The sequence below is a fragment of the Pseudoalteromonas apostichopi genome (assembly GCF_030297135.1).
In the GTDB taxonomy this organism is placed as follows: Bacteria; Pseudomonadota; Gammaproteobacteria; order Enterobacterales; family Alteromonadaceae; genus Pseudoalteromonas; species Pseudoalteromonas apostichopi.
Window position 1 is genome coordinate 1782672 of record NZ_AP028065.1, and the last position, 56924, is coordinate 1839595.

Annotated in this window: 56 protein-coding genes, 4 tRNA genes and 3 rRNA genes (2 of these 63 cut by a window edge); 28 read left to right on the plus strand and 35 right to left on the minus strand. The window is 42.4% G+C overall.

The window, feature by feature from the left end:
* The 3 genes from QUE86_RS07900 to QUE86_RS07910 form a co-directional block, all read right to left on the minus strand.
* Positions 1 to 419, minus strand: partial view of a hypothetical protein gene (locus tag QUE86_RS07900; protein ID WP_130050104.1) — the 5' portion only. It extends 34 nt beyond the left edge of the window; 419 of the gene's 453 nt are visible here — the first part of the coding sequence; the start codon lies at positions 417 to 419; its stop codon lies off the left edge, out of view.
* Positions 420 to 485: 66 nt separating this feature from the next.
* Positions 486 to 2081, minus strand: coding sequence for a methyl-accepting chemotaxis protein (locus QUE86_RS07905; RefSeq protein WP_286256417.1), 1596 nt, complete (start codon positions 2079 to 2081; stop codon positions 486 to 488).
* A gap of 81 nt (positions 2082 to 2162) precedes the next feature.
* On the minus strand, positions 2163 to 2594 hold the full coding sequence (locus tag QUE86_RS07910) for a group II truncated hemoglobin (protein WP_130050102.1): 432 nt from the start codon (positions 2592 to 2594) through the stop codon (positions 2163 to 2165).
* A gap of 41 nt (positions 2595 to 2635) precedes the next feature.
* Between QUE86_RS07910 and aroE the strand changes: the two genes are divergently transcribed.
* Both aroE and QUE86_RS07920 read left to right on the plus strand, forming a co-directional pair.
* On the plus strand, positions 2636 to 3460 hold the full coding sequence (gene aroE, locus QUE86_RS07915) for a shikimate dehydrogenase (RefSeq protein WP_286256419.1): 825 nt from the start codon (positions 2636 to 2638) through the stop codon (positions 3458 to 3460).
* The gene (locus QUE86_RS07920) at positions 3457 to 3711 is read left to right on the plus strand and encodes a DUF1488 family protein (RefSeq protein ID WP_167659046.1); all 255 of its coding nucleotides are present in this window, start codon (positions 3457 to 3459) and stop codon (positions 3709 to 3711) included. The genes aroE and QUE86_RS07920 overlap by 4 nt, the downstream gene beginning before the upstream one ends.
* Here the strand turns inward: QUE86_RS07920 and QUE86_RS07925 are convergent.
* Entirely contained in the window at positions 3708 to 4241 is a 534-nt protein-coding gene (locus QUE86_RS07925; RefSeq protein WP_130050099.1) for a gamma carbonic anhydrase family protein, read from the minus strand. The genes QUE86_RS07920 and QUE86_RS07925 overlap by 4 nt on opposite strands.
* A gap of 577 nt (positions 4242 to 4818) precedes the next feature.
* On the opposite strand from QUE86_RS07925, the gene QUE86_RS07930 reads away from it, so the two are divergent.
* From QUE86_RS07930 to QUE86_RS07990, 13 genes are all read left to right on the plus strand, one after another.
* Positions 4819 to 6359, plus strand: a 16S ribosomal RNA gene (locus QUE86_RS07930).
* 76 nt (positions 6360 to 6435) lie between these two features.
* Positions 6436 to 6512 (plus strand) — tRNA-Ile (locus tag QUE86_RS07935).
* A gap of 42 nt (positions 6513 to 6554) precedes the next feature.
* A tRNA-Ala gene (locus QUE86_RS07940) sits at positions 6555 to 6630 on the plus strand.
* A gap of 283 nt (positions 6631 to 6913) precedes the next feature.
* A 23S ribosomal RNA gene (locus QUE86_RS07945) occupies positions 6914 to 9796 on the plus strand.
* 124 nt (positions 9797 to 9920) lie between these two features.
* Positions 9921 to 10035, plus strand: a 5S ribosomal RNA gene (gene rrf, locus QUE86_RS07950).
* The 16S, 23S and 5S rRNA genes sit together here with 2 tRNA genes alongside, the layout of an rRNA operon.
* Positions 10036 to 10471: 436 nt before the next feature.
* Positions 10472 to 11404, plus strand: coding sequence for a CHAD domain-containing protein (locus QUE86_RS07955; protein WP_130050098.1), 933 nt, complete (start codon positions 10472 to 10474; stop codon positions 11402 to 11404).
* A gap of 30 nt (positions 11405 to 11434) precedes the next feature.
* Positions 11435 to 12334: a DUF350 domain-containing protein gene (locus QUE86_RS07960; RefSeq protein WP_130050097.1), complete on the plus strand. Its 900-nt coding sequence runs from the start codon at positions 11435 to 11437 to the stop codon at positions 12332 to 12334.
* A 73-nt stretch (positions 12335 to 12407) separates the two neighbouring features.
* The gene (locus tag QUE86_RS07965; protein WP_434784477.1) at positions 12408 to 14060 is read left to right on the plus strand and encodes a polyamine aminopropyltransferase; all 1653 of its coding nucleotides are present in this window, start codon (positions 12408 to 12410) and stop codon (positions 14058 to 14060) included.
* A gap of 79 nt (positions 14061 to 14139) precedes the next feature.
* Entirely contained in the window at positions 14140 to 14553 is a 414-nt protein-coding gene (locus QUE86_RS07970; protein WP_054563728.1) for a YjfI family protein, read from the plus strand.
* Positions 14554 to 14577: 24 nt separating this feature from the next.
* Positions 14578 to 15270 carry a PspA/IM30 family protein gene (locus QUE86_RS07975; protein WP_130050095.1) on the plus strand — a complete coding sequence of 231 codons (693 nt, stop codon included), beginning with the start codon at positions 14578 to 14580 and terminating at the stop codon, positions 15268 to 15270.
* A gap of 71 nt (positions 15271 to 15341) precedes the next feature.
* On the plus strand, positions 15342 to 15980 hold the full coding sequence (locus tag QUE86_RS07980) for a hypothetical protein (RefSeq protein ID WP_130050094.1): 639 nt from the start codon (positions 15342 to 15344) through the stop codon (positions 15978 to 15980).
* The gene (locus QUE86_RS07985) at positions 15977 to 16294 is read left to right on the plus strand and encodes a hypothetical protein (RefSeq protein ID WP_054554605.1); all 318 of its coding nucleotides are present in this window, start codon (positions 15977 to 15979) and stop codon (positions 16292 to 16294) included. The genes QUE86_RS07980 and QUE86_RS07985 overlap by 4 nt, the downstream gene beginning before the upstream one ends.
* A 65-nt stretch (positions 16295 to 16359) precedes the next feature.
* A complete protein-coding gene (locus tag QUE86_RS07990; protein WP_130052220.1) occupies positions 16360 to 16545 on the plus strand; it encodes a hypothetical protein in 186 nt (61 codons plus the stop codon).
* Here the strand turns inward: QUE86_RS07990 and QUE86_RS07995 are convergent.
* The 5 genes from QUE86_RS07995 to QUE86_RS08015 all read right to left on the minus strand — a co-directional run bounded on the left by QUE86_RS07995 (position 16538) and on the right by QUE86_RS08015 (position 19613).
* The gene (locus QUE86_RS07995) at positions 16538 to 16939 is read right to left on the minus strand and encodes a hypothetical protein (protein WP_286256441.1); all 402 of its coding nucleotides are present in this window, start codon (positions 16937 to 16939) and stop codon (positions 16538 to 16540) included. The genes QUE86_RS07990 and QUE86_RS07995 overlap by 8 nt on opposite strands.
* 13 nt (positions 16940 to 16952) lie before the next feature.
* Positions 16953 to 17438 carry a hypothetical protein gene (locus QUE86_RS08000; RefSeq protein WP_167658782.1) on the minus strand — a complete coding sequence of 162 codons (486 nt, stop codon included), beginning with the start codon at positions 17436 to 17438 and terminating at the stop codon, positions 16953 to 16955.
* Positions 17439 to 17561: 123 nt separating this feature from the next.
* Positions 17562 to 18938: a class II fumarate hydratase gene (locus QUE86_RS08005; protein WP_130050091.1), complete on the minus strand. Its 1377-nt coding sequence runs from the start codon at positions 18936 to 18938 to the stop codon at positions 17562 to 17564.
* Positions 18939 to 18946: 8 nt separating this feature from the next.
* Positions 18947 to 19312 (minus strand): hypothetical protein, encoded by a 366-nt coding sequence (locus QUE86_RS08010; protein WP_167658784.1) that lies wholly within the window; start codon positions 19310 to 19312, stop codon positions 18947 to 18949.
* A gap of 106 nt (positions 19313 to 19418) precedes the next feature.
* Positions 19419 to 19613: a hypothetical protein gene (locus tag QUE86_RS08015; protein WP_130050090.1), complete on the minus strand. Its 195-nt coding sequence runs from the start codon at positions 19611 to 19613 to the stop codon at positions 19419 to 19421.
* Positions 19614 to 19796: 183 nt separating this feature from the next.
* On the opposite strand from QUE86_RS08015, the gene QUE86_RS08020 reads away from it, so the two are divergent.
* A complete protein-coding gene (locus tag QUE86_RS08020) occupies positions 19797 to 20387 on the plus strand; it encodes a DUF938 domain-containing protein (protein WP_130050089.1) in 591 nt (196 codons plus the stop codon).
* Here QUE86_RS08020 and QUE86_RS08025 read toward each other — a convergent pair.
* The 3 genes from QUE86_RS08025 to QUE86_RS08035 form a co-directional block, all read right to left on the minus strand.
* Positions 20364 to 21503, minus strand: coding sequence for a GNAT family N-acetyltransferase (locus tag QUE86_RS08025; RefSeq protein WP_178926450.1), 1140 nt, complete (start codon positions 21501 to 21503; stop codon positions 20364 to 20366). The genes QUE86_RS08020 and QUE86_RS08025 overlap by 24 nt on opposite strands.
* The gene (locus tag QUE86_RS08030) at positions 21500 to 22867 is read right to left on the minus strand and encodes an alpha/beta hydrolase (protein WP_286256454.1); all 1368 of its coding nucleotides are present in this window, start codon (positions 22865 to 22867) and stop codon (positions 21500 to 21502) included. The genes QUE86_RS08025 and QUE86_RS08030 overlap by 4 nt, the downstream gene beginning before the upstream one ends.
* Before the next feature lie 68 nt (positions 22868 to 22935).
* Positions 22936 to 23397 (minus strand): Lrp/AsnC family transcriptional regulator, encoded by a 462-nt coding sequence (locus QUE86_RS08035; protein ID WP_130050086.1) that lies wholly within the window; start codon positions 23395 to 23397, stop codon positions 22936 to 22938.
* A gap of 113 nt (positions 23398 to 23510) precedes the next feature.
* On the opposite strand from QUE86_RS08035, the gene QUE86_RS08040 reads away from it, so the two are divergent.
* Positions 23511 to 24680: a PrnB family protein gene (locus tag QUE86_RS08040; RefSeq protein WP_239976721.1), complete on the plus strand. Its 1170-nt coding sequence runs from the start codon at positions 23511 to 23513 to the stop codon at positions 24678 to 24680.
* Positions 24680 to 25798 carry an aminotransferase class V-fold PLP-dependent enzyme gene (locus QUE86_RS08045; protein WP_250661495.1) on the plus strand — a complete coding sequence of 373 codons (1119 nt, stop codon included), beginning with the start codon at positions 24680 to 24682 and terminating at the stop codon, positions 25796 to 25798. The genes QUE86_RS08040 and QUE86_RS08045 overlap by 1 nt, the downstream gene beginning before the upstream one ends.
* Here the strand turns inward: QUE86_RS08045 and QUE86_RS08050 are convergent.
* The 5 genes from QUE86_RS08050 to QUE86_RS08070 form a co-directional block, all read right to left on the minus strand.
* Positions 25770 to 26534, minus strand: a complete 765-nt coding sequence (locus QUE86_RS08050; protein WP_250661496.1) for an MBL fold metallo-hydrolase — start codon at positions 26532 to 26534, stop codon at positions 25770 to 25772. The genes QUE86_RS08045 and QUE86_RS08050 overlap by 29 nt on opposite strands.
* A 68-nt stretch (positions 26535 to 26602) precedes the next feature.
* A complete protein-coding gene (locus QUE86_RS08055; protein ID WP_167658791.1) occupies positions 26603 to 27103 on the minus strand; it encodes a DUF4124 domain-containing protein in 501 nt (166 codons plus the stop codon).
* A gap of 109 nt (positions 27104 to 27212) precedes the next feature.
* A tRNA-Ser gene (locus tag QUE86_RS08060) sits at positions 27213 to 27305 on the minus strand.
* A 53-nt stretch (positions 27306 to 27358) separates the two neighbouring features.
* Positions 27359 to 27449: transfer RNA gene (locus tag QUE86_RS08065), tRNA-Ser, on the minus strand.
* 226 nt (positions 27450 to 27675) lie between these two features.
* Positions 27676 to 27816 carry a hypothetical protein gene (locus QUE86_RS08070; RefSeq protein WP_166341396.1) on the minus strand — a complete coding sequence of 47 codons (141 nt, stop codon included), beginning with the start codon at positions 27814 to 27816 and terminating at the stop codon, positions 27676 to 27678.
* Between the two features lie 323 nt (positions 27817 to 28139).
* On the opposite strand from QUE86_RS08070, the gene QUE86_RS08075 reads away from it, so the two are divergent.
* Positions 28140 to 28988 (plus strand): diacylglycerol/lipid kinase family protein, encoded by an 849-nt coding sequence (locus QUE86_RS08075; RefSeq protein WP_239976717.1) that lies wholly within the window; start codon positions 28140 to 28142, stop codon positions 28986 to 28988.
* 54 nt (positions 28989 to 29042) lie between these two features.
* On the opposite strand, the gene QUE86_RS08080 is transcribed toward QUE86_RS08075, so the two are convergent.
* A complete protein-coding gene (locus tag QUE86_RS08080; protein WP_130050080.1) occupies positions 29043 to 29972 on the minus strand; it encodes a DMT family transporter in 930 nt (309 codons plus the stop codon).
* Between the two features lie 101 nt (positions 29973 to 30073).
* On the opposite strand from QUE86_RS08080, the gene QUE86_RS08085 reads away from it, so the two are divergent.
* Positions 30074 to 31516: an aminotransferase-like domain-containing protein gene (locus tag QUE86_RS08085; RefSeq protein WP_130050079.1), complete on the plus strand. Its 1443-nt coding sequence runs from the start codon at positions 30074 to 30076 to the stop codon at positions 31514 to 31516.
* A 74-nt stretch (positions 31517 to 31590) separates the two neighbouring features.
* Here the strand turns inward: QUE86_RS08085 and QUE86_RS08090 are convergent, their stop codons facing one another.
* On the minus strand, positions 31591 to 32391 hold the full coding sequence (locus tag QUE86_RS08090) for a YggN family protein (protein WP_167658793.1): 801 nt from the start codon (positions 32389 to 32391) through the stop codon (positions 31591 to 31593).
* Between the two features lie 391 nt (positions 32392 to 32782).
* On the opposite strand from QUE86_RS08090, the gene QUE86_RS08095 reads away from it, so the two are divergent.
* Positions 32783 to 32971 carry a PA3496 family putative envelope integrity protein gene (locus tag QUE86_RS08095; RefSeq protein ID WP_082389337.1) on the plus strand — a complete coding sequence of 63 codons (189 nt, stop codon included), beginning with the start codon at positions 32783 to 32785 and terminating at the stop codon, positions 32969 to 32971.
* A gap of 52 nt (positions 32972 to 33023) precedes the next feature.
* Here QUE86_RS08095 and QUE86_RS08100 read toward each other — a convergent pair whose 3' ends face one another.
* The gene (locus tag QUE86_RS08100; protein WP_167658794.1) at positions 33024 to 33506 is read right to left on the minus strand and encodes a glutathione peroxidase; all 483 of its coding nucleotides are present in this window, start codon (positions 33504 to 33506) and stop codon (positions 33024 to 33026) included.
* A 67-nt stretch (positions 33507 to 33573) separates the two neighbouring features.
* On the minus strand, positions 33574 to 34440 hold the full coding sequence (locus tag QUE86_RS08105; RefSeq protein WP_286256476.1) for a LysR family transcriptional regulator: 867 nt from the start codon (positions 34438 to 34440) through the stop codon (positions 33574 to 33576).
* Between the two features lie 160 nt (positions 34441 to 34600).
* Here QUE86_RS08105 and QUE86_RS08110 point away from each other — a divergent pair, with 160 nt between their 5' ends.
* Positions 34601 to 35755 carry an iron-containing alcohol dehydrogenase gene (locus QUE86_RS08110; protein WP_130050075.1) on the plus strand — a complete coding sequence of 385 codons (1155 nt, stop codon included), beginning with the start codon at positions 34601 to 34603 and terminating at the stop codon, positions 35753 to 35755.
* On the opposite strand, the gene QUE86_RS08115 is transcribed toward QUE86_RS08110, so the two are convergent.
* Positions 35752 to 36051, minus strand: a complete 300-nt coding sequence (locus tag QUE86_RS08115; protein WP_130050074.1) for an AzlD domain-containing protein — start codon at positions 36049 to 36051, stop codon at positions 35752 to 35754. The two genes, QUE86_RS08110 and QUE86_RS08115, sit on opposite strands and share 4 nt — an antisense overlap.
* The gene (locus QUE86_RS08120) at positions 36048 to 36755 is read right to left on the minus strand and encodes an AzlC family ABC transporter permease (protein WP_167658796.1); all 708 of its coding nucleotides are present in this window, start codon (positions 36753 to 36755) and stop codon (positions 36048 to 36050) included. Before QUE86_RS08120 ends, QUE86_RS08115 begins: the two co-directional genes overlap by 4 nt.
* A gap of 151 nt (positions 36756 to 36906) precedes the next feature.
* Here QUE86_RS08120 and QUE86_RS08125 point away from each other — a divergent pair, with 151 nt between their 5' ends.
* Positions 36907 to 37557, plus strand: a complete 651-nt coding sequence (locus QUE86_RS08125) for a cytochrome b/b6 domain-containing protein (protein WP_130050072.1) — start codon at positions 36907 to 36909, stop codon at positions 37555 to 37557.
* 61 nt (positions 37558 to 37618) lie between these two features.
* On the opposite strand, the gene QUE86_RS08130 is transcribed toward QUE86_RS08125, so the two are convergent.
* Complete coding sequence (locus tag QUE86_RS08130) at positions 37619 to 38071, minus strand: c-type cytochrome (protein ID WP_130050071.1); 453 nt, start codon at positions 38069 to 38071, stop codon at positions 37619 to 37621.
* Positions 38072 to 38229: 158 nt separating this feature from the next.
* Entirely contained in the window at positions 38230 to 38700 is a 471-nt protein-coding gene (locus QUE86_RS08135; protein WP_286256482.1) for a DUF2721 domain-containing protein, read from the minus strand.
* Positions 38701 to 38948: 248 nt separating this feature from the next.
* Here QUE86_RS08135 and QUE86_RS08140 point away from each other — a divergent pair, with 248 nt between their 5' ends.
* Positions 38949 to 42650, plus strand: coding sequence for a S8 family serine peptidase (locus tag QUE86_RS08140; RefSeq protein WP_286256484.1), 3702 nt, complete (start codon positions 38949 to 38951; stop codon positions 42648 to 42650).
* A 129-nt stretch (positions 42651 to 42779) separates the two neighbouring features.
* Positions 42780 to 44945 (plus strand): S9 family peptidase, encoded by a 2166-nt coding sequence (locus tag QUE86_RS08145; protein ID WP_130050069.1) that lies wholly within the window; start codon positions 42780 to 42782, stop codon positions 44943 to 44945.
* A 21-nt stretch (positions 44946 to 44966) separates the two neighbouring features.
* Here QUE86_RS08145 and QUE86_RS08150 read toward each other — a convergent pair whose 3' ends face one another.
* Genes QUE86_RS08150 through QUE86_RS08165 form a run of 4 tightly spaced genes read right to left on the minus strand, consistent with a single transcriptional unit; the run spans position 44967 to position 48665 of the window.
* Positions 44967 to 46442 (minus strand): sensor histidine kinase, encoded by a 1476-nt coding sequence (locus tag QUE86_RS08150; protein ID WP_130050068.1) that lies wholly within the window; start codon positions 46440 to 46442, stop codon positions 44967 to 44969.
* Positions 46442 to 47167, minus strand: a complete 726-nt coding sequence (locus QUE86_RS08155; protein WP_130050067.1) for a response regulator transcription factor — start codon at positions 47165 to 47167, stop codon at positions 46442 to 46444. Before QUE86_RS08155 ends, QUE86_RS08150 begins: the two co-directional genes overlap by 1 nt.
* Positions 47168 to 47225: 58 nt before the next feature.
* Entirely contained in the window at positions 47226 to 47954 is a 729-nt protein-coding gene (locus QUE86_RS08160) for a spondin domain-containing protein (protein WP_286256490.1), read from the minus strand.
* Positions 47955 to 47963: 9 nt separating this feature from the next.
* Entirely contained in the window at positions 47964 to 48665 is a 702-nt protein-coding gene (locus QUE86_RS08165; RefSeq protein ID WP_250661502.1) for a spondin domain-containing protein, read from the minus strand.
* Between the two features lie 205 nt (positions 48666 to 48870).
* On the opposite strand from QUE86_RS08165, the gene QUE86_RS08170 reads away from it, so the two are divergent.
* Complete coding sequence (locus QUE86_RS08170) at positions 48871 to 49242, plus strand: DUF4870 domain-containing protein (RefSeq protein WP_130050064.1); 372 nt, start codon at positions 48871 to 48873, stop codon at positions 49240 to 49242.
* A gap of 57 nt (positions 49243 to 49299) precedes the next feature.
* The gene (locus QUE86_RS08175; RefSeq protein WP_130052219.1) at positions 49300 to 49734 is read left to right on the plus strand and encodes a YqaA family protein; all 435 of its coding nucleotides are present in this window, start codon (positions 49300 to 49302) and stop codon (positions 49732 to 49734) included.
* Here the strand turns inward: QUE86_RS08175 and folX are convergent.
* The 3 genes from folX to folM are packed head-to-tail and all read right to left on the minus strand — an operon-like array spanning position 49731 to position 51385.
* A complete protein-coding gene (gene folX / locus QUE86_RS08180; RefSeq protein WP_054554637.1) occupies positions 49731 to 50090 on the minus strand; it encodes a dihydroneopterin triphosphate 2'-epimerase in 360 nt (119 codons plus the stop codon). The two genes, QUE86_RS08175 and folX, sit on opposite strands and share 4 nt — an antisense overlap.
* Positions 50091 to 50092: 2 nt before the next feature.
* Positions 50093 to 50647 (minus strand): GTP cyclohydrolase I FolE, encoded by a 555-nt coding sequence (gene folE, locus QUE86_RS08185; protein ID WP_063700628.1) that lies wholly within the window; start codon positions 50645 to 50647, stop codon positions 50093 to 50095.
* An 18-nt stretch (positions 50648 to 50665) separates the two neighbouring features.
* A complete protein-coding gene (gene folM / locus QUE86_RS08190) occupies positions 50666 to 51385 on the minus strand; it encodes a dihydromonapterin reductase (protein ID WP_130050063.1) in 720 nt (239 codons plus the stop codon).
* A gap of 305 nt (positions 51386 to 51690) precedes the next feature.
* On the opposite strand from folM, the gene QUE86_RS08195 reads away from it, so the two are divergent.
* Positions 51691 to 52485, plus strand: a complete 795-nt coding sequence (locus QUE86_RS08195; protein ID WP_240701295.1) for a sulfite exporter TauE/SafE family protein — start codon at positions 51691 to 51693, stop codon at positions 52483 to 52485.
* On the opposite strand, the gene nadE is transcribed toward QUE86_RS08195, so the two are convergent.
* From nadE to QUE86_RS08210, 3 genes are all read right to left on the minus strand, one after another.
* A complete protein-coding gene (gene nadE, locus QUE86_RS08200) occupies positions 52482 to 53318 on the minus strand; it encodes an NAD(+) synthase (RefSeq protein ID WP_130050062.1) in 837 nt (278 codons plus the stop codon). The two genes, QUE86_RS08195 and nadE, sit on opposite strands and share 4 nt — an antisense overlap.
* A 67-nt stretch (positions 53319 to 53385) precedes the next feature.
* Positions 53386 to 54012, minus strand: a complete 627-nt coding sequence (locus tag QUE86_RS08205; protein WP_130050061.1) for a YceH family protein — start codon at positions 54010 to 54012, stop codon at positions 53386 to 53388.
* 17 nt (positions 54013 to 54029) lie between these two features.
* Positions 54030 to 56924, minus strand: partial view of an ATP-binding protein gene (locus QUE86_RS08210; protein ID WP_250661503.1) — the 3' portion only. 471 nt of this gene lie beyond the right edge of the window; the window shows 2895 of its 3366 coding nt (coding positions 472-3366); the start codon falls outside the window, past its right edge; it ends in the stop codon at positions 54030 to 54032.

The following is a 56924-nucleotide window of genomic DNA, read 5'->3' on the forward strand; positions in this document are numbered from 1 at the left end:
ATGTTGTCACCCTCAACTAGGGTGGCAACACTGTCACTGTTAGGCAGCTCTGCCAATACACTAAATAGCACTTCTGCTTTTAATATCTCTAGCTGATCAGATGTTGTATCAATAGGTGCGCTAACCTGTGTTAAGCACTGACTGATATCACAGGCATAGAAATCAAGTTTCACTTCAAAATATTCAGGGTGCTGAATAAGCTTATCAAAACCATCAACAATACTTTGTTCAAGCTTATCGCTTTGTGACGTTTTACCTTGGCTGAGAAGTGATTGAGCAATTTGCTGAATATCGTCATGATAAATATATTCATTAATAGTGCTTATTTGATTAGCGGAATCATTCACGCTGTACTGATAGGTCAATAGTAGCGCCGCACTAATACCAATGCAGACTAAAAGAGTTGTTATAAATTTCATTTAAACATCCTTATTTACTATGAAATACTCATAACAACTCTAGCAGTTGCATAAAAAACGTGCAATTTAGCTTAATTTAAAGCGCCTTACTTGCTCATCCAGTGAACGTGCTAACGACAACAGCTCTTCACTGACTTTTTGGTTTTCATGCGCATCGACTAATGAGTGCTCGGCATTATCACTAATTGCTATAACGCTTTGGTTAATTTCTTCAGCCGCCAAATTTTGCTGTTCAGTGGCATCAGCAATTTGCACGTTAAGCTGATTTATCTCACTCATTTGTGAAGAAATATCACGTAATGCTTTAGCTACTTGCTTAACTTGGACTGCACGCTCGTCTGCTTCTTCACAAGAGTTATTCATAGTATTAACGGTGTGTGCCGCTTCGCTTTGTAATTTGTCTATAGTGCGGCGAATTTCGTCGGTTGAGTCATGGGTGCGGGTTGCCAAAGTGCGCACTTCATCGGCCACAACGGCAAATCCTCGACCAGCTTCTCCAGCACGGGCGGCTTCAATAGCCGCATTGAGCGCAAGTAAGTTAGTTTGTTCAGCAATACTACTGATCACCTCAAGTACTTTACCAACGTCTAACGTTTGGGTTTGTAATTGAGTTACTTGCTCGGCGGCCGCTCTAACATCAGCCGCAAGTTGATTGATACTTTGCTCAGTGTGTTCTGCAACATGCAAGCTTTGCTGTGCAAGTTGGTTACTGTGTTCTGATTTCTCAGAAGCAAAATGCGTGGTGTTTTTAACTTCGCTTGATGAACTTTCGAGTTCATTGATGGCGGCAGCGACAGAGTCTGTTCCTTGCTTTTGCTTTAAGATAGCCTGTTCCGTGGCATCTACTGAGGCATAAATGCTTTCGGCTGAATGGATCAATACCTTAGAAGAGTGGGAAACCTGCGCAATATTATCCTTAAAGGCGCCAATCATGTGATTAAAGCTGGTGGCAAGTGAGCTCAGTTCGTCATTATTGCTGTCGTCTACAGTGAGGCTTAAATCTTTATTGGTGGTTGCTAAGTGCATAGTATGACTAATGACTTTCAAGCGTTTAATAAATACTTTTCTAAACATCACTGCCAGCAGTGAAAATGCAGAAATGAAAATAGCAGTTAATAGCAGTGTATTCATTAAGGTGTTTTGTGATACTTCTTGCTCAATATCAGCCAACGAATAACTAATTTTTACTACTCCTAATACATCACCTTCCTGCGCTTGATGGCAGCCTAAGCAATTAGTGCCTTTATAATCACTGCGAGCAAACATAGGCTTCAGATAGGTCATCGTGCTATTTTGATTATCAATAAATAATGCTTCAGTACCTGTCAGTGCTTTTCGCTCAGTATCGTTAGTCGCAACCTGGTTGGCATTTCCTGACCCATAAATTTTATTAACGATTGGACTACGTATGATATGGGCATCTTCAATATTAGGGTGGCTTCTTAATTTAGTACTCAGAATTTCACGATTAGCCATAGTGCCAGTTAGCATCATGGTGTTAATAGAATCAAAGTAATTATCGGCAAGCAGTTTTATGTTACTTTCAACGGTATCTTGCGCTAATTCATGTTGTTGCTTGGCGCTGCTGAATATACTGGCAAATAATACCAATACGCCTGTCAGTGCCAACAGGGCATAAATTTTAAATTGGATTGATTTCATGCGACGACGCTTTTTCTAAATTAAGGAAAATTTATTATCTTTATTTAAAAAAAGCGTACATTGATATAGCGCAAAGCTTAGTTAGTTTTGATTGATCATATGGCTGGCGAGTTGCGATAAAGATTGTCTTAACCCTTCGCGAAGTAGTGGGTTATCAATTTCGATATCGAGCGTTTTATTCATACAATGCATCCATTGGTCACGTAAGTCTTGATCAATAGGGAAAGGCATGTGACGCTTTCTTAGCATCGGGTGACCATATTTTTCAACAAATAGGTCGGGGCCGCCCAGCCAGCCAGATAAAAACTCAAAGAATACTTGGCGAATTCTATCTAAAGGCTGAGGATGCATATCATATAATGGTTTGGCGTATTCATCAGTGGCCATTATGTCGTAAAATCGATTTGCAATTGCTCGAGCTCCTGCTTCACCACCAATAATTTCATAAGGTGTTTTTTCTGGGGTAGGCGTTTCAGGCATTGGTTTCGATTTAGAAAAAAGTCGTTTAATCATAATATTAATAAAGCTCTACAGGGCGAAGAGGTTGCTTCACTATGGACAAATACGCGGTTTTTGGAAATCCAATCAAACATTCGAAATCACCCGCAATACACGCACAATTTGCTGCATCATTAAACGAGCAAATCGAATACAGCGCCATTTTAGCACCAACAGATGCATTTGAAAAAACTGTCACTGGGTTTTTCGCTGCTGGTGGTAAAGGGGCTAATGTCACTTTGCCATTTAAAGAGCAGGCTTTTGCCATGGTAGATGAACTAACAGAACAAGCAAAAATAGCCGAGGCCGTTAATACCATTAAACAACTCGAAGATGGCCGCTTACTCGGTGATAACACCGATGGTGTAGGGCTGGTTAAAGACCTTTTAGCCAATAATGTCATTTTAAAAGGTCAGCGAGTACTTCTTATTGGAGCGGGTGGTGCGGCGAGAGGTGTCATTCAACCATTATTGAATGAACAAATCGAAAGCTTAACAATAGCCAACCGTACCGTTGAAAAAGCGCAAGCACTTGCAAGTCATTTTAAGGGGGAGATAGATGTGCAAGGTTGTGGTTTAAATGATATCCCAGCAAGTAACTATAATGTGGTTATCAATTCTACATCAAGTAGTGTAACTGGAGACTTGCCAGGTATAGCACAGCAGCACGTTGCAAAGTGCCAGTGCGCATACGATATGTTTTACGCGAATGATGATACGGCATTCATTAGTTGGGTTAAGTCGATTAACCCAACATGTTTAACACTCGATGGTTGTGGCATGCTGGTTGGTCAAGCTGCACAAGCTTATTTTGTATGGCGCAATAAAATGCCAGAAATTCTTCCCATTGTGAACGCGCTTAAAGCAGGAGAAATTGCGTGAATCAAGCTATCCAATTTATCGACCGACTTGAATTTAAGCCCGATGAAAAGCAGTTGGTGTTCTTTGCTCAAGTAAGTGGCTTGATGGTGGAGTGTATTATTGATACCAGCAAGTATGATTTTGCCGCCCAAAGCAGCGCAGTTAATTACTTTGAATCTTATCGTTTCGATTACGAAGAGCTCGCCGAGAAACTGATCGAAGATGAACAGTATAACTCGGCAGGACAAATTGAATTAACCGAGGTGTTTTAGCCCTCAGCTAAGTATTCATCTTTAAGCTGAACATAATTGTCAGCAGAAATTTTTAAAAAGGCGCGCTCTTGTTCTGTTAAAGGGCGGGCCTGTTTAACCGGACTACCTACATATAAGTAACCTGACTCTAAACGCTTATTAGGTGGGACCAATGAACCACCACCAATGATCACATCATCTTCAACAATTGCATTGTCCATCACTATTGCACCCATCCCCACAAGAATACGATTACCAAGTTGGCAGCCGTGTAGCATGACTTTATGGCCAACAGTGACATCATCTCCAATTATAAGAGGGTAACCATCTGGATTTGACTTAGAGGCACGAGTTAAATGTAAAACACTGCCGTCTTGAATGTTCGTACGCTCACCAATACGGATATAGTTAACATCACCACGCGCAGCAACAAGAGGCCAAACACTTGAATCCTTGCCAAGCGAAATATCACCTACTAAAACTGATGACTCATCAATATAAACACTATTATCGAATGTCGGAGTGATCCCTTTATAAGAACGGATAGTCATAAATTCACCTTAAATTTTAAAAATGCGCTCAGTCTAGTGTAACAGCGAAGCAAAGAAATACATCAAAAGGCCCCTAATTTGATTGTAAAACACCCAGTTTCAGGGTGTTTAGTTCAAAAGCTGAGCGAACAGTACATTTTTTTAAATTTTATTGAAAAAAGTGCTTGCGTAAAAAATCCATCTCCCTATAATGCGACCCCACTGACACGGCGGGCAGCAACGAAAGACGCTGAACAACGTAGCAGAGAGTTAAGTGAAACTTCGGTTTCAAATTATCGAAAGAAAGTTTGAAATTAAGTGTTGACTCGAAAAATTAAGGATGTATTATACGCATCCCTAGCGACAACGTCGCAACGTTCTTTAACAATATAAAGCAATCATCTGTGTGGGCACTCGTACAGATTGAGTTCTAACAGCAGATTCTAGTTCGCTAGATGACGCAAACAAATTTAGAGTCTCAATTGAACTGAGTGACCAACGGAAACAAGTTTACTTGTTTCAGCACAGTCAATTCGATATCGAAAGATATCAAAATTCAGAATTCATTGAGCATGTCCTTCGGGACAGAAAAAACTTTTAATTGAAGAGTTTGATCATGGCTCAGATTGAACGCTGGCGGCAGGCCTAACACATGCAAGTCGAGCGGAAACGAAGAGGTGCTTGCACCTCTGGCGTCGAGCGGCGGACGGGTGAGTAATGCTTGGGAATATGCCTTATGGTGGGGGACAACAGTTGGAAACGACTGCTAATACCGCATGATGTCTACGGACCAAAGTGGGGGACCTTCGGGCCTCACGCCATAAGATTAGCCCAAGTGGGATTAGCTAGTTGGTGAGGTAATGGCTCACCAAGGCGACGATCCCTAGCTGGTTTGAGAGGATGATCAGCCACACTGGGACTGAGACACGGCCCAGACTCCTACGGGAGGCAGCAGTGGGGAATATTGCACAATGGGCGCAAGCCTGATGCAGCCATGCCGCGTGTGTGAAGAAGGCCTTCGGGTTGTAAAGCACTTTCAGTAAGGAGGAAAGGTTAAGTGTTAATAGCACTTAGCTGTGACGTTACTTACAGAAGAAGCACCGGCTAACTCCGTGCCAGCAGCCGCGGTAATACGGAGGGTGCGAGCGTTAATCGGAATTACTGGGCGTAAAGCGTACGCAGGCGGTTTGTTAAGCGAGATGTGAAAGCCCCGGGCTCAACCTGGGAACTGCATTTCGAACTGGCAAACTAGAGTGTGATAGAGGGTGGTAGAATTTCAGGTGTAGCGGTGAAATGCGTAGAGATCTGAAGGAATACCGATGGCGAAGGCAGCCACCTGGGTCAACACTGACGCTCATGTACGAAAGCGTGGGGAGCAAACAGGATTAGATACCCTGGTAGTCCACGCCGTAAACGATGTCTACTAGAAGCTCGGGTCTTCGGACTTGTTTTTCAAAGCTAACGCATTAAGTAGACCGCCTGGGGAGTACGGCCGCAAGGTTAAAACTCAAATGAATTGACGGGGGCCCGCACAAGCGGTGGAGCATGTGGTTTAATTCGATGCAACGCGAAGAACCTTACCTACACTTGACATACAGAGAACTTACCAGAGATGGTTTGGTGCCTTCGGGAACTCTGATACAGGTGCTGCATGGCTGTCGTCAGCTCGTGTTGTGAGATGTTGGGTTAAGTCCCGCAACGAGCGCAACCCCTATCCTTAGTTGCCAGCGATTCGGTCGGGAACTCTAAGGAGACTGCCGGTGATAAACCGGAGGAAGGTGGGGACGACGTCAAGTCATCATGGCCCTTACGTGTAGGGCTACACACGTGCTACAATGGCGCATACAGAGTGCTGCGAACCTGCGAGGGTAAGCGAATCACTTAAAGTGCGTCGTAGTCCGGATTGGAGTCTGCAACTCGACTCCATGAAGTCGGAATCGCTAGTAATCGCATATCAGAATGATGCGGTGAATACGTTCCCGGGCCTTGTACACACCGCCCGTCACACCATGGGAGTGGGTTGCTCCAGAAGTGGATAGTCTAACCTTCGGGAGGACGTTCACCACGGAGTGATTCATGACTGGGGTGAAGTCGTAACAAGGTAGCCCTAGGGGAACCTGGGGCTGGATCACCTCCTTATACGATTTAGAACTTATTTGTTCGTAGTGTCCACACAGATGATTGTTGATTGTAAAGAGAACAACACTTATTGTTTGGGTCTGTAGCTCAGTTGGTTAGAGCGCACCCCTGATAAGGGTGAGGTCGGTAGTTCAAATCTACTCAGACCCACCACTTCTTTGAAGTGGAAACTAAACAGTAAGTACCAGCATATGTGGGGCTATAGCTCAGCTGGGAGAGCGCCTGCCTTGCACGCAGGAGGTCAGCAGTTCGATCCTGCTTAGCTCCACCACTTTTACTCCTTAAAAATAAACATTCTTAATCAGGTAATAAACTGCTTGAGAATAGAGTGTGTTTAATTTTGAGAAGTTTATTCTCTTGCTCTTTAAAAATTTGGAAAGCTGATATTAAAATTCTTATAGATATTCGTATCTATAAAGAGTTTTCAAAAGTAAAAATATGCCATTAATCGAAAGATTAATTGGTATCTACTTTAGTATTCTCATCATTATTTGATGAATTAACTTCTGGCGAAGTTAACAGCTGTCACTAACAAAGACCCGTTTGGGTTGTATGGTTAAGTGACTAAGCGTACACGGTGGATGCCTTGGCAGTTGGAGGCGATGAAGGACGTATTAACTTGCGATAAGCCTAGTCAAGCTAGTAAAAAGCGCTTGAGACTAGGATTTCCGAATGGGGAAACCCACCTGCTTGCAGGTATCGTTAACTGAATACATAGGTTAACGAGGCGAACGCGGAGAACTGAAACATCTAAGTACCCGTAGGAACAGAAATCAACCGAGATTCCGGAAGTAGCGGCGAGCGAAACCGGACCAGCCCTTAAGCTTATTATGTGTTAGTGAAACATTCTGGAAAGTTTGACGATACAGGGTGATAGTCCCGTACACGAAAATGCATCTTAAGTGAAATCGAGTAGGTCGGAGCACGTGAAACTTTGACTGAATATAGGTGGACCATCATCTAAGGCTAAATACTCCCAACTGACCGATAGTGAACCAGTACCGTGAGGGAAAGGCGAAAAGAACCCCTGTGAGGGGAGTGAAATAGAACCTGAAACCGTGTACGTACAAGCAGTAGGAGCCCCTCGAGGGTGACTGCGTACCTTTTGTATAATGGGTCAGCGACTTATATTTTGTAGCGAGGTTAACCGATTAGGGTAGCCGTAGTGAAAGCGAGCGTTAACTGCGCGTTTAGTTGCAAGGTATAGACCCGAAACCCGGTGATCTAGCCATGGGCAGGTTGAAGGTTGAGTAACATCAACTGGAGGACCGAACCCACTAACGTTGAAAAGTTAGGGGATGACCTGTGGCTAGGAGTGAAAGGCTAATCAAACCGGGAGATAGCTGGTTCTCCCCGAAATCTATTTAGGTAGAGCCTCGGACGAATACTTACGGGGGTAGAGCACTGTTAAGGCTAGGGGGTCATCCCGACTTACCAACCCTTTGCAAACTCCGAATACCGTAAAGTACTATCCGGGAGACACACGGCGGGTGCTAACGTCCGTCGTGAAGAGGGAAACAACCCAGACCGCCAGCTAAGGTCCCAAAGTCATAGTTAAGTGGGAAACGATGTGGAAAGGCCCAGACAGCCAGGAGGTTGGCTTAGAAGCAGCCATCCTTTAAAGAAAGCGTAATAGCTCACTGGTCGAGTCGGTCTGCGCGGAAGATGTAACGGGGCTAAACTATGCACCGAAGCTGCGGATTCAAACTTTGTTTGAGTGGTAGGGGAGCGTTCTGTAAGCCGTTGAAGGTGTACCGGGAGGTATGCTGGAGGTATCAGAAGTGCGAATGCTGACATGAGTAACGATAATGCGGGTGAAAAACCCGCACGCCGGAAGACCAAGGGTTCCTATCCCATGTTAATCAGGGTAGGGTAAGTCGACCCCTAAGGCGAGGCCGAAAGGCGTAGTCGATGGGAAACGGGTTAATATTCCCGTACTTGGTATAATTGCGATGGGGGGACGGAGCAGGCTAAACAAGCATGGCGTTGGTTGTCCATGTGAAAGTGAGTAGGTTGAGAGTTTAGGAAAATCCGGACTCTTAAGACTGAGACACGAGACGAGCACCCAAGGGTGTGAAGTTGTTGATGCCATACTTCCAGGAAAAGCCTCTAAGCTTCAGATTATACCGAATCGTACCCCAAACCGACACAGGTGGTCAGGTAGAGAATACTAAGGCGCTTGAGAGAACTCGGGTGAAGGAACTAGGCAAAATCGTACCGTAACTTCGGGAGAAGGTACGCTCCTATCTGTGATGAGACTTGCTCTTTAAGCGGACGGGAGCCGCAGTGACCAGGTGGCTGGGACTGTTTATTAAAAACACAGCACTGTGCAAAATCGCAAGATGACGTATACGGTGTGACACCTGCCCGGTGCCGGAAGGTTAATTGATGGGGTTAGTTTTCGGACGAAGCTCTTGATCGAAGCCCCGGTAAACGGCGGCCGTAACTATAACGGTCCTAAGGTAGCGAAATTCCTTGTCGGGTAAGTTCCGACCTGCACGAATGGTGTAACCATGGCCACGCTGTCTCCACCCGAGACTCAGTGAAATTGAAATCGCAGTGAAGATGCTGTGTACCCGCGGCTAGACGGAAAGACCCCGTGAACCTTTACTACAGCTTGGCACTGAACATTGAACCTACATGTGTAGGATAGGTGGGAGGCTTTGAAGCAGAGACGCTAGTCTTTGTGGAGCCGTCCTTGAAATACCACCCTTGTAGTTTTGATGTTCTAACGTTGGTCCCTAATCGGGATTACGGACAGTGCCTGGTGGGTAGTTTGACTGGGGCGGTCTCCTCCCAAAGAGTAACGGAGGAGCACGAAGGTTGGCTAAGTACGGTCGGACATCGTACGGTTAGTGTAATGGTAGAAGCCAGCTTAACTGCGAGACAGACACGTCGAGCAGGTACGAAAGTAGGTCATAGTGATCCGGTGGTTCTGAATGGAAGGGCCATCGCTCAACGGATAAAAGGTACTCCGGGGATAACAGGCTGATACCGCCCAAGAGTTCATATCGACGGCGGTGTTTGGCACCTCGATGTCGGCTCATCACATCCTGGGGCTGAAGTCGGTCCCAAGGGTATGGCTGTTCGCCATTTAAAGTGGTACGCGAGCTGGGTTTAGAACGTCGTGAGACAGTTCGGTCCCTATCTGCCGTGGGCGTTTGAGAATTGAGAGGGGTTGCTCCTAGTACGAGAGGACCGGAGTGAACGAACCGCTGGTGTTCGGGTTGTCATGCCAATGGCACTGCCCGGTAGCTACGTTCGGAACTGATAAGCGCTGAAAGCATCTAAGCGCGAAGCAGGCCTCGAGATGAGTTCTCACTAGACTTTTAAAGTCTCTGAAGGGCCGTTGAAGACTACAACGTTGATAGGCAGGATGTGGAAGTGGTGCGAGCCATTAAGCTAACCTGTACTAATTACCCGTGAGGCTTAACCATACAACGCCAAACGCGTTTTATGACAGCGTAACAGACAGAAGTTAAGAAACTAAAGTAGACATTTACTTGATATCAGAATTCCGAATTTTAGTTGATTGCCAAGGCGATTAACGACCCAAATTTGCTTGGTGACAATAGCGTTTTGGACCCACCTGACCCCATGCCGAACTCAGTAGTGAAACGAAACAGCGCCGATGATAGTGTGGCATTTGCCATGTGAAAGTAGGACATTGCCAGGCTCCAAATTAAAGAAAGCCCGATTCGAAAGAGTCGGGCTTTTTTGCGTCTGGAGATGTCAGCTTTCAGCCGTCAGACGTCAGTTGAAATGTGGGGTTGTATAGTGCAGAGTCTCCCTCAGCAACAAACCCCTGTAGGAGGCACGTCAGTGCCGAATCTAGGCCATAACCAATATATTCATGGTTGAAGCCATTCCTACAACTACACTTTGCCTAGAGCCTAGAGCCTAGAGCCTAGAGCCTAGAGCCTCTGGCAGAGGGAGACTCAGCACCAAACACCTCCACAAAGCAGCTGAACGCTGATAGCTCTGTGTTGGGTTTCGCTGCGATCCACCCAACGTACCAACCAAATTTACCCTTTGTTGCAATTTTAATCTTGGTTTAGTACCTGAGCTATGTAAAACTATTTGCGTTTTTAAACCACAATCAGGTGACATGAATGTCTCAAATAAAAGCTTGGAAACTTATTAGCCTGTTTTGTTTGGTAAGCTTGCTTATGGGCTGTGAGTCGAAAGAAGAGCAGCTGAAACAAACAATACAACAATCCATAGAAAAAGCTGAGGTTGAATTAAATCAGCTTGGTACAGCGCTTGATAATGGCTCTTTGCGTAATGCGACGATACTTAAACAATACGGACAGGTGCTTGCTGAGCAGCAGCCGCAACTTTCTGAGATCGCACGAGTAATTAGTCTTGATGCGACCCGTGACGGGGCTATTTATACAGGTCTTACACAACGCTTAGCAGATGTTAAGTCTACTTATCTAATACCACCTTATGAAGATACCCTTCATCAACTTGATCTCATTCGTGATGCTGCTAAGCCATCTTTATTTCAAGATGCGCTTACTGATCCTATCAATATGCTTGCAGACATGTCGCAAGGGTCACTAGCAAGGGTTGGCGCTATTAGTGAAGCAGCTGAAGGTGAAAGCGTTGGTAACCAATTGGTCGGTAACCCTAACTATGGGCAGTGGCAAACTAATAGCAACGGTACAAGCTTTTGGGTTTGGTATGGGATGTATCGTATGTTGGGCGATGTATTCGACCGAGTTGAATATGGTCGCTGGAGCAGAAACAGAAAGTACAGCTATTACAATGACTATGGCCGTTATCGTTATTCGAGCCCAAAACAGATTAAAGCACAACAAACGGTAGAGACGCGTACTCGTCAGTCTTATCAACGCCAGGGTAAACAATTCACTAGTCCGTATGCCACTAAACGCAGTGGTGCATCTGGATTAAGCCGAAGCAGCTATACACCACCACGCACCCGTAGTAGCTATGCTTCTAGCAGTAGTTACAGTAAAAGCTCTGGGTCATTACGAAACAGCTCGAGCAGAACATCACGTGGCATTAGCCGCGGTAAGTAGTGAAAAGAATAACCACCGGAGTTACAACATATGTATGAATTTAATGGAATAACAACTTGGTCGTTGCAAGCTTTAGCAATCGACTTTGCAATCATTATCGCTTTATTTGTCAGCCTAAAATTTATCAAAGGCTGGGTATCTAATTTACATGCTAATGATGAAATAACTGAGCGCGACAATTTTGCTTTTGGTATTAGTTTTGCGGCCGGACTTGTGGCACTTGCCATTGTTCTTAGTGGTGTAAGCAGCGGCGCATTTGCACCTACCCTACAACAAGAAGCATTACAAATGCTAGGTTATGGTGTGATGGCAATTGTGCTTATTAAGCTTGGTCACTTCTTCCAAGACAAGGTAGCGCTTCGTAAAGTGAGTCTGCATGACGAAATCGTAAAAGGCAACGCAACTGCTGCATTGATTGATTTTGGTCATGTAGTGAGTGTAGCTATTGTTATTCGCTCAGCTTTATTTTGGGTGGCGACCGAAGGCTGGCATGGTATTCCAATCGTGATCGCGGCCTTTGCAATTGGCAGCATTGCGATGCTATTGATCAGCCAATATCGCGTGCAGTTATTCAAGCGTACTAATCGCAGTGGTGACTGCTTGCAACAAGCGGTTATCGACGGCAACTTAGCCGTGGGTATTCGTTACGCTGGCTTTTTAGTGGGTAGTGCATTGGCATTAACTGCTGCATCAGGTATCGCTCCTTATGCGGCTGACAACATTGCTGCTAGTTTAGGTTACTGGGCATTAAGTGCAGCGGTAAGTTTAGTTGCCTTCATTTTATTACACTTAGTGACTATCAAAATCATCTTATCAGGCTGTGATATTTCAGATGAAGTAAACCGCCAGAAAAACGTAGGTGTAGCTGCTATCTCTGCAGCGGTTTCATTTGCGATAGGTTCGACTATGGCAACCTTGTTAGGTGCCTAATTAAGTGTCTACTACAACAAGCGCCCCAAGTAGGGCCAATCTACTTGGGCATGACTTCCTATTAATAACTGTTATGGCCGTACTCGCTGGGTGCGGCCTTATTTATGAATATCTGCTATCTCATTATGCAGGTCGGGTTCTAGGCTCGGTCGAGAGCGCCATTTATGCCATGATTGGTACCATGATTGTGGCTATGGGTATCGGTGCTTTTTTAGCGCGTTGGTTTAAAGATGCATTTACTGCTTTTGCTTGGCTTGAGAGTATTATTGCTTTGGTCGGCATGGGCTGTATTTTAGCGATTGCTAGCGTTATCGCTGTGAGTTATTCATTGCCGCATATCTTCTCTGAAATTTTTAACCTGCCTGCGGATACTGTCCTTAACGGCTATGTATTTGAAAAGCTACAGGAGTGGTCACGTTTCTTACCCTATGTGTTTGGCCTATTACTCGGGCTATTAATTGGTATGGAGATCCCTTTGATCGCGCGTATTCGCCAGCAGGTTTATGGTCGCTTTTTAGAAAATAATGCGGGTACTATTTACGGGGCTGATTATATTGGCGCCGGTGTCGGTGCTGCGATTTGGGTAAGCATTATGCTTGCAATGCCAATTATGCAAGCGGCAGCTTGGACGGCGTTGTTTAATATTATTGCTGGTCTGGTGTTTTTATGGCGCTATCATCAACATGTTCGCTTCGCTAAGTTATTGTTGGTTTGCCATGTACTGTTGTTGATGTTTTTTGCATTTGTGCTCGTGCTTGGCACCAGCTGGATGAAAAACCTCAGCAATGTTTTATACAAAGATAAAGTCATATACTCGCAAGCAACCAAGTATCAGCACTTAGTGTTAACCGAGCGTTTAAGTCGCAATCAGCCGAATGCAATTACTGATCTTTACCTCAATGGCCGTCTACAGTTCTCAAGTGTGGATGAGCAAATTTATCATTCAATGCTTGTGTATCCTGCTATGTTGGCTTCAAATCGTCATGACCGCGTGTTGATCATCGGGGGTGGTGACGGGCTTGCATTGCGCGATGTTTTGAAGTGGCCAGTAAAGCATGTCACCTTGGTTGATTTAGATGGTCAGTTGTTAAACTTATTTGGCAATGAGGTCGGTGAATATGACGCGCCAGAGGAAATAAGAACACGGTTAACAGTGCTAAATAAGCATTCTATGAGTGATCCTCGCGCTGATATTCGCATTGCAGATGCCTTTTTAGAAGTTGAAGCTATGTTGGCAAAAGGCATGCGCTTTGACACTATTTTGATTGACCTACCAGACCCTAACCATCCTGACCTTAATAAGATGTACAGTGACTATTTTTATAATCATGTGCGTCAGTTGTTGGCGCCTGATGGGGCTGTAGCTGTGCAATCAACATCGCCTTATCATGCGAAAAAAGCGTTTTTAAGTATTGCTAAAACAATGAAAGCAGCTGGCTTTGGTTATGTTGAGCAATACCAACAAAATATTCCTTCGTTTGGTCAATGGGGTTGGACAATCGCGACCACGGCTGGCAAATCAGCAAGTCAGCGAATTCGTGAAACTAACGAATTACCAGTGCCATCTCGTTGGGTAAGTAAAGAATATTTATTGGCTTCTTTTGTGTTTCCGAATCATTTTTTTGAACAAGTAAACACGATAGAAGTCAATAGATTAGGTTCTGGAACCTTATATGATTATTATCGCCAAGCGTGGCAAGTTGAAACCGAATTGTACAAAAATTGATATTTTATAGTTGACATAATATGTCGGCTATGCAAATCTTAACTCAGACATAATATGTCAAAACGTAAAAAGGTGAGACATGGAATTAAATGAACTATCAATCAAACTGGCTTCTTTTGAAACAGAAGGTGTGAGCTTTGAGTCTTTCTTGATTGCCAACGAAGGTGAACAAGATGTGTTACAAGTTATCGTCGATGGGAATGATGAGTTACCTATCTTTGTTACTCAAACAGAAGAGCAATTACTGTGTATTAGCTACCTGTTTGCTGAAAACGAAGTACAAGCAGATATGCGTAATGAGTTAAACGAAACGTTACTACGTTTAAATGTGCCAATTCCATTAAGCGCATTTGCAAAAATTGATGATAAATACGCTATTTTTGGCGCGCTATCGGTTAATTCATCGTTTGATGATATTACCCATGAGTTGGTAACACTGGCGGACAATGCGATTGATGCACTTGAAGCCGTGACCATTTATTTAAACGATTAATTAGCAATTTCTGGAGTTAAGATTATGAGTATTTTAAAGAAACTATTTACAGCTGTACGTGGTGGCGCTCGTGAAGCAGGACAAGCAGTTGTTGATGCAAACGGTATCCGTATCTTTGAACAAGAAATTGCTGATGCACAAAATGCCTTACAACGCGCTAAGAAAAGCCTTACCGAAGTAATGGCAAAAGAGATGCAAACTAAGCGTAAAATTAGCGCGCTAGATGCATCAATTGCAGAACATGAAGCGTATGCAGGTCAAGCACTTGAAAAAGGTAACGAAGCGTTAGCATTAGAAATCGCAGAAAAAATCGGTGATTTCGAAGCTGAAAAAGCAGAGCACGAAGAAGTGTTAGCTGGCTTTAGTAACCACATTGTGCAACTAAAGCAGCAAGTTAAAGAAGCTGAAAAGTCGATTAAAGAAAACCAACGTCAATTAACGATGGTTAAAACGACTGAAAGTGTGCAGCAAGCAACAATGGCTGTTAACAGCACGCTAAATACTAATAGTTCATCAATGACATCAGCACGCGAGTCTCTAGAGCGTATTAAACAACGCCAGCAAGACCGTCAAGACCAGTTAGGTGCGGCTAAGCAATTAGAAGCTGATACTAACGGCGATGATTTAAAAGCGAAAATGGCTGAAGCGGGTATCGGCGATACCAACCCAAAAAGCGCAGATATTTTGGCGCGTATTAAAGCAAAACAAAATAGCTAATCAGTTAACGGAAAGACAAAAGGTAACCCACGCACTGGGTTACCTTTTTTGCTTCAACAAGGAGTCAGCCAATGTTTAACTTTTTTAAATCTAAAAAAGCCCCAGAGCGTCAGCTTACTGATCCAAGCCAATTACTCGTTGGTGATATGCTAACTGTGATTGATTCGTTCGCTTACCCAAGCTGGTTAAAAGGACAGACACTGCGTGTTATTGATGTGCAAACGTATCAGTATCAACGTAGTGCAGAGTATGAGCTGGTACTCGAGAGTGAATCTGGCCAAGTGGTGTTTTTGCAAATTGAATCAGATGACGGTGAACAATGGGCAAACTTTGCGATCAAAATTCAGCGTGATGATGTTGATGAGATTTTTACCCTTGATGAGTTCGCTCGTATTTTTGATGAAGATGAGCTAACGGCAATTAATGTGCAGAATAGCCCTGAACGCTTTAGCCACTTTTTAGCATCAAGCTATAAACAAACAGAAGCCCCTTATGTGTGTTATTTCCATAATAAGGATTACCGTAATCAGCCTTTACCTCGTTACGAAGACGAAGGCGGTGAACCGTGTGAAATGATTTGTTTAAGCTCTGATGATGAATCACATAGTTTAAATATTGAGATCTGGGAAGGCGGTGAAACAGAAGTATCACTCACGTTAACTAGACCAATTAGCGATATTGTTGATTTATTTCCTGGGGATGCCAAGTGAGTGATGCAAAAGCCAAGTGGCAGCGTCAGGAGCAGGCCGTAAGAGCCACGCAAATGGCGTTTGATTTAAGCAGTGAAGTGCAAAAATCAATAAAAAAACAAGCAATTGACCAAGAGCTTACCCCATCAGATATGATCCGTAAGATTTTGGAGCTCGACGTTAAGTCGAAAAAAACCAGGCAGCGTTTATCGTTTAACTTAAATGATGAAGAGATTGCCTTATTGGCTGAGCGTTTTGGTGTTGCAGCCGATGATAAGCGTGCTGTAAAGCAGCGGGTTGCTGAATTACTCATTGAACATAGTAAAAAAAGCTAAGGTTTTGCCTTTACTTCTTTAAGCCCTTACACTGAGACTAGATGTTTGAAAGAAGTGGCATGACTGTGGATATTATTTTACTTGCGTATTTAGTTATTTTTGCATTATTTGGCACTGCAGCAAGTTACTTTGTTCGCTACATTTATGCTTACTGGGTGCATAATACAATGCATGTAAAATACATTTATAAGGCCGGGATTTGTATCATCAGCGTGGTGATAGTATCCGGCCTTATTGCATTACTTACTTAATCTCGATGGCTTGGCATTGCTGTGAGATACACAGCGATTGTACCGGTAAGACAGGTGAACAGTCGTTAACTGTTAATGCTTGACCAGATGACCTCTCAACTGCTGTAATTTGCTCAGCAAGTTGCTCTGCTTTTTCTTGTGCCGTGTTCAATGTTGAATAGACCACATAGCGGCTTGGGCCACCACATGCTCTTTCACCGACTTCTAACACCTTACATTGAAAACTAGCTGTACAACTATTATTACTAACGATATCGTTCAGCTGATCATTTAAATCACTCAAATCAACGCTTGTAGAGCTACCCGACGTTGTTGTTTCACAACCCGTTAAAGCAATACTTGCTAACATAGTTGTAGTGATGAAAAGTTTCTTTAAAGTCGATGAACGAACCATTATTGCTTATTCCTTAGTATACACTTGCCGCTGAGCCTTCGATTTTAACACAAGTATTAGCAGAACACTGCGCACCTGGTGCGGTTAGATGCTGACAAATACTCATCATGTCGTTCGCTGCGTTAAATTGTTTTTCAAGGGCAGTGATATCTTTTGCAAGTTTTTCAACTTCAGCCGTGTCAGCTGTTTTGGTTGAATAAACAATGAAGCTACTTGGGCCGCCACAGGCACGGCTACCAACAGGTAATACTTTACATTGGCTGCTGTTATCACAGCTTGGATCATCGATTAATTGTTTAAGCTGCTCATGGGCTGAGCTGATAGTGGCTTTATCTGGAGCTGCTTTAGTCACTTCTTCAGTATTTTCTATTTTTACGGCTTTTGGTGCCTCGACAAGTTTATCGCTTGTTGCCGTTGATTCGGCTTGCCCATCTGTTGCAGCGTCAGAGCACGCAGTTAATAACACAGGAAATAAAATTGCCAATAGAGGATAGCGCATAACATACCTAAAAATCGTTGAATAAGTACTCACTATCATACACATTGCTCAAAGTGGAGCAATAAAAACGTTAGTTTTCAGAAAGTAGCTCTGTTATCACAGAGCTACAGGAGTACTAAAGGATTACAAACCGCCTTGGGTTAGTTTGGCTGGGTTGAGTAACTCACTCAATTCTTCACGTGAGATATCAGTATGTTCTGCAGCAACATCAATAATTGGACGGCCTTCTTGATAAGCTAATTTGGCAATTTTAGCTGCTTTGCTATAGCCGATCACCGGATTAAGTGCCGTAACCAGAATTGGGTTTTTGGCGAGTGCTTTATCAACATTGCTCTGGTTTACTTTAAAGCTGGTAATCGCTTTATCTGCAAGTGCCTCACTGCTATTAGCCAGCAGTTCGATACTTTGCAGAATGTTTAAGGCAATCACAGGTAGCATCACATTAAGTTCAAAATTACCAGCTTGACCAGCCACAGTAATAGTGGCGTCATTGCCAATAACTTGTGCGCTGACCATAGCTGCAGCTTCAGGGATTACTGGGTTTACTTTACCCGGCATAATTGATGAACCAGGCTGTAAGGCTTGAAGCTCGATTTCACCAAGACCTGCAAGAGGGCCTGAGTTCATCCAGCGCAGGTCATTGGCTATTTTCATCTGTGCTACGGCTAATACCTTAAGCTGACCCGAAAGCGCTACAATAGCATCTTGTGAACCTATGTTATAAAAGAAGTTTTTGCTCGGGCTAAAGCGAATACCTAAATTCTCACTTAAGTGCTGACAAAACTGACCGGCAAACGCTGGATCGGCATTGATACCAGTACCAACGGCTGTACCACCTTGTGCAAGTTCACAAACCCGCTCTAGTGCTTGGCGAATACCTGTCATGGCGTGATCGACTTGTAACTGCCATGCAGCTAATGTTTGCGCAAAACTTACTGGCATGGCATCCATTAAATGAGTGCGACCAGTTTTAACAATATGGCCGACTTCGGCTTGCTTGTTTTGCAAGCTTTGACTGAGTTTATCTAGTTTAGGAAATAGTTCATAAATGATGTTAATAGCGCTACTTACAGCAATTGCTGTGGGGATCACATCATTTGAGCTTTGTCCCATATTCACGTCATCATTGGGGTGAATAGTTTCGTTTGCCAGTTGGCTTGCCAGTGTCGCTATTACCTCATTGGCATTCATATTAGAGCTAGTGCCAGAGCCGGTTTGAAATACATCAACAGGAAACTCTGAAAAGTGTTTACCATCGATGATTTCTTGGCATGCTTGCTCAATTGCTTTCGCTTTGCCTTGGTTCAAGTGACCTAATGCGGCGTTACTTTGTGCGGCGGCTTGCTTAATATAGGCGAGGGCTGTGATAAATTGCTTAGGCATGGCTAAGCCACTAATTTTAAAATTGTTGATAGCACGTTGCGTTTGAGCTTGATACAAAGCGTCTGCTGGGACTTGTAGTTCGCCCATGCTATCTGATTCGGTTCTAAATTGGCTCATAAACACTCCTAAATCGGGTTAAATTCTTGGCTGAGAAGACATGCTTCTCGCTCCAAACTGAAATACTTTTCAATACAGTTATGAGTTTTGTAATAACGCTTTAGCGCAAGTTGCGGTTTATAAAGCTGAGCCAAACATTGTTTACGAATTGCATTATGTACCAATGAATCACACATCTTTTCAAGCAATTCATGAAAGGTGCGTCTTAGATACAGCTCTTGCAAAATAAAGTTGTGATGCTTTTCGTAATAGCGTGCAATGTTTAAACCCGCTTCAACATAGTTAGCAACAAGTGCAGGGGCATGTAGCCCTGGTCTTTGGCAAACACATTTCATTTGCCGCTGATATTGCAGCATAGCATTGTGAGAGTGCATAGAAAAACCGATTAGCTGTAATGATAATTGTTATCATTACAGCTAATCGGTTTTAGTGCAAGTCTTATCTAGTGAAGCTAAGACTGGATAGATTAACTGTGAGTGATTAATTGTAGCCGAGAATAAAAATCTGGTCTGTTTCATGTTTTTTCGGCGCCTGTACATTTTCTTTATTACATTGAGAAAGTAGTTCGATCACAGTTGCTCTAGCATCACAACTTGTTAAGGCGGCTTTTTCGCTTTCAGCGCGTTCGCTGGCAGCAAGTGCTGCATCTACAGCAGTGTAGGGTGAGATATACATAATATTACTCCTATTGATTAATTCACTTAAGAAATTGCATAAGCTGTACCAATATTAATTAATAATCGTAACCTGCTGAAAATAATGGTTTTATATTTTTAAATAATAAATACATCGCGACTTTGCTATTTATTTTTGCTTTACTGTTGTGCACGAATTACCAAACATGGTGCATTAATTTATATGGATAAACCCTTCTCTCAAGCCTGTGAAAACAACAAATTACCTATTTTAAACGTATTAGAAGAGTTCTTTTCTGATGTGACGAATGTATTAGAGGTAGGCTCTGGTACGGGGCAACATAGTGTGCATTTTGCAACGCATTTAGCACATTTGCAGTGGCATTGTAGTGATCGCGAGGTTAATCACCCTGGGATTTTAGAGTGGCATCAAGAAGCTGAACTATCTAACTTACATGCGCCATTAACACTCGACCTCAATGATCCTTGGCCTGTTGAAACAGTGAATGCTATTTTTACTGCGAATACGATGCACATTATTAGCTGGCCGCTTGTGGAGAGCTTTTTCCAAGGTGTAGCAAAGCATTTAGCGGCTAAAGGTAAATTGTGTATTTATGGGCCATTTAAGTATCAAGGTAAGTATACCAGTGCCAGCAATGCTGAATTTGATGCTTTTTTAAAACAGCAAGATGAAAATAGTGCCATTCGTGATTTTGAAGCGATTTGCCAACTCGCTGAGCAAGCTGGCTTAACCTTTGTTGAAGATGTGCAAATGCCTGCAAACAACCAATTATTGCTGTTTAAAAGGCAGTAAGCTTTCGCATTGGGCTTTATAGAGCGCCATATGTTGGCGTTCTCTAATTATAAAATCACTGATGGCAGCTGCAAAATCACCGTGCTGAATATGATGCAGTGAATAGGTATATACAGGCTTAAAACCTCGACTTATTTTATGCTCACCTTGCGCGCCAGAGTGGAACTGTTTTAGTTTGTTGGCAATGCAGTATTCAATGCCTTGGTAATAGCAAAGCTCAAAGTGCAAACTATCGAGCTCATAGTTCGTTCCCCAGTAACGACCATATAAACAGTTCTGATCTTTAAAGCTGAGTGTGGCGGCAATCACCTCTCCTTGATATTTAGCGAACATTAGCACCAGTTTGTCGGCCATGCTTTGCTGTAATAACTCGAAAAAAGCGGTATTCAAATAACCATTGTGGCCTGAGCGCTTCAAATAGGTTTGGCGGTAAAAATGACTAAATTGCTGCATGTGCTGTTTGCTGATGTCAGCACCTTCGATCCATTCTACGGCTATCTGCTGTTCAGTTATTTTAGCGCGTTCTTTTTTGAGCGATTTACGCTTTCTTGCGGTGAGTGAAGCTAAAAAATCCTCGAAGCATTTATAGCCTTCATTAAACCACTGAAACTGCACGCCATGACGTTGCATTACGGTGTCGCTAGTTAATGCAGTCGCTTGCTGCTGATGGCAAAAATTTATATGCCAACCTGACCAGTCTAACTGCGCTGCTGTTGCCGTGAGTATGTGCTGAATGTAAGCATAGACTTCAGTAGGATCAGCATAGTTAATACTAACTCTTTGCCCAGCAATAGGCGTGAATGGCACGCCGCAAAGCCATTTAGGGTAATACTCTAAGCCATGCTGTTGGTAGGCTTCAGCCCAAGCCCAGTCAAATACATATTCACCATAAGAATGATGTTTTAGATACCCGGGTAGTAAGGCTATGACCTGTTCTTGCTGGTAAATTGCTAAGTGCATGGGTTGCCAGCCCGACTCTTCACTCACACAGCCACTTTGTTCTAGAGCCGCTAAAAAAGCGTGATCAGTAAAGGGTGTATCATCAAAAAATGACTGCCAAAGAGCAGCATCAATCTCGCTTATTTGATTAAACCAGCGGTGGCTAAACTCACTCATTGTGCTGCCGATTCAATATCTTTAATGAAACTGCTGATATGCATTGCGAGCTTATCGAAATAAGGGTTAAACGTGAGTCGTGCAAAGGGTTTGTGTGCTTGTAAATTTTCGGCTGTGCGCTCACCCATCACGATGTCTTCTTGGTATTTGCAGGCTGTATAAAGCGTATCGTCATCTAAATAGCTGCCGCAATTTCGGTACAAAGCTTTACGGCCATAGTAAGGGTTGCTGGGTTTATTAACGATACCAATATGTGACATCCCTTTGATTTTTTTACAATCATCTGTATCGCAGTCATCACGGATTATGTGGTAATCAGCAGGAAAGCTGGCTGGGATGTTATTGTCGTCACCATAGTATACAAGGCGATCAAGCTGATTATTTTTGCGCGTTTTTGGGTCGTGCAGTTTAGCTAATAATTTAAAGGTTGCTTGGTTATCTATCGTGGTGTCAACATCACTAAAGGTGCTAAATATCGCTACATTAGGCAGTTGACGATAACGAAGCTCATCAAGGCTAATACGGCTCATTGCTTCGTGGCTAGCTGAGGCTGCACTAAATGGAAACGACTCATACTTGGCAAAATCAAGATCCGCGTCTTTATCAATCCAATTCACAAATGGAATTGCATCGACCCATTTCGCCAGCCAACCGTTTTTATTGTGTGGCTCGCTTGCCGGTGAAAACAACATAGCAGCAGTAATTTTATTATCGACAGGGCCTTGAGTTAAGTAATCAATAACCAGTGCAGCACCGGTTGAGTAGCCCCCTAAAATCACCTGATCAAAGTCTTTTAATGTGCGTTCAATGGCATACACGCTAGCTTTTTGCCAATCATCGGCATTTATGTCTCTGAGTGCTGCGGGAGCGGTACCATGCCCTGGTAGTAAAATTGTGCGTACCGTATACCCTTGTTGATAATACACTTGTGCAAGGTCGTGATAGGTAAAGGGTGAGTCGGTTAAACCATGGATTAAGAGTACGGCTTTACGGCTATCGGCCTGTTTTAGTTCGAATGGGCTTATTAAATCGGCAACAGTCGCGTTTGCTGGTCGAGCGCCTTGTGCAACAAGCTGCTGATAGGTGTCGGTATAAACAGGGCATGGCAAACTAGCACGCGGATTTTCGCTGCTAATTTGCAGGTACGCAGCGGTTAAATAGTCACTAAATGCTTGCTCGATATTATAGCTAAAGGTGCTATGGGTGCGTGGTAATGGCTCTCTAAACAGCCCTTCGCGTTTACTTTTCATCATTAGTGCTTGGTCTTCAAGCTGAGTAAGGCAGGTTTGTTGCTGTGCCATTAATGGGCTGCTAAATAGCCCACTGATGGCCCAAGAGATAGCAACTAAGTTGATGAATTTCATATTTTAAGCATCCTTTTAAAGCCTGTTTTTAGCTTATCGAGTTATCTTTGATTTGCAAGCAAGCTGCGTCAAGCTAGCGGTAAATGACGCTTAGTGAAAGCTTGTTTTAAGACCACCGTCGACTCGATGTTAGCAATACAATCAATACTACCTAGCTTATGTTTCACAAAGCTTTCATAACTTTCTAAATCAGCGGCAATAATCTTTAGAAGATAATCATAACTACCTGAGATAACAGAACACTCAAGTACATGATCAAGTTTCTCAACTTGTTGTTCAAATTGCTCAGCAGCGGCAACTGAGTTTTGGTTTAGGCGTACAAAGGCATACACAGACACATTTAAATCAACCGCTTTAGGATTGATGGCAGCATGGTAGCCACTGATCACATTCGCTGATTCGAGTTTTTTAATACGGCGCAGGCAAGGAGTATCTGACAGGCTGACAGAATGGGCTAGCTCCGAGACAGAAGTTCTTGCATTATCTTGTAAAGCATTAAGTAATTGTTGGTCTTTTTTATCTAATTTCATTTTTATTTGAGTGATTTTCACTAATCTAGATGGATTCTAGTCTATATTTTGGCGATTAGCACTCATTGAACTCTGTTAACATTATCGCAATATAATTATTTTGGAGTGAGCCTGTGACTGAGAACACAAAGGCATTTGATAGCTGGCTTCGCACCCGTTTTGTTGAGATCAATAGCGCGCTAGAAAAACTATATTGGCAACAAGACGATAAAGCGAATGTAGAAGGTGTAGGTGAAGACCTTAAACGTCAATTAGAGCAAGAAGGTAATGAGCATATTCGTGCCTTACTTGCAGAAGGTAATACCGATGAAGGCTTTGACAACGCCTTCGATTTATTAGGTAATGTTGGTTTGTATATGGCGGCATGCCGTCGTCATGAGATTACAGAGCCTTCTCGTGAAACAACTTCCCCCCTGGTAGAAGCCTCAGCACTGGCAATGCATATTGGTGCATCTATTGGTGTAACTCCTCGTTTCGCAACTGCGCATTTAACCACGCACAATAAAGCTGTTGATGGCTTGTATAAGCGCTTTACTGACCTTGAAGATGAGAAAATCTTTGTTGATTACAATACCAAGGGTATTTTAGCGTATAAGCGTGCGGCGGATGCTTTATTAAAAATTCAACCATTGGGCATATCGCACCCTATAGCAGCAGATTTACTCGCAGTGGCAAAGCAAGCACTGCTAGATGTTATTGAGTCGAACAATGCGTTATACAACAAGCTTGATACAGACCGCTTTTTCTATTGTGTACGCCCGTATTACAAGCCGTATCGAGTAGGTAAAGAGGTATATCGTGGCGCGAATGCTGGTGATTTTGCGGGCATTAATGTTATCGATTTACTGCTTGGTCTTTGTTTTGCTAATGAACCTAGCTACTCGCAAATGCTGGTGGATAAATTCTTGTATATGATGCCTGAAGATCAGCAAATTTTGCGTGAAAGCATGCGTATGACAAGTATTATGGATGATTTTTTAGCTGCAGAAGCTGAGCGCGATAGCGAATGGCTACAAACTAATTTAAAGCTGTTTATTCAAGTGTGCAAACTGCATGGTGATACTGCGATTGGGCATCATAATCAATTGGTTAGTAAATACATTGCACAACCTTCACAGAAAATGCAGCAACAGCATATGGATAAAGTCACAGCCAGTGGGCCTCCTTTACACATGTTACTTAACTCACTAGAGCAGTTACGAGATCGTCGTGCGGCAGCAAAACGTGATGATATTCGCACCCGTTTTGATGATTTAACTAAATTAAAACAGTGGATTAAGTAATGAACAAAAACGATTTTGTAATTCCACAAGGCAGCTATTTGCTTAACCATTCTGTGGGGCGACCATTAAAATCAGCTGAGCAGCACTTCCATCAGCAGTTTTTTGCAGCTTGGCAAAATGAAAATAAAGAACCATGGCAACAGTGGCTGCAAGGTGTCGAGGCATTTACAAGCAGTCTCGCTAAGTTATTTAACTCGCAAAAGGAGTTGTTTTGCCCGCAAGTTAATTTATCGAGTGGCTTAACCAAGCTTTTGATGTCGCACCCGCGACTTCAGCAAGAAAACAGCAAAGTGTTGATGGCAGAAAGTGATTTTCCAAGTATGGGCTTTGCAATGCAAAAAGCTTTACCTGAAAGTGCAGAAATCGTGTTTATTGGAAAACATGAAGATTTAACCGATGCTCACGTTTGGCAGTCATATTTAGCGAATAATGAAATTGATTTAGTCTTCATTAGCCATGTTTATTCAAACACAGGCCAGCAAGCACCTATCCGTGAAATTATAAATATAGCAAAGCAACACAACACATTGACTTTGCTTGATGTTGCACAGTCTGCGGGGATTCTAGAGGTTGACTTAACTAAGCTTGATGCCGATTTTATGCTGGGCTCAAGCGTGAAATGGTTATGTGGTGGACCTGGTGCTGCTTATTTATGGGTTAACAGCAACCAACTTTCATTTTGTCGGCCACAAGATGTTGGCTGGTTTTCTCATCAAAACCCATTTGAATTTGATATTAAGCACTTTGCTTATCATCAAACCGCGTTGCGCTTTTGGGGGGGAACACCTTCAGTTGCACCTTATATTTTGGCTTCGCATAGTATTAATTACTTTGCAGAGCTGGGTATTGCGAAAGTACGAGCGCATAACTTAGCAATGCTCGCACAGTTTCATGAGCAATTAGCTGATTATATGCGCTCACCAAAGCAAGCTGATAAATGCTCTGGAACTGCCATTATGCATTTTGGTGAGCAACAAGCGGCTGTTAAAGCAGCGCTTGAGGCTGCGAATATTGCTGTTGATGAGCGTCACTTAGGTTTAAGAGTCTCTGCTCATATTTATAATGATCAGCAGGATATAAACACTTTTATTACGACTGTGAAAAGCGTTTTAGATTAAGTGCTTGCCGGGCTTTTGCTTTTACTGAACGCCAATGGGTCATTGGCTTTTCGGGGACCAGCGCCAAAATTTGCTCAAAGTCGATGTCATCAATACAGACTTCATTACTGTGGGCAAACATAATTCGTTTTGGTTGCAGCGCTTTTAGCATCAGCAAAGAGTTCAAATACAGCTTAGGATAAAAAACAGGAAAGGGCGGCACTAGCTGTCCTTTTACTTTTACTAGTAAATCAGCAATGTAAATTCGCTCACTGGGGATATGGTATAGACTAATATCTCGGTCGGTATGACCTGGGCTATGTAGCGCCTGCCAATCCTCAAAGCCGGGTAGGGTTTCATCTGTTGTAAGGTAGTAATCAGCATCGAGGTGACGACTATACCAAAGGTTATGACGCTTTTTATTTAATCTTCCAGCGACCCACCAAGCCAAAGCGATATCGGTTAAGTGCATTAAGAAACCATCAATGCCTCGATACCATTGTCCTGGGGCATTTGATGTAGCAATTTTGGCGCCGCTTAACTTTCTTAATGCATGAGCCCCACCTGCATGATCTGGATGCATATGGGTTACTACAATCAGTTTTAAGTTTGTGATAGGGCGCTTTAGTTGCTCGGTGATATAGTCAAACACGGTATTAACATCCGCGCGGCAACAACCATCAAGTAGCATCAATTTATCTGAATATTCAATCAAATAGATATTTTGAATATAGCCTTCGAGCGTGTGAATTTGCAAAACAATTGATTCCTAAACTTAGTCAGCAAACCTGTTATATCATGTCTGACCAGTTTTAGTAAGTTAAGCTAATTGGACTGTGTGCTCTGTTCTTTGAGTAATTTTTTGTGTTCTTCTAGTTGTGCTACTTGCTTTTCGAGGATAGCTATTTGGCTTTTATAGTAGGTGTTAATACGTTTGCTTTGTTTACTTATAGCGTCATCAATAGACTTTGCACCTAACCTGTTCGCAGCATCTTGGGTCATATTATTAAGTCTGTTAATACGCTCATTTTGCTGTTTTTGCAGCTCTTTGATTTCTAACTGAAGGCGGTCTATTTCGCGATCCGCTTTTTGAATCTTTAAGTAATCCTCGACACTTAAGTCGGTTGGTTTTTGTTGTTTCTGTTCTTGCTCTGTGGCTGGAGTGAGATTACTTACTGGTGATGGTGTAATTTTTACGATTTCTGCATCCTTACCACAAGGCTTCTCTGTAAAGGTGGCAACCCCGTCAATCATGCACTTATAAATAGTGGCTTGGCTGTAGGTGCTGGCAAATAGAGCAAGAGTAAACAGAGCAAAACGAAACATAGCATCACTTTGTGTAGCAAATAGATACTTAGCATGCATGAAATATAATGAGGTGTGCAAGTTTTTTGGGCATAAAAAAACCGCTTAAAAGCGGTTTTTAACAATAAAATGGTGGAGAAGGAGGGATTCGAACCCTCGATAGAGCTACAAACCCTATACTCCCTTAGCAGGGGAGCGCCTTCGGCCACTCGGCCACCTCTCCAGCGCATAATTCTGATTGTAATTTGCTGAAATAAATCAGCAAATAAAAATAAGTGGTGGAGAGATAGGGATTTGAACCCTAGAGGGGCTACAAACCCCTGCCGGTTTTCAAGACCGGTGCATTCGACCACTCTGCCATCTCTCCACGTCGTGATGCGAGAATAATACTTAGCTGAATCGGCTGTGTAAATAGGAAAAAGTTTGTTTGCTTGTTTTTTGAGCGTAAAGAGGGCGTTTTTTTGTAAAAAGGTTTAATTTTTTCTGTTTTTCACTGAAAAGAAGGGGATGGGGCAGTAAACGGAGGAGCTAAAGAAGGATCTTCGTTAGTGGTTGGGTGTTTACTGCACCTAAAAAGTAACCATGGTTGGGGATTACTTATGTTGTACTGCGCCGCCAAGTGCTAACTTTTTGCCGTAGCGATTAAGTTTTGCCAACATTTTAGCTTTGCGGTTTGTTGGTTTTACGGCAACATGAGTTGCAGCGTTTTGGTTTAATGTATTAATTGGGTTCATTACTTTGCTCCGGGTTGTGTTTGGTTGAAAACGTGGGTATTTTGCAATCAAACTGGACAAAAATAAAACGATAAAAATTGAGTCTGCCAGATAACTTTTTCTAATCCGAAAGTGTTTTATTAACATAGGGTTAAGCTTTTGCACTTACTCTTGTTTGCATGGTTATGCAGTTGTGTTTGTAGTGAAGTGCAGGTAAATAAAGGTTTTTAACTTTTTGTATTTTTATTTATGCGTTTTTAAAGTGAGAAAGTGACTAATTATTCAGATTAATATAATTTGAGTGAGCTTGGGTTTTCGCCACGTAAGAAAAGAAGTAACCGTTGATGTTGATAATAATAAAGCCAAGTGACAAAAAAAATCATAAAAACAGTGTTGATTGGCTACTAAACGAATGTAAAAAAAGAGAGATAGAACCAGAGCTATATTTAACTACAGGCAACTTTGAGAATGATTGCGCTGAAATTGCTCTTTTAGCTAGGAGCCAGACTCAAGTTGTGGTAATTGGTGGTGATGGGACTTTGCATTTAGCTGTTAATGCATTAATGACGAGTAGCTGTTCTATTGCGCTAATTCCGGCTGGCACGGGAAATGATTTTGCTCGTGGCTTTGCTTGTCAGCAACAGGCTTGGTATGAGGCTATTTTCAATAGCCGTACTAAGTTAATTGATATTGGCCAAATCAATCAGCGCTATTTTGTTAATGTTGCGGGTATTGGTTTTGACGCTGAAGTGGTCGTCGAATTAAACAAAGCTGGTCATTTTAGCTCGTTTGGTTATACATGGCAGGGCATTAAACAGCTATTTTCATTTCAGGCTCAGCCTCTTCAGGGAAAGTTTAATGGTAAAGCTCTCTCTTACAGTAATTTAGCGACGATTTTTGCCAATCATCACTACTTTGGAGGTGGTTTGAAAATTGCCCCTCAGGCAAAGTTAAACGATGGTCAACTGGACTGTTACTGCATGCCAGCTGGCGGCTTGTTGAAAAACCTGATCAGCTTTTTATATTTACTGCTAGTGAAGCACCACCGCTTGCAAGCACTGGAATATACCCGTTTAACAAGTGCTGAAGTAACCACGAAAGGGTTGGTTATTGAAGCCGATGGTGAGTTTGTGGGTTTTACACCTGCTAAAGTTAAGGTACACAAACAAGCGTTACGTTTTCATGTACCATAAAAAAGCGCCGGCAATATTTGCCAGCGCTTGGTGTTAGAGGCGACATAGTCACTTCTAACTGGGGACGGTGCTTTTTTGTTGCAGGTTACGTGCAGCAAAAAATGCTTTAATTTGTCGAGTTGGAGTCAGCACGATAGCATTACCAAATAACACTAGGCTAAATCCCATAAAGGTGTTCGCTTGCCATTCGAATCCTTCAAATAAGGTACTTAATACCACTGCAACCAGCGGGAATAATACAATGACATAGCTTGCGCGCTCAGGGCCGATATTTTTTAGTAGTGCAAAGTAACAAGCAAATGCGATTACGGTACCAAACACTGCTAAGTACAAGAGCGATATCCAATAACTGGCCGGGGCATTCAATGTAAGCTCAACATCGCTCACTAAAACGTAAGCTGCTAGGCTTAAAGCGCTGTATAACATACCCCAGGCATTGCCCTGAAGTACGCCAATATTGCGCTGAGAATTTCGGACGCTGACCATATTACCCAATGAAGCCACAAAGGTCCCAGATAGCGCAAGTAGTAACCCGACCAACGCACCATTACTCAAGTCGAATTGCTGAATTTGTGGCCAAAACAAACTGGCAATACCTAATACGCCCAATAAAGCGCCAAAGTAAATTCGTTTAGCAATCGGCTTTGCGAAGAATAGTCTGGTATTAATAATGTTCATTAATAGCAACATAGAGAACGCAATTGAGGCCATTGCAGAGCTGAGGTAGTTCTGCGCCCAATACAGTACTAAATAATTTAAACCAAAGTTAAATAAAGCCAATAATGCAAAAAATCCGTGATCACGCAGTGAATATTGCATAGGTAGTTTTTTCGCTAGCACAAAGGTCCACATTAAAATGGCTGCAATGGCAAAACGATAAAATAAAGAGACCTCAACTGCGACATCACCTAGTTGAAACTCAATAGCTAGCCAAGTCGATCCCCAGATCAGCACTGTAGCAAGGTAGAGAGCGGCGCTTTTCATAGTTAGTACCTAAAAATTGAAAGTATGTTCATTTTAATCTGCTTCTGTATACTTAACATATACAGAAAACTAAAAATGCAACCTATACAGTTTGGTGGGCTATGTCACAAGTTATCAGTCGCAGTAACAGTGAGTTCTTATATCAACAAGTTATTCAGCTAGTTAGAGATCTTTGCTTGCAGGGCTCGCTATTACCGGGTGAGAAATTACCTTCGCTCAGAAAAATGGCAGATAAGCTAAACATTAGCATTCCTACGGTAAAACAAGCTTATCAATTACTTGAAGGGCAAGGATTGATTGAAGCGAGAGAAAAGTCTGGGTACTTTTTAAAGTCTTCTCAGTTAAATCAATCTCGGCCAAAGCGAGTCAGGCTTAGTCGAGAGCCAACCACAGTAAACAAGCAAGGATTGATTGAGCAAGTTTATGGTGCCATCCATAAAGCCAATGTGGTGCCATTTGGCATTGCTAACCCAGTAGCCGCAGCTCCGACAGATAAGGCGCTGGCAAGAACAATGCGCCGAGTAATGACACTGGCTGGCGCATCGGCAATTAATTACGGCCCGATGGATGGTTTTGCACCACTTAAAAAACAACTCATTCATCGCTATTTGGACTTTGGCATTGGTGTTGATAGCGATGAGTTAGTGATCACCAATGGTGCCCAAGAGGCGTTGGCTATTGCCCTGAAGTGCGTTGCTAAACCCGGGGATGTTATTGCTATCGAGTCGCCTTGTTATTTTGGCATTATTGAATTAATTGAGAGCTTAGGCTTGAAGGCACTGGAAATACCGCTGTGCCCCGATGAAGGAATATGGCTAGATGACTTGGTTCAAGCACTCGATGAGCATGATATAAAAGCCTGTGTGTTTTCAACCTCATTAAATAACCCAGTTGGCAGTTTTATGCCTGATGCCAAGCGTGAGCAATTAGTGGCACTTTTAGAGCAGCGCGAGGTGGTGCTCATTGAAGATGATGTTTATGGCGACCTACATTTTACAGCTAAGCGTGCCACTCCTGCACAAGCTTATTCAAAAAAGGGGTTAGTGATCACCTGTGCGTCGTTTTCAAAAACAGCCGCACCTAGTTACCGCATAGGTTGGATCATTGCAGGTAAGTTTGCTGAACAAGCAAGGCGACACAAGCGCGCGCTTAGTTGCTCTGCGCCGCTTATAAATCAGTGGACCTTGTATGAGTTTATAGCCAGTGGTGAGTACGACCGTAATATACGCTTGCTAAGACAGCGCTTGAGTACCAACAAAGAGCGTATGATTTGGTGCCTGCAGCAATATATGCCAAGTTGTGCGCGTATTAGTAACCCGCAAGGGGGCTGTGTTATCTGGGTTGATCTTGGTAGCCAATATGATGCGGTAAAACTATTTCATTTGGCACTTGAGGCAGGGATTAGTATTACCCCTGGGTTGATATTCTCAGCGGGTAAAAAGTACCGTAGTTGTTTTCGCTTAAGCTATGGTTTGCCTTGGTCTGAAAGTTTGGAACAGGCGATTAAAACGTTATCGCAACTGACCGTGCTGGCCAAAAAATAAAAAAGCGCAGAGCAAGCTCTGCGCGAAAGGACCAAGTGTTTTGGTTCAGGGATGTTAATTTCTTAACTGGTCAATTACTCTGCGTTCTGTTTAAAAGTAAATAATTGATATTCTTTTAGCTGTGGTACTAGAACCACTAATTCTTGTTCTTTATGAGCGATATCAGCAAAACTGCCACATAATGCATCTGCTCGCTCTTCTAGCTGAGCTGCTTGGGTTTCTACGCGAGCTTCGATTTGTGCGCCCATGTTTTCCATACGTTGCTCAAACTCATCCATGTCGCCACCCGAACCTAAAAGCTCAGAGCCAAGAGCCACTAAAATACTGCCCATCGATTGCATCATGGCTGACTCTACTGCTGATTCGATTTGCTCATCGAATTGATCTTCAAAGTTTTGGCCAAATTTTTCAAAGTTTTGTTGACCCATTGTGAACGCACCTTGTTGGTAGAAAGCGTTTTGCACTTCTACGCTGATATCGTCCATTAATTCTGAAATGTCACTTAGGCCATCAATGTTGAAAGCATTTGATACTTCTTCGATTGCTACGCCGGCTATTTTTACACCATCAAGTGCGATATTAGCTACTTCAGGAAGTTGGCTGCGCAAGCTGTCTGAGTAATCTGCAATTGCTTGCTGTTGTGAAGCATTAAGGGATACGCTTTGGCCATCGATATATAAAGTATGTTGGTCGATGATTTTCATGCTGCGATTATCGGCTGTGTATACTTCTAACTCACTTGGAGTGATACGCACATCATTTATAAATTCGACATCACATTGCTCACCGCTGAATGAAATATTTGTATCATTATCGTTATGAGCCATTGCGCTGGTAGCGATAAATAAAGAACTTAGTAACAATAACTTTTTCATTTTTTTCTTTCCTGTTTGAAATGACATAAAAATATAATCAAATAGGATGCCAAATATTATAAATTCATTTATTTCATTGGTTTATGGTGTTTTAGGGTTTTTATTGGAAGTGCGCGGAATAATTTTTTAACCATTTTTTAGTCAAATTAACTAAAAAATACACATGCATAAATGACTTTTATCGAAACGATAAAAAACTCTCACTTTTCAGAAATCAAATTTAGCGCTATTTATTCACAATATTGACATATGACCTATTTAGCATGGGTGTATGGCTTTATTTTGGTGGTTTTTTAGATACTAAATAACTACTGAGCTTTTTAATCTTTGCCAATTCATCGAGCAAATTTTAATCTCAAGAATTGGTCTCAAACACTTTATGGAGTGGGTTGTGGGTAAGACATTTAGTTATGACGCGCTAGATGACGATTTTGTTGAAGACGAGTACGAAATGGTCGGGCGTAATCAACACGACAAGAAAAAGCAACGCGTTAAGAAGAAGTTGGAAGACTATCTTGAACAAAAACGCTTGCGTAGAAACTTAGGCGATGACGACTTTGATGAGTACTTGAACGACTAAGCATAAATTTAAATAAAGAGGCTATTTGCCTCTTTATTGCTTTAAGGCCTTATTACTTGCTCAAAGCGGCAAGAATGTCTGATTCGAACTGCTCAGGTTTTGTAAGTGGCGCGTATCGTTTAATTGCTTTGCCGTCTTTACCAATTAAAAATTTGGTGAAGTTCCATTTTATTTTGCGGGTAATAAAACCAGGCAGCTCTGATTTTAGATATCTAAACACAGGGTGAGCATGCTCGCCATTTACGTCAACCTTACTCATCATCAAAAAGCTCACACCATAGTTAATTAAGCAGCCTTCTTTTATTTCTTTAGCATCACCAGGTTCTTGTTTACCAAATTGATTACATGGAAAGCCAATTATTACCAAGCCTTGTTCATGGTACTTATCATGAAGTACTTGTAAGCCTTCGTATTGCGGGGTGAAACCGCATTTACTCGCTGTATTTACAACAAGTACGACCTTATTTTCAAAATCAGAAAAATCGACAGTTTGGCCTTGTAGGCTGGTGGCAGAGAGTTGGTGAAATTCGCTCATAATGATAACTTTTTATTATTGTTACACTGATTCTAACTTGCTTGTCATATTTCTAAAAGAGCAAATATTAATCAGCAAATGCATTGGTTAAATGTTCTATTAGTAAACGTACACGAAACGGTAATAGATCTTTTCTTGGGTAGACTAACCAAGATGCGTTATCGCCAACCTGAAACTCTTCAAGAATGCTTACTAATTGCCCATTATTTAAAAAAGGTTCCACGATATCTAACGCTAAATGGGCAATGCCAACTCCTGCTACTGCGGCATTTAAAATAGCCTGCGGGTGGTTGCTACGCCAATTACCATCGATACGAACTTCTTTAATTTGATCGTCAATATTAAATCGCCAGCGCTTTCGCATGGTAATTAAGCAGTTATGCTCAGCAAGGTCATAAGGCGTTTTAAGAGAAGGGTGACTGGCTATGTATTCAGGGCTAGCAACGAGGGTCATGACGCGCTTACATAAAGGGCGTGCAATTAAGTTTGAGTCTTGCATCCTGCCAAAGCGAATGGCTAAATCAAAGCCTTCTTCAACTAAGTTGACATTGCGACTATTAAAGTCGAGATCGACCTCTACCTCAGGGTAGCGTTTTACAAATTCTGCGACTTTGGGGGCGATTTGGTTAGCTACAAACTCGCCCGCACCCGTTATTCTTATTAGTCCTTTTGGTTGGCACTGCTCACCTTGTAATTGATTGTTTGCATCAATTAACTCTTGGCGTATAGCTTTTAACTTAACAGCGTATTCACGCCCTGCATCAGTGAGACTAATTTTACGAGTGGTGCGCTGAAATAGCACAGAACCTAAACGATTTTCAAGTTGTTGTACTTGCCGACTGATATGTGAAGTTGATACTTCCATAGCTTTAGCTGCGTGTGTAAAACTGCCGTGCTCAACAACATATAAAAATTCCTCTAAGCCTTGCCACATTATCTTTACCCTAAGTTTTTCAGTAAATTTAAAGCAGTTTAAGTGGTTTATTATTGCATGTCTGCAAAAGTGATTATTTATTTGCTCCCTTTATCCCTGTATAAAAATAACTACAATAGTTGTGTCACTGATTAATACTCACAAATATAAGGGAGTAAGCATGTTAAATTTTAGCTTTGAGAATCCAACCAAAATTCATTTTGGTGAGCAGCAAATTAAAGAAATTCAAAACGAGATCCCAAAGAATGCCAAGGTACTTGTTACTTATGGTGGCGGCAGCATTAAGAAAAATGGCGTTTATGATCAAGTTAAAGCCGCATTGATTGAACATACTTGGTTTGAATTTGCGGGAATTGAGCCAAATCCAAGCTACCAAACATGCATGAAAGCTGTAGAGCTAGTTAAAGAGCAGCAAATTGACTATATCCTTGCTGTCGGCGGTGGCTCTGTCGTGGACGGAAGTAAATTTATTGCTGCTGCGGCTGAGTTTGCTGGCGAACCATGGGATATTTTAGCAAAAGGTGCTGAAGTGAAATCAGCAGTGGCACTGGGCGTTGTTCTAACACTGCCTGCAACAGGTTCTGAATCAAACACTTTCAGTGTGGTATCAAACTTAGATACTCAAGATAAGTTGCCGTTTGCAAGTGAGTTTGTGCGCCCTCGCTTTGCTGTCTTAGATCCCGCGGTGACATTCTCATTGCCTGAGCGTCAGGTAACTAATGGGATTGTTGATGCGTTTGTGCACACAATGGAGCAATACCTTACTTATGATGTCGGTGCCAAATTACAAGACCGCTTTGCTGAGGGAATTTTAATGACCCTTATTGAAGAAGGTCCGAAGGCATTCTCTGAGCCAGATAACTATCAAGTACGCGCGAATATTATGTGGTCAGCGACTATGGCACTTAATGGTTTGATTGGTGCTGGTGTGCCACAAGACTGGGCGACTCATATGATTGGTCATGAAATGACCGCGGTGTACGGTTTGGACCATGCACAAACATTAGCGATTGTATTACCTCGTATGATGGCTGAACAAAAAGACACCAAGCGTGGCAAGTTATTACAATATGCTGAGCGAGTATTAGGCCTTGATATCAGCGATGAAGATGCGGCTATTGATAGCGCAATTGCTGCGACAGAAGCATTTTTCCATAGTGTTAAAATGCCAACTCGTTTAAGCGACTATAAGCTCGATGAAAGTGTCGCAGATAAACTTGTCGCTCAGCTGGAACGCCACGGTATGACGGCTCTAGGTGAGCGTGAGCAAGTTACACTTGAGAAAAGCCACGCAATTTTACTTGCCAGTGTTTAACTTAAGATTATAAATAACCCCATCCCTGCTAGTGTTGTGTAGTAAATGTTATGTGTTCTATAAGCCACTATAACAGATACTACTGCAGCACTTAGGTAGGGATTTTGCCAATCTAAATTTATCCCTTCGTCATTAATAAACACAATGGGTACCCAAATCGCGGTAAGTACTGCTGGGGCGCTAAAACTTAAGAATTGCTGCATTTTCGGGCCAACTTTAAATGGTAATGCGCGGTGCAAAAATAAGTAACGTGTGAAGAAGGTGATACACGCCATCAATAAAATAGTGGTCATCATTGTGTATGCTCCTCTTTTGCTTGCCAGCGACTAATTAGGTAACCGACGGTCATGGCAATAAGCGCTGCTGTGACAAGCCAAAGTTGAAAGCCCTGACTTTTTAATAGTGTTGCAACAACACCTGCTGTGATCACAGTAGCTAGTGTCGCTAGGTTTTTTACACCAGGAATAACTAAAGCAATAAAAGTGGCAGCGATAGCAAAATCAAGCCCCAGGTGCGTTAAATCAGGTAGTAAGCTACCTGCGACGATACCAAGCAGAGTCCATATATTCCAAGCAATATAAAAGCTAAACCCGGCACTTAGCGCGTAAATCAAGCGCACTTTCGTTCTATACGCTCTGCGATGATGCGAAAAAGCAAACAATTCATCAGTAAGTACAAAGCTAACTGGAAGTCGCCAACGAAAGGGCTGGTCTATGACTTTGTGACGAATAGCTAAACCATACAAAAAGTGCCGCGAGCTAATAATGAGTGTGGTAAACAAAATTGTTAATAGCGGGGTATTTCCAGCCATTAACTCAATTGCGACGAGCTGAGCAGAACCAGCAAATACCAATAGCGACATAGCTTGTGTTTCAAAAGCACTGAAACCATTTTGAACGGCTAAAGAACCACACAAAATCCCCCAAGGTAACACCGCAAGACATAAAGGAAGCATGTCGAAAAACCCTTTTAGTAAGGCTCTTAATGTTGAATTATGCATCTTATCGCTCATGTTTGTTGTTATGGCTCAGATCAAAACAGCTGAAATAGAGGTGTGTCAAAATAACTGAAGTTTGTAATAATGTATAGCCGAACCCGTTATTGAAATTTCTGTCTGCAAGTCATTAGCGTCTTTTAAAGGGAAAGTTACAATGTCTAAAGTTAAAGTTTGGGATGGCTTTATAAGAAGCTTCCATTGGTTATTAGTTGCGGCCATCGCAACACTCTATTTTAGTGCTGAAGAAGGTATGTTGGAGCTGCATTTTGCTGCAGGCTACTTTACCTTGGCGCTTATTATCACACGTATTATTTGGGGTTTTATTGGTAGTCAAACGGCGAAGCTCTCTGCGCTCATTCATTCTCCTGTTGCTGCTATTAAGTCGTTTACAAGCAATGAGCACAAAGCGGGTCATGGTGCTGCGGGTAGTTATATGGTGATAGCCTTTTTTGCTTTACTCATCGTGCAGTTAACTTCGGGTCTAATGACCAGTGACGATATTTTAACGGATGGCCCTCTAGTAGAGCATGTTTCTTCAGATACTGTAGAGTTTGCGGGTTGGTTACATCATTTAAATTTTGATATTTTGTTGTACGCAATTGTGCTGCACGTTTTGGCGATTGTTATTTACCGTATTAAGGGTAAAAACTTAGTGAAACCTATGTTGACCGGAAATAGCGAGCAAGTCTCAATCACTGAGCCAGTTACTAAATCACCAGTGATTGCTTTTATTATCTTTGCAGTGTGTTTAGTGGTGTTATTTACGACTTGGGGTGCTGAGCCGCTCAGCTATTTACTTGGGTAAGTTGCTATAAGGCATTAAAAAGGCGCTTCTTAGCGCCTTTTTAGTTTAAATTATTACTAGACTAGTCTTTGAAAGACTTATGGCAATCTTTACAGCCTTTAGCCCATGCGCCGAATGCTTTACCAATAACTTTTTTATCGCCACTTTGTGCTGCGACAGCTAATTCATCGGCGTATTGCTGGAAAGCAACCGCTTTTTTCATAAAGGTTTCGTTGTCGCTCCAAACAGCTGCAAGCGCAGAAGTATCACCTTTATCAGAACCCGCTACAAAAGCTTCCCAAGGCATTTTTGATAGCGCTGCTGCATTGTTTGCACGCTTTTGAAAACGTTCTGCATCAAAAGGTACTTTTCCTTTTAACATATCGCCCATATCGCCAATTTGCACACGGATCATTGAAAATGCAGCCTGACGGTACTCAATTGCATCGCTTGGTTCTTCAAAAACTGAGTTTGCAGATGCACTTAACGCCATTGTCGATAGCATAGCACCTAATACTAATTGTTTTAATTTCATTCCTTTTGCCCCTTAAGGTGTCATAAAGATAAACTAACTGAGTTTGTATCTTAGCTTAGTGTATTATTCAAGTGTATTGCGGTTAATCTTAACTTAAGTTTAATTTAGGGCGTGTTTACCTTTGTGGATTAAAATTAATCATAAAAGGTCAATACGGGCTAATCATTTATATCAATATCGGCGAAGATCATACCTCGGCGCATGCTTCTCGTTGCTAAGAAAACCTCGCCTAGTAAAGATAAAAAGCCACAGATTAACAGTGCCATAGCAGCGACAAAGCAGCTTGCAATTGTCACACTCAAGTTAATTGATTGGATATGTGATAAAAATAGACACATAACCACAGCGCACACTAATAAGGCACTGAGCACGCTTAAACTAAACGCGATATGGATGCAGCGTGAGCGTTTCAACAATGCCCTTAGTTCTGTTGTTAGTGACTTATTGAAGTCTTCATCGGTACTGACATTAAGCTTACGTTCTAACTGTCTCGCTCGATCTGTAATACGCGCTAAGCGGTTAGAAAGTACCCCTAACGTTGCTGCAATACCTGTAATTAAAAAGACCGGTGCAACCGCTGTTTGAATCACTTTTGCCATGGTAAGAATGTTGATTACTTCTGAATTCATTTGACAGTACTCTACTTTATCAAAACTCAATATATCATATTCATTTACAAATATTTACAACTCGAGATTTCACAATAAAGCACTTAATAAACAATTGGTTGGGGTTTTAAACGTGCTTTATGTCGAATGAAATGTAATAGTTTTGTAACTGTAATGTTGTTCTTGTTTGTGTTTCCGTTTTATATTGGTGCTGAAACTTTGTTTCAATCACTATTTAGACGATAACATAACATATCCCAGGGGAACCCATGTCTAATAATCTAATAAAAAGAACTGCAGTTGCTTTGGCTGTAACGAGTGCTATGTGCGCTAGTGCGCAAGCCAATGATTTTTCTAAGTATAACCTTGCTGGTAAAAAATTAATTAAAGCGAGTGCGGTAACAAAAAAAGAACAAAAAGTACGCAGTGAAGCGACTAGTTGGCTAGTTAAGTTAAATGCTCCAGCATCAATTAATGCTAAAACAATGGGTGTTGATGTAGCCTCTGTTCAAGCACAAGCAAAAGTAGCGCAAGCAAGCGTAGAACAAGCTATTAATAGCATGGACTTACCACTTGAGGTTGTTGCAAAAACATCAACACTAGTAAGCTCAATCGTAGTTAATGGTAACAAGCAAGATGTTGCTAAGTTATTATCAAACTCTCAAGTAGAGGGTATTTACCCAGTATACGATTATGAATTGCATGTTGCTGACAGCGCTGACTATATTGAAGCGACTCCATTAGTATCTAATGGATTAGCGACAGGTGAAGGTGTTCGTGTTGCTGTTCTTGATACGGGCATCGATTACACCCATAAAGCCTTTGGTGGTGCGGGTACTGATGAAGCTTATGCTGCTGCAATTGCTGATCCTGCTTCTGTAGATTGGCCACAAGGTAAAGTATTAGGCGGTTATGACTACATCAATTATGACAACGATCCAATTGATGTGACAACTAACCACGGTACACACGTTTCTCACTCTGTTAACGGTATTGCGCCAAACGTAGATCTATTCGTTTACTCTGTATGTAACAGTGGTTGTCCTGGTCTTGCACAACTTCTCGCGCTTGAAAGTGCAATGGACCCTGATGGTAATGGTGACATTAGCGACCGTGTTGATGTAATTAACATGTCTTTAGGTGGTGACTACGGTGATATTGCCAATGATGCTGTTGGTCTATTCATCAACCAAGCTGTTAAGCTTGGCACAAACGTTGTAATTTCAGCGGGTAATGACGGTGCATATCCTTTCATCGTTGGTGGCCCAAGTACCACTGAGAACGCACTTTCAGTAGGTGCGATGACTCACCCTACAGGTGCTGAGTCAATTGGTAGCGGTACAATTAATGGCGAAGAAGCAATTGTTCAGCCTGCAAGCTTTGGTCCGCAAACTGCATTTAGCTACACTAATGAAAACTTGGATCTTGTTTACCCAGATGCAAACCAGACAGCGTGTGAAGCGTTTGCTGATGACGTAGATTTCACAGGTAAAGGCGTTATCATCGACCGTGGTGCATGTGCATTTACAGTTAAGGTATTAGCTGCACAAGCTAAAGGCGCTGAGTTTGTTATTATTGCAAACAACACTGATGATGGCACGCCAGCACCTATGGGTGGTTCAGATCCTGCTGTTACTATACCTTCAATAGGTGTAACGTTTGCAGCGGGTACTGCTTTAAAAGCGGGTGGTACATTCAACCTAACAGTTGAGCGTTTAGTTCTATCTGGTGCAATTGCAGACTTCACATCGCGTGGCCCTTCAATGGGTGGTCTATTAAAACCTGAAATTACAGCACCAGGCGTAAACATCATGACTGCTCATCCTGGTCTAGGTGATGGCCTTACTGGCGCAACAGGTACTTCATTCTCTGGTCCTATCACAGCAGGTGCGGTGAGCTTATTAAAAGAAGCGCTACCAGAGCGTAATGCGCTTGAAATCAAAGCGACGTTAATGAACACTGCTAACCTAAATGTGACTATGGAGCCGTTAGCAATTAACCCGGATGCAGAACTTGCGCCAATTAGTTACATCGGTGCGGGTCTTGTTGATGTAAACAAAGCTGCAAATTTACCTGTAGCTGCGTGGGCAGCTGATACTAAGCAAGCGGCACTTTCGTTTGGTTTAGTAAGTGCATCAGAAACTGTTGAGCTAACGAAAACTGTTCAAGTTAAGAACTTCTCTAATGAAGACAAAGTTTACACACTTTCTCTTGAACAACGTTATGCAGATGACGTTGAGCGTGGTTCATTCTCACTTGATTACCCAGATTCAATCACTGTTCCTGCGGGTCAAACTATGTCATTTGATGTGACTGCAACAATTGATCCGGCAACGTTACCAGAATGGACATTAACGGATGATAATATCGGCTCACAAGATGCAACGGCTGATTTAACCAAACTAGAGCTTGATGGTGCGCTAATCTTCTCTGATGGTAGCGATGAAGCATTCCACCTTGTTTACCATGTATTACCAAAAGCAAATGCTGCGATGAGCTTCATGCCTGTAATGACAGACAATGGTGTTGCTCATCAGATAACAAATACAGGTGCGGTAGCACTTGAACCAGTGTTTGCTCCTACTGTAATGACTGATGATGTAGATGAAGACCAACGTTTTGATTTAGTGGGTGCATCTATTGAAACATTTGCAGTACCAACAGATATCTGTGATAGCGGCTATGTTACATTAACCACGATGGTTATGAATGAAGGTATTACACACTCTTACGTGGGTGGTTTCATGGCTGACTTCGATATTGACCAAGATGGTACATACGATGTTACAGTGCAAAATGGTAAACTAGAGTGGTTCTATGATGTAGAGCCGGGTACTGCGATTACCTTTACTCACGGCTATGGCAGCTCTTCGGGTAACCTCAACAATGTTTATCAAATTATTGGTAACAATCACCTTACAATGCAAAGCTGTCTAGGCGCATTTGGCCTTACTGCTGATGATATTGGTAAAGCGACTGCAAATGTACGTTTCCGTACAGAAGAAGAAACGTGGACGCCAATTGCATCAGGTGAAGGTGATGTTGCAATGGGTACATATACATTTACTGATGCATCAAGTGACGTATATGCAGCACTTGTTGATGAAGCTGGTGAAGTCGTTAGCTCATTAGAGCCTGGTGCTTCTGCAACATTATTGAATGCTGGTGCAGACTTCATGATCTTATCTGACTCAGGTTCAAAAGCGTTCGCAGCAACACCAAGCGAAGATGCTGACGTTGCTCCAGTTCTTGCTGACGCGTCATTCTCTGTAGACGAAAACACAGCGGTAGATACTGTGATTGGTTCACTAGAAGCAACTTATGGTGCTGAGCTTGCTAACCCAATCGCTGAATATATTGTAGTTAATTCTACTTCTACAGCTGTTTCAGTGACTGCATCAGGTGATGTTGTTGTTATGAATAGCGACATGCTTGACTACGATGCTGGCATGATGAGTATTGAACTTGAAGTTGTTGCAGTAGATTCTGCAGGCAATATCTCTGAGCCAGCGATGGTGACTGTTGAGGTAATGAACGTTGCTGACGAGCCAGAAGAAGTTAACCCTGTGATCGATGCTGAGCTTGGTGAATTCACGGTTCAAGAAAACGCTGCGGAAGGTACTGTAATTGGCACTGTGACTGCGACTGACCCAGATGCAGACCTGACTCCTATCGCAACATATGAAGTGACAGGTAGTGATAGCATCAGCATCAGTGATGCGGGTGAGTTAATGGTTGCTGGCGCTATCGATTATGAGCAAACAACCTCTATCGAAGTATCAGTAACTGCGGTTGACTCTGCAGGCAACATGTCAGAAGCGGTTACTATTACTATTGCAGTGACACAAGACCCGGCAGAAGATGTTGTAGCTGAAGAACCAGCGAAGAAAAAATCTTCTTCAGGTTCACTAGCATGGTTAACATTACTTGCTGCACCGTTCGCATTTATGCGTCGTCGTAAGCAAAAGTAATTACTTGATAAGTAAACAATAAAAGGGAGCTTCGGCTCCCTTTTTACATTGCTTCACAAAGGCTACTTATATGTTGCCGTTTTTTTACTTATATTGGAGACAGAATAATAAAACTAATACAGGAATCCCATGAAAGTTGGCCATTCACTTTGCCTTGCGGCACTCTCTTTAGCTGTTCTATCAGCGTGTAATAAAGTCCCAGATAATAAAGAGCAAGCCGTTATAACAGAGCAAGTTCAGGTTGTAGCTCCGCTTGCTAAAAAAATACCTCATGAAATGACCATTCATGGTGACACACGTATCGATAACTACTACTGGATGCGTGATGATGAGCGCAAAGATGCCGCTGTTATTACCCATTTAAATGCAGAAAATGCGTATGTTGAAAGCAAGCTGGCACATACTCAAACGCTACAAAACACCTTGTTCGAAGAGCTTAAAGGACGTATTGAAAAGGATGACGATACCGTACCGACAAAAAAAGGCGATTATTACTACTTCTCACAAACGCGCGGTGATGACGAATACCCAGTGTATGTGCGCAGCAAAGATAGCCAAGGAGAGGATAAGCAGGTTATCTTAAATGTGAATGAGCTGGCTAAAAATCATGACTATTTTGCCGTAACAGGTTTAGCTGTCAGCCCAAATGGCAATTTGCTGGCTTATGGTGAAGACACTGTGAGTCGCCGTATTTACACAATTAAAGTAAAAGATTTAACCACAGGTAAAATGCTCACAGAAAGCCTTGAAGGCACGGAAGGTGATGTAGTCTGGGCAAATGACAACAAAACCTTTTACTACATCAAAAAAGACCTACAAACGCTGTTAGGCTACCAAGTATATCGCCATACGCTAGGCACCCCGCAAGCCGACGACGAACTCGTTTACGAAGAGAAAAACACCAGTTACTACACCAGTATTTATAAGAGTAAAGACCAACAAGAAATCTATATTAGTCATGGCAGCACCAGTGCTTCGGGTGTCTCGGTTATTGATGCTAATGATGTCAAAGCAATGCCAAAACGTTTTATTGAACGCGAAGCAGGGCTTGAATATGACATCAAAAAGTTAGGTGATTGGTATTACATCGTTACTAATTTAAATGCTGTTAACTTCCAACTGATGAAAGTGCATCGCGATAAAGCTCATGATAAAGCACAATGGCAAACGATAATTGCTGGTCGTGATAACGTGAAACTTGAAGGCATTGAGTTATTTAACAATCATTTAGTTTACGAAGAGCGAGAAATGGGGCAAACCCGAATCACTATTCGCGACCTTCGTAACCAACAAGAGCAAGTCGTTGCGTTTAATGACCCAACTTATATGGTCTTTAGTTATGGTAATCGTGAGTTAGGTAACCCTAACTTACGTGTTTACTATTCAAGTATGACGACGCCAGGCAGCAGCTACGATATCAACCTAGAAAGTGGCGAAAAAACACTGCTTAAACAGCGTAAAGTGTTAGGTGATTTTAACCCTGACAACTATGCCTCTGAGCGAGTTTATGTGACTACCCGAGATGGTGTCGATGTTCCTGTTAGCCTTGTTTATCGTAAAGACAAGTTCAAAAAAGACGGCTCTAATCCGCTTATGCAATATGGTTATGGTTCGTATGGTGCGACCATGGATCCGAGCTTTTCAAGTTCACGCTTAAGTTTGCTTGATCGTGGTTTTGTGTTTGCGATTGCGCATATTCGTGGCTCGCAAATGCTGGGTCGCCCTTGGTACGAAGACGGCAAGTTGCTGAAGAAACAAAACACCTTTAATGATTTTATAGATGTGACTAAGTCTCTAGCTGCTCAAAAGTATGCTGATAAAGATAATATTTTTGCCATGGGTGGCAGTGCGGGTGGCTTGCTAATGGGGGCTGTTGTTAATCAAGCGCCTGAGCTATATAAAGGGGTGATTGCCGCAGTACCCTTTGTTGATGTAGTTACGACTATGCTTGATGCCAGCTTACCACTCACAACGAATGAGTATGACGAGTGGGGTAACCCGAACGATAAAGTCTATTATGATTACATGCTGTCATATTCGCCGTACGACCAAGTTAAGAAGCAGGCTTACCCAAATATGTTAGTTACTACCGGTTTGCACGACTCACAAGTGCAGTATTTTGAGCCGGCAAAATGGGTTGCTAAGCTACGTGAATATAAAACCGATGATAACCTGTTGCTGTTCAAAACCGACATGGAAGCAGGGCATGGCGGTGCTTCTGGGCGCTTTAAAAGCTTGCAAGATACCGCTTTATATTACGCCTTTATGCTCGATTTGGCGGGTATCGAAAAATAATAACAACACAGGCATCCGTGATTAAGCGGGTGCCTGCATAGCTAAATTAAAACGAAATTCACTGCCTTTTCCTAAGGTACTTTTTACGTTTATTTCACTATCCATTAGGGTGAGCAGTTGCTTGCAAATAGCGAGCCCTAAGCCTGTTGAGCCTCGTTTTATACTATTACGCGCCTGATAGTGAGGTTCGAAAATCGCATTGAGTTCATCCTCATGAATACCAACCCCGGTATCAGACACTGCCACGTATAACTGATCACTTTGTTGGCTAACCTTAACGGCAATTTCACCGCCATTTGGTGTATGCCGAATGGCATTTTCGATTAAGTTTGTAAGCACCCGCTCTAATTTTGCGATGTCTGCCGTCACGGTAAAATCGCAAATTTCGGGAATAACCTTGAGTGAAATTCCTGCTGATTGCGCTGTTAGAGCAAGCTTTGCTACACAATCATAAATCAACTCGCCCAAATTAAAGGTCTCGGATTGTATTTTTACTTGGCCGCATTCTAAATTAGCCAATTCAAAAATTTGCTCAATCAGCTGTTTTAGTTGCTGGCAATTATCCATTGCAAGGTTGAGATAATGACGTTGCTCAGGCTCGTTTAAGTGGCTATTCGGTTTATTGATCACCTCCAGAAAGCCGTGCAGTGAAGATAGCGGCGTACGTAAATCGTGTGATAAGTGAGTGAGTAACTCTCGGCGTTGTTTATCGGCTTGCTGTAATGACTGAAACTGCTCATCAATACGCGCCAGCATGGCGTTGACGCCTTTACTTAAATTGCCTATTTCATCATGAGCTGTGTAGCTAGAATCCAATGACATTTTGGTTAGGCTGTAGTTAGCCGCTTCTATTTTATTAAGCTCTTTATTGAGTTTTTTTAGTGGTAAGGTGAAAAACCGAAATAACAGCAACATCGCAATAAAGAGCGCAACTAAGGCGGCTACAAACCACATAGCGGCAAGCCAAAGGTTATCATTGGCTTTAATGTTTTTAAGGGTTGTATCGTAATCTTGCCCGCCAATAATCACGTATAAATAGCCTTGCAGCTGTTGCTGATTATGAACCGGCGCAGTTGAAAATATTTTTACGCCATCTTTGCTGCGCGGATCGTCACCATAAATCGGTGTGGCAGTTGGGTCTTCAATTAGTTTCTGTATTGGGCCTAAGTTTATTTGTTGCCTAACGACTTGCCCCGGCTTGGCTGAATAAGTCAGTAAATGACCTTCAGGGTCTACAAAATAAAACTCAAAAGCTGGGCCAAGTATCATTAGTGTGTGGAATAGGTTTTCTAGCGCATCATAGTCATACACACCTTGTTTGATCAGTGGATTGTCGTGCACTAAATGCTCGGCTAGTTGGAGGTGCAAGTTTTGCTGGGCATGGTGTACAGAGCTTTGCTCTAATTGCTTGCTCCAATTTAAAACCAGCGCACATAACAGGCTAAAAATAAGCACCAATGACCAAGCAAGTTTTTGATAAAGCGTCATTGATTTCATTAGCTTGCACTCAACTGACCTGGATTTAGTTTATAACCTACACCCCAGACTGTTTCTATAAAGGTTGCTGGGTGATGCTGCTCAAATTTACTACGTAAACGGTTTATATGAGAATTGACTGTATGCTCGTAGCCGCTGTGTTGATAACCCCATACTTGGTCAAGTAACTGTTGGCGACTAAAAACATGATTTGGGTGCTTGGCAAAGTAAACGAGTAAATCAAATTCGGTAGCGGTTAAGTTAATTGCCTTATCAGCTAAAAATGCTTGGTGGCTGGTAAATTCAATGTGAAGCTCTCCAAGTTGAATTGCCGCTTGAGCGCTGTCTTCATGATGTGATTGGGCTGCTATCAGTTGCGACCTATGCCGTAATTGAGTTTTTATTCGTGCTTGTAACTCTCTAGCGAAAAAAGGTTTGCAAATGTAATCATCAGCGCCCATTTCCAGACCAATCACTCTGTCCATGTCACTACTGAGTGCGGTTAGTAAAATAACAGCAATGCTTGGGTAGTGCTCTTTAATTTTGCGACATAAGCTCAAGCCATCCATTTGTGGTAGGTTGATATCGAGCAGTACTAAGCCATAGCTCGAGCTGGCAAGCTTCTTTATTGCAGCCTCTGCGCTCGATGCTTCATCAATATGTAAGTTCAGGCAATGTAATTGCGTGCTGATAAGTTGGCGTATTGCTCTATCATCTTCGACGATTAATAATTTTTCTTGGCGCATTGCTTACTCCAAATCACAGAGGCACATCCTTATGACCTCGGTGTAAGGAGTGCGATTATTATTGCGTCCGCGTTATCTTGATCCGAGCAACCGGGTTATCAAACTTATGCTGGCTAGTGAGCACTGAGTTTGCAAGGCCATCATGTTGACTAACCACACCTGGGTGCATTGCAACACGGTTAGTATCGTCGCGCATTTCGTTGTAACCTTCGCCTGAGTCAGCAGGACCAGGGATCGTGCCTTGTGCTTCAGAGTTAGCTTCTGTGCCTGCATCATAGGCAAAACTAGTGCGAGACAGTGACTCATTAACCGCTAACGAAGACACGTCTATAGCATTAAGACCGGTAAACGCGTCATTTGTATTCACCAACATGGTTGCTAAGCTGATTTTTAATGAATCAAGCTCACCTGTCGTCAGGGTCAATGTGACTTGCTCCCCAGGTGGTAATGGGCTTTCGTCGGAAGCTGCTTGCATTGTCATTTCTGCAGCGAGTAGCTCGCTGTTATCGCCGCCTTCAGCCATAATTTCAAGAGCTTCAGATGCTGGCTCGCCAATTTGCCAAAGCATGCCTTCTGTGTGAGCAATCACAGCAATGGGAGAAAATGGCTGGGCAGCAGTGAGGTTGACTACCTCCACCATAAATTGATGATTTGTCGCCATCTCACCCATTTCCATTGTCATTTCTTCAAGCGCTTCATCCATGTTGTCTGATGATTTATCTGAATCCCCACAGGCTGCAAGGCCGGCGCTCAATGCGAGGATAATTAAGCTTTTTGAAAAGCGCATAATAACCTCCTATTTAACCGTAACTGTTAGCATCGCAACTGGGTTTAACCATCTGTGTACTGTGTTATCGAGATCGCTCATCCCCGCTTCTAAATCGTCGTCACCTAAATTACCCGGATGAATATGCACCATCATATTTGTTTCGCTACTGGTGACGCCGCTGCCATTCATACCCGCATTGCCACCCGGTGCAGCAGGAATGCCTGGCGTGCCCGGCATGCCTGAGCCCTCAACAACAAGCTCATCATTGGCTTCGGTACCCGCATCATACGCATTGAGATAAACAGTGTAGGTACCAGCTTCTGCTGGGATCATCCAACTATCTAAACCTACAAAGCCATCATTGGTAGGCAGTAGCATTGCTGTTAGAGATAAGTAGTTATTGCCATCCGTGGTGGATAAGCTAGCCATCGTTGAGCTTGCTGGTGCCAGTAAACCTTCAGCTGGGTTGGCAACCATATCGCTGTTTGCGGCTGTGGCTTCACTCATTAACGGCTCGAGATTGCCGCCCTCAGCCATCGTTTGTAAGGCTGTAGAAGCAGGCATTGCAACGCTGAAAAGTTTGTTGTCACTGTTATGAGCAGTAATGAGAATAGGGGTAAAGTGTAAACCTTGCGTGAGGTTAGTTAGTTTTATATCAAGCTCAGCAGCGTGGCTTGCAAGGCTGGTTACTGCGCATGCAGCGAACAAAGTTAAAGGTAAAGCTTTCATATTAGATTCCTGTTTTTGATGATTCAATATCAGTATCGAATAGCAATATCCAGAAACCTTCACGAAGTTATCACATTTTTATCACAACGTTGATTACAGCCTTTTGTGTTGGTTGAGAGCTTTAAATTTAATCAATTTAGCTAGGGTAAAAGGTCATTAAGGTTTATAGTAGAGAAATAAACAGACCCATAACAAGGAATTTAAAATGGATGATAATCAAAAAGTTGAAATAATTGTGGCAGATAAAGAGCAGCGCATGTGGGCAATGTTTTGTCACTTAAGTGCCTTAGCTGGCTTGCTTTTCCCGTTCGGCTCGGTAATTGGGCCTTTGATTGTTTGGCTTGTAAAAAAAGAAGAAATGCCGCTCGTTGCAGAGCATGGCCGCAAGTCATTAAACTTTCAATTAACCATGATGATCGCCTACATTGTCTGCTTCATGCTGATGTTTGTTGTCATTGGTGTCATTCTGCTGCCATTGGTAGCGCTATTCTCATTAATTATGGTGGTCGTATCGGCGATTAAAGCCAACGATGGTAAAGAAGTTAAATACCCAATGGCGATAGAATTTATAAAGTAAGGTGGTTTGGGTATATTAAAAGCTCAGCCGTTTGCTGAGCTTTTTTATGTGATGTTTATGGCCTATTTATCGTTATTTCTCAGCGCGTTTATTTCCGCAACCTTATTACCTAGCTCTTCAGAATTAGTGATGACTGCTATGATAGCCAGTGGTGACTATCTACTTTGGTTGTTATGGCTAAGTGCAACCCTGGGCAATGTGCTTGGGAGTTGCGTGAATTATTGGCTGGGCACGCAAGTCATGCGATTTAAAGACCGCAAATGGTTTCCCGTTTCAGAAAAGTCGATAGACAAAGCCGAAAAGCAATTCAATAAGTACGGTATTTACAGTTTGTTGTTTGCTTGGCTGCCTATTGTCGGGGACCCTTTAACGGTTGTTGGCGGAATTTTTAGGGTTAAGTTTTCGCTCTTTTTGTTTCTCGTAACCCTAGGCAAAGGCGCACGTTATTTAGCTGTGCTTGCCTTTGCGGTAGGGCTAGAAAAACTATTTTAGCTTTTTTGCCAATCAAGGGTCAGTGATACTGAATCAGCAAAACGCAGCGCATGAGGTTTATCGACGCGCACTTTGGCATAGTGAACACTTTGATGCTGGTGGCAAATTGCTAAAATTTCAGCAACCAATTTTTCTAACAGCAAAAAGTGGCCTTCTTCGACAAGGCTGATCACTTCTTTGGTGATGGTCTTGTAGTTTAGTGCTTTATCAACCGCATCAGTCTCACAAGCTTGATCAGCAGGGTAATGAATTTCTAAATTAATCACTACATCTTGTTTTTTCTCACGTTCCTCAGGGTTAAAACCAATAAAGGTTCGTAGCCTGAGATTAGTGACATTAATAATTGCGTTGGCCATCATTACCCTCTAACTAGTTGTAAGAACTCGTTACGGGTTTTTGGATCGGCTCTGAAGTTACCTAACATAACTGATGTACGCATACTCGAGTTTTGCTTTTCAACACCGCGCATCATCATACACATGTGCTTTGCTTCAACAATTACGCCAACGCCTTTCGCACCAGTCACTTCTTCAACCGCTTTAGCAATTTGGTGGGTTAGCTGTTCTTGAATTTGAAAACGACGAGCATACATGTCAACAATACGAGCAAACTTTGACAAGCCAAGTACTTTACCGTTTGGAATATAAGCAATATGACAGCGGCCAACAAACGGCAGTAAGTGATGTTCACACATAGAGTAAAGCTCAATGTCTTGGATCAATACCATATCATCGGCATCTGAAGTAAATACCGCATTGTTGGTGATTTCATCTAATGTTTGACGATAGCCTTTAGTCAGATACTCCATCGCTTTTGCAGCGCGCTTTGGTGTGTCGAGTAATCCTTCACGAGCAGGATCTTCACCCACTGCGCTAATTATTTGCTGGTAACTGTTTTTTAAATCATCGTGCATAGCTTTCTCAGTAATTCGTTATTTTAAATGTCTGCCACCATCAACAGGCATAGAACGACCTGTGATGTAGTGACTGTTTAGTAATAGTTCTACGCTGTTAATAATCTCGGCGCAGCCGGGCTCAATGCCCATTAGCGATTTCTTTAATGTTTTTGCTTTGTACTCGTCGCTGTCGTGTTCGTTAAAAATGATCAACGAAGGCGCAATTGCATTTACTTTAATGGCAGGTGCGAATTTAGCAGCAAACGACTTGGTTAAATTATCAAGCGCCGCTTTACTTGCAGCATAAGCTAGGTGTTTAGGACTGCCTTTCTCAACGACATAATCGGTTAAATGAATAATATCTGCGGCTTGGCCACTGTTTTGCTGATAATGTAATAGCAAGTCAGAGGCTGCTAAATTGATTAAATAGGGCGCTTTGGCGTGAATACGCATCATGTTGTCAAATAGGTCTGCGTAATCGTGGTTATTTGCTTCACAGTCCCAGCTAGACGCATTATGGATAATTGCTTTGAGTTGGTTGGTATGGGTTTTTAATTCTTCAATAAAATGCCCGATAGCTTGGTCATTATTAAAATCGGCATGGATACAAATGGCACCTTTACCTGCAAGCACATCAATCGCTTCATGACGGGTACGGTAAGTTACTATTATTTCTTGCCCTTGCGCTAAAAAGTGCTCGGCCACAGCGAGTCCAATACGTTGGCCTGCGCCAGTAATTAAAATGGGCGATGACATAAACTAATATAAAACCTTAGATTTTTGATTTGAAAAGTAATGTATTTAACTGTAACAACTATAAACCAAATTACAGAACTATTTCACCTTTACTGCATTCATGTTGCCAAACATTCTACGCAATACTGGCAATCATAGATCAGTTGCCCGGTTTTCAGTCTCAGGCATAATAGCCATACTTGATACTTTTCTTTTTCATTATGCTTGCTGTCATTAAATCATTTAGCTGGCTACGAACCGTACCATGGCTATTTATTATCGCTGTTTATTGTACTTTATTGCTTTTGCAAGGCCCCGCTAATGCAGTGAGTAATTTTGTGACGCAATTGAGTATTGCTGCAACGATGGCGGTTGGCTCATTTGTCGCTGGTGGCACTGCTCTGGGAGGCGGTGCGGTAGCGTTTCCGGTAATGACCAAAATATTAGCGATAGAACCTGCGACAGCGAAAGTGTTTTCTCTTGCTATACAAAGCTTTGGTATGACAGCTGCTGCTTTAACAATTATTTTTAGCCGTATCCCTTATTACAAACAAGTGGTATTAATCGCGACGCCAATGGCTATTTTCGGCGCTATATTGAGTTTATTTTTCATTGCTGATCACTTACCAAGGTTAGCGGTGAAAGCGGTCTTTAGCGCACTATTATTATGTTTTGCGTTGACCTTAGCGTGGCGTATTTATCGGCGAGCTCAGCATATTTGTAGCCAGACAAAGATCACCGTAAATAAAACGCGAGTCGCGTTGATAGCTACGCTTGGTGGTGTTGCATCAGGATTGGTTGGGTCGGGCGCCGATATTGCTGTTTTTGCGCTGTTAGTTATTGCATATAACGCGAATATTCAACGTGCAACGGCAACCACAGTGATCATTATGGCTGTGACGTCTGTCGTAGCAAGTGTTATGAATTATTTTTACCTCGAGACTATTAACCCACAAATTCAAGCCTATCTATTAGCTGCTATTCCTGTTGTGGTGCTGGGCGCACCGCTAGGTGCTTATGTGTGTGCAAGAGTGAAAAGTGGGCAACTCATTAGCTTTTTACTGCTACTCATTGCCCTAGAAGTGTCGTTTACTATTTATGAATTATTGATCGTTATTTAAAGCGCATCGTAAACCGTTGGGATTGCTTGGCGCTTATGCTGAGTACGTAAGTAAATAGCTGTTAGCTTTTCTTCGACTTCATTGCTGACATCTTTACCTTCTAAGAAATCATCAATTTGATCGTAAGTTAAGCCAAGCGCTTCTTCATCGGTAAGGCCTGGGCGGTCACACTCTAAGTCAGCGGTTGGGGCTTTATGTACTAGTACAGCTGGCGCACCTAAGTGCTCAGCAAGCGCACGAACTTGGCGTTTTGATAAACCAAATAACGGTGCTAAATCACACGCTCCGTCACCAAATTTAGTGTAAAAGCCAGTGATGTTTTCTGCACTGTGATCGGTACCAACCACTAAGCCTTGACAGAAACCGGCAATTTCGTATTGCGCAACCATGCGTTGGCGCGCTTTTACATTACCTTTGATAAAGTCGATTTTAGCTTGCTCTGGTAATTCAGCATTACCACCAACAACTGCAGCCATTGCTTGCTCATGCATGCCATCTACAGCAGCTTTGATATTAACCGTCATACGCTTACTCGGTTGAATAAAATCAACCGCGAGTTGCGCTTCGTCTTCGTCTGCTTGTACGCCATAAGGTAAGCGTACTGCAATAAATTGATATTCGTTGGTGTTGTGCTCTTGGTTTAGTTCATCAACAGCTAATTGGCATAAACGGCCACAGGTTGATGAGTCAACACCACCACTGATCCCTAATACAAGTGAGCGAGAGTGCGCAGCAATAAGTCGGCTTTTAAGAAAGTTAACGCGACGGGTAATTTCCGCTTTTACATCAATAGTTGGTTGGACTTTCATTTCCGCCAGAATGTCGGCACGCATGGTAGAGCTCCTATTTTTCGTTGTGGTTGTCAGCGTTTTATACATTATGTTACGGGCGTGATTTTTATTAAAGACCTAAATGCGCTTTTATTGCGTTAATTTGTTGCTTAAGATCTTCGATTTCGCTTCGTAATTGTTGCACTTCACTACTGTTGTCCTGAAAAGGCTCATTAGCTGCCATGTCTTCAGTAATGCTGTCTGGGTCTACAAATAAGTGCATGTAACGGCTTTCTCGTTTGCCTGGCTCTCGTGCTAAGCGTGCAACATATTCTTGCTCGATGAGTGCATTTAATGCTGCTTCGACTTCATTGACATTACTAAACTCAGCCAGTCGGTTGCTGCGAGTTCTTAGTTCTCCCGGTGTTTGCGGGCCTCGTAATAGTAACAAACAAATAATGGCGCGTTGCTGCTCACTAAATTGCAAACTGCCAAATTCGGTATTACAAAAGCGATGAGCATATTTATTTACACGCCCTGACAGTCCTTCATCAACCGTTACCAAGCGTGATGCAATAAGTTCATCAAGGGTATCTTGGACTTGCGCTTCAGTTAGAGACATTACTGGCTCACGGTTAGATTTTTGATTACATGCATTAGTAAGTGAGTTTAAAGATAATGGGTAATGTTCGGGTGTTGTACTTTGCTTTTCGAGTAAACAGCCAATAACGCGTTGTTGAATTGATGATAATTGCATGGTTTTACTCTCTTTCTTTATTCTTCAGTGCTTAGCCACACTGTTAACTTTTTATTGAGCGAGTCAAATTTAAGGGGCTTGGTGACGTAGTCGTTCATACCAGCGTTTAAACAACGTTCTTTGTCACCTTGCATTGCATTTGCTGTCAGTGCGACGATATTAACCCCTTGATGAGCTGCACCTGCTTTACCAGCACGAATGGCCCGTGTTGCTTGGTAACCATCCATTTCTGGCATTTGGCAATCCATTAACACTAAAAGATAAGGCCTTTGCTCACGACTTGAAAGTTTTGCAATTGCTTCAAGACCATTTTCGGCAATATCAAAACTAAGGCCTGCTTGTTTTAATAATGAGCCGGCGACCATCTGATTCACTTTATTATCTTCAACGAGCAAAACCTGTGACTCTGTATTACTGTTATTGGTTACAGCCTTGGTTATTAACGTTTCTTTACTGACTTGCTGCTGTTCAATGTACTTGTCATTTACTAGTGAATTAAATAAATCAGACTGTGTTAATGGTTTGAAGATAATACTCTCAACTTTTATTGTTTGTCTTGTTTGTTTTTCCGTAAGGTTCATTGGTGCCATCAGAATTCGTTTGCAGCTAGTGGCATTAAAGTACTTTAAGAACGCTTGTTGGTGCTCTTTTGTTGCGCTGCTATAAAACTGATAATCAACTAAAATGGCATCACAACCTTTATTGTCAGGCATTGAAGCAAAATTGAGTAAGCTTGACATATCGCTATATGCTTCTACTTCAGCACCCCACAACTGCAACTGTTTTTTGGTGATATTGATACTTAGCCTACAGTTATCAGCAATTAAAATATGCTTTTTATCTAAGATGTGGCTAGGTTCAGGTGCTTGTTTTGTGTGATCACGTTTAACTTTTACAGAAAAATTAAAGGTGCTGCCTTCCCCATATGAACTAATTACACTTACATCCCCCTCCATTAACTGGCAGAGCTGTTTTACAATCGCAAGCCCAAGTCCTGTCCCGCCGTATTGACGTGTGGTTGATGCATCTGCTTGTGTGAATGAGTCAAATAAGGTGGCTTGTTTTTCAGGTTTAATCCCAACGCCAGAATCAATAACAGAGCAGTTCAAAAACAACTCTTCGTCGCTTGTTTCGAGTTTGGCGATGACGATAATCTCACCATCTTTGGTGAATTTAACGGCATTACTCACTAAATTATTGATGATTTGTCTAATACGATTCGGGTCACTAATAATAAACCCATGATTAAGTTGTGTAGTATCTAACAGTAACTTGGTATTGTTTTGCTCTGCTTTGATAGCAAACGATTCAATCGTATCGCCAAGTAGTTTTAATACGTTGAAGCTCACATTTTCAATATCGAGTTTACCAGCCTCAATTTTAGAAAAGTCTAGAATATCATTAATGATATGCAGTAAAGACTCAGCCGATGATTGCGCCAAATCGATATGATGGCTTTGCTGGTTGTCTAATTTGGTTTGCTTAATGATATTGAGCATCCCAATCACGCCATTCATGGGTGTGCGGATCTCATGACTCATGCTCGCTAAAAATTCACTTTTGGCTTTTACTGCTTGTTCAGCTGCCTCTTTTGCTTGGACTAGCTGATGCTCAGTCTCTATACGGCGCTGACTTGCGTGTAAACTTCCAATTAATGCAGCAACAGCGATTAAAAAGCTCTCTTCATTTTTACTCCAATGTCTGCGGTTATGGCATTTTTCAGCGCACACTACCCCCATCGTTTTGCTTCCTGTTGGAATTATCACGGTGAGCATTGAGCGTATATTAAACCAATCTAGGTAATTGCTACGTAAATCGCTAGTCAGCGGGTGTTGCTGTGCATCACTGGCATTTATCACGGCGTGATTATTAATGGCATCAAAATAATTTTGAAATTCAATTTGTTGTAGTGATATTGCTTCACTAAATTCAGGCTGACTCTGGTCGTGAATCGCAAAGGTGTTGAGCGATTGACGATCGTCACTGAATAACCAAATACTCGCGCGATCAATATCGAATGCATGGCAAATAGCTTGCACAATGACATGTTTAGAAAGGTTAAGGTTACCTGTCAGTACAGCATCATTGACGGTTAATGATGCAAGGATCTCGTTATGTAAGGCGATCTTGTTATTTTCGAGCTCTACTCGCTTACGGGTATCAATATTTTGCAGTGAGCCAAATAATTTTATACAGCGGCCATTTTTATGCTCAGCTTCTCCGTGTAACAGTACCCAAACTTCATCACCTTCAGCAGTGATAATCTCTACTTGTGTTTCAAAACTTTCACCATACTTAATTGCGCGCTCGTTAAGGCGGCGAATTTTTTCACGACTTTCACCGGCTTTGAAAAGAGTATAGTTCGTAGGCCATTCAGGCTGGACATTTAGGGGAAGCTTAAATATTTGCTTGGTCATGTCAGACCAATATACGGTTTTTTTCTCAAGGTTGAATGACCAAGCACCGACTTTGGCGAGGCTACTCATGGTTTCTAGCATTCGCTCGCTCTTGTGCTGTCGTTCAACCATACGTAAGAAGAATACTGAAGCGCCAGCAAACAAAATACAGAATGAAATGATGGCTAGTCTCAGTGGCCAAATTGCAGAGCTTGGAGGCTGCCATCCAGATTTAGGTGTGACATACATTTGCCACTCACCACCTGGAAAGTTAATTCTAAAACTCAGAGGGTTGGTGTTGAGCACGTCTTTAGAACCGTAAAAAAAGTCACCTTTTGAACCGCGGCCGTTGCGCCCTTGCAGCGCAACTTCATAATGTTGACTCAGTGCAATTAAACCTGAGTTACTGTAGATCTTATCTATATCGAGTACCACCGAGAGTAATCCCCAAAAAGTGAGCTCGGGTGGTGTGAATACGGGCATTCTTGCTATCAGCGCTTGGCCACCTTGCACCAG

Excerpts from the sequence above, each read along its gene's own strand:
- nadE (WP_130050062.1), bottom strand. The coding sequence starts at position 53,318 with ATGCGTGCCGACATTCTGGCGGAAATGAAAGTCCAACCAACTATTGAT.
- QUE86_RS08025 (WP_178926450.1), bottom strand. The coding sequence starts at position 21,503 with ATGAGTGAGTTTAGCCACCGCTGGTTTAATCAAATAAGCGAGATTGAT.
- QUE86_RS07910 (WP_130050102.1), bottom strand. The coding sequence starts at position 2,594 with ATGATTAAACGACTTTTTTCTAAATCGAAACCAATGCCTGAAACGCCT.
- QUE86_RS08055 (WP_167658791.1), bottom strand. The coding sequence starts at position 27,103 with ATGTTTCGTTTTGCTCTGTTTACTCTTGCTCTATTTGCCAGCACCTAC.
- QUE86_RS08170 (WP_130050064.1), top strand. The coding sequence starts at position 48,871 with ATGGATGATAATCAAAAAGTTGAAATAATTGTGGCAGATAAAGAGCAG.
- QUE86_RS08205 (WP_130050061.1), bottom strand. The coding sequence starts at position 54,012 with ATGCAATTATCATCAATTCAACAACGCGTTATTGGCTGTTTACTCGAA.
- QUE86_RS07980 (WP_130050094.1), top strand. The coding sequence starts at position 15,342 with ATGTTTAACTTTTTTAAATCTAAAAAAGCCCCAGAGCGTCAGCTTACT.
- QUE86_RS08035 (WP_130050086.1), bottom strand. The coding sequence starts at position 23,397 with ATGAAATTAGATAAAAAAGACCAACAATTACTTAATGCTTTACAAGAT.
- QUE86_RS08100 (WP_167658794.1), bottom strand. The coding sequence starts at position 33,506 with ATGAGCGAATTTCACCAACTCTCTGCCACCAGCCTACAAGGCCAAACT.
- QUE86_RS08085 (WP_130050079.1), top strand. The coding sequence starts at position 30,074 with ATGTCACAAGTTATCAGTCGCAGTAACAGTGAGTTCTTATATCAACAA.
- QUE86_RS07970 (WP_054563728.1), top strand. The coding sequence starts at position 14,140 with ATGGAATTAAATGAACTATCAATCAAACTGGCTTCTTTTGAAACAGAA.
- QUE86_RS08160 (WP_286256490.1), bottom strand. The coding sequence starts at position 47,954 with ATGCGCTTTTCAAAAAGCTTAATTATCCTCGCATTGAGCGCCGGCCTT.
- QUE86_RS08130 (WP_130050071.1), bottom strand. The coding sequence starts at position 38,071 with ATGAAATTAAAACAATTAGTATTAGGTGCTATGCTATCGACAATGGCG.
- QUE86_RS08010 (WP_167658784.1), bottom strand. The coding sequence starts at position 19,312 with ATGCACTCTCACAATGCTATGCTGCAATATCAGCGGCAAATGAAATGT.
- folE (WP_063700628.1), bottom strand. The coding sequence starts at position 50,647 with ATGCACGATGATTTAAAAAACAGTTACCAGCAAATAATTAGCGCAGTG.
- QUE86_RS08000 (WP_167658782.1), bottom strand. The coding sequence starts at position 17,438 with ATGCGCTATCCTCTATTGGCAATTTTATTTCCTGTGTTATTAACTGCG.
- QUE86_RS08120 (WP_167658796.1), bottom strand. The coding sequence starts at position 36,755 with ATGCATAATTCAACATTAAGAGCCTTACTAAAAGGGTTTTTCGACATG.
- QUE86_RS07960 (WP_130050097.1), top strand. The coding sequence starts at position 11,435 with ATGTATGAATTTAATGGAATAACAACTTGGTCGTTGCAAGCTTTAGCA.
- aroE (WP_286256419.1), top strand. The coding sequence starts at position 2,636 with ATGGACAAATACGCGGTTTTTGGAAATCCAATCAAACATTCGAAATCA.
- QUE86_RS07975 (WP_130050095.1), top strand. The coding sequence starts at position 14,578 with ATGAGTATTTTAAAGAAACTATTTACAGCTGTACGTGGTGGCGCTCGT.
- QUE86_RS08125 (WP_130050072.1), top strand. The coding sequence starts at position 36,907 with ATGTCTAAAGTTAAAGTTTGGGATGGCTTTATAAGAAGCTTCCATTGG.
- QUE86_RS07905 (WP_286256417.1), bottom strand. The coding sequence starts at position 2,081 with ATGAAATCAATCCAATTTAAAATTTATGCCCTGTTGGCACTGACAGGC.
- QUE86_RS08135 (WP_286256482.1), bottom strand. The coding sequence starts at position 38,700 with ATGAATTCAGAAGTAATCAACATTCTTACCATGGCAAAAGTGATTCAA.
- QUE86_RS08070 (WP_166341396.1), bottom strand. The coding sequence starts at position 27,816 with ATGAACCCAATTAATACATTAAACCAAAACGCTGCAACTCATGTTGCC.
- QUE86_RS08175 (WP_130052219.1), top strand. The coding sequence starts at position 49,300 with ATGGCCTATTTATCGTTATTTCTCAGCGCGTTTATTTCCGCAACCTTA.
- QUE86_RS08045 (WP_250661495.1), top strand. The coding sequence starts at position 24,680 with ATGAACAAAAACGATTTTGTAATTCCACAAGGCAGCTATTTGCTTAAC.
- QUE86_RS08030 (WP_286256454.1), bottom strand. The coding sequence starts at position 22,867 with ATGAAATTCATCAACTTAGTTGCTATCTCTTGGGCCATCAGTGGGCTA.
- QUE86_RS08150 (WP_130050068.1), bottom strand. The coding sequence starts at position 46,442 with ATGAAATCAATGACGCTTTATCAAAAACTTGCTTGGTCATTGGTGCTT.
- QUE86_RS08110 (WP_130050075.1), top strand. The coding sequence starts at position 34,601 with ATGTTAAATTTTAGCTTTGAGAATCCAACCAAAATTCATTTTGGTGAG.
- QUE86_RS08105 (WP_286256476.1), bottom strand. The coding sequence starts at position 34,440 with ATGTGGCAAGGCTTAGAGGAATTTTTATATGTTGTTGAGCACGGCAGT.
- QUE86_RS07955 (WP_130050098.1), top strand. The coding sequence starts at position 10,472 with ATGTCTCAAATAAAAGCTTGGAAACTTATTAGCCTGTTTTGTTTGGTA.
- QUE86_RS08015 (WP_130050090.1), bottom strand. The coding sequence starts at position 19,613 with ATGTATATCTCACCCTACACTGCTGTAGATGCAGCACTTGCTGCCAGC.
- QUE86_RS08145 (WP_130050069.1), top strand. The coding sequence starts at position 42,780 with ATGAAAGTTGGCCATTCACTTTGCCTTGCGGCACTCTCTTTAGCTGTT.
- QUE86_RS08090 (WP_167658793.1), bottom strand. The coding sequence starts at position 32,391 with ATGAAAAAGTTATTGTTACTAAGTTCTTTATTTATCGCTACCAGCGCA.
- QUE86_RS08115 (WP_130050074.1), bottom strand. The coding sequence starts at position 36,051 with ATGATGACCACTATTTTATTGATGGCGTGTATCACCTTCTTCACACGT.
- QUE86_RS07965 (WP_434784477.1), top strand. The coding sequence starts at position 12,408 with ATGGCCGTACTCGCTGGGTGCGGCCTTATTTATGAATATCTGCTATCT.
- folX (WP_054554637.1), bottom strand. The coding sequence starts at position 50,090 with ATGGCCAACGCAATTATTAATGTCACTAATCTCAGGCTACGAACCTTT.
- folM (WP_130050063.1), bottom strand. The coding sequence starts at position 51,385 with ATGTCATCGCCCATTTTAATTACTGGCGCAGGCCAACGTATTGGACTC.
- QUE86_RS08005 (WP_130050091.1), bottom strand. The coding sequence starts at position 18,938 with ATGAGCCAATTTAGAACCGAATCAGATAGCATGGGCGAACTACAAGTC.
- QUE86_RS08020 (WP_130050089.1), top strand. The coding sequence starts at position 19,797 with ATGGATAAACCCTTCTCTCAAGCCTGTGAAAACAACAAATTACCTATT.
- QUE86_RS08165 (WP_250661502.1), bottom strand. The coding sequence starts at position 48,665 with ATGAAAGCTTTACCTTTAACTTTGTTCGCTGCATGCGCAGTAACCAGC.
- QUE86_RS07925 (WP_130050099.1), bottom strand. The coding sequence starts at position 4,241 with ATGACTATCCGTTCTTATAAAGGGATCACTCCGACATTCGATAATAGT.
- QUE86_RS08140 (WP_286256484.1), top strand. The coding sequence starts at position 38,949 with ATGTCTAATAATCTAATAAAAAGAACTGCAGTTGCTTTGGCTGTAACG.
- QUE86_RS07995 (WP_286256441.1), bottom strand. The coding sequence starts at position 16,939 with ATGGTTCGTTCATCGACTTTAAAGAAACTTTTCATCACTACAACTATG.
- QUE86_RS08155 (WP_130050067.1), bottom strand. The coding sequence starts at position 47,167 with ATGCGCCAAGAAAAATTATTAATCGTCGAAGATGATAGAGCAATACGC.
- QUE86_RS08075 (WP_239976717.1), top strand. The coding sequence starts at position 28,140 with ATGTTGATAATAATAAAGCCAAGTGACAAAAAAAATCATAAAAACAGT.
- QUE86_RS08080 (WP_130050080.1), bottom strand. The coding sequence starts at position 29,972 with ATGAAAAGCGCCGCTCTCTACCTTGCTACAGTGCTGATCTGGGGATCG.